The sequence below is a fragment of the Streptomyces sp. NPDC006140 genome (genome assembly GCF_040628815.1).
Lineage (GTDB): Bacteria > Actinomycetota > Actinomycetes > Streptomycetales > Streptomycetaceae > Streptomyces.
In genome coordinates, this window is the sequence record NZ_JBEXTS010000002.1 from 569860 (window position 1) to 627530 (window position 57671).

The window sequence follows — 57671 nt, forward strand, 5'->3', positions numbered from 1 at the left end:
CGGTGCCGCCGGCGTACAGGGTGCCGAGCAGTCCGGGGCAGGCGAGCGCGAAGTTGTGCGCGGTCGGCAGCACCACCAGGTAGACGGTGGAGCTGTCGAAGGCGCAGACCTCGGCGCTGGCACGGACGTTGTAGGCGTAGTCGTCGTGGGTGCGCGGGATGAGTTTGGGCTTGCCCGTGGTGCCGCCGGACAGCAGCAGCACGGCCACGTCCGAGGGGTCGGGCACGGGCAGGGGGACCGGGTCGGCGTCGACGTCGTCGAGCGCGGTGAACTCCGCGGGATCACCGGCCACCAGGACGTGCTCCAGCGAGGGCACGGCCTTGCGGACGGCCCGGGCGAGGGCCCGGTGGTCGAAGTGGTCGTGCGTGTCGGGGATCGCGTACGCCTTGGCGCCGGACGTCTCGGCGACGTGGACGATCTCGCTCTCGCGGTGCGCGGGCAGCGTGAGCACCGGTATCGCACCGGCCCGCAGCAGCGCGAAGAACAGCACCACGAAGGCGTCCGTGTTGGGGAGTTGGACCACCACGCGGTCCCCGGTGCCGATGCCGAGCCGCCGCAGTCCCGCGGCCTGGCGGTCGGCGCGGGCGTCGAGTGCGGCGTACGACCACCGCTCGCCCTCCGCGTCCACCAGCGCGATCCGCTCCGGGTCGCGTTCGGCGCGGTCCCGCAGCAGCCGGTCCAGCGGCCGGCCCTCCCAGAACCCCTCGGCCCGATACCTCCGCGCGACCTCTTCCGGCCAGGGCACCCAACCGTCGAGCATCCTCAACTCCCGCCTGCTGTTTAGGAAAGGCTTCCCTAATGGAAGATCGGGGTCAAGCCTGGACGAGACTCCGACGCGGAGGCTAGGGTCTTGCCTTAGGTTAGGTTAACCTAAGCTCGGGAGGTAGGCGTTGCTGCGGTACCGGAGCGCGCGGACGGAACTGCCGGGAGACCCCGTCCTGCTGGCCGCCAGGCTGGCCGAGTCGGGACTGTTCGACCAGTACATGGTCTACGAGAGGGAAGGCGAGTGGTGGTTCGCCGGAGGCGCGCTCGGTGAGGTCGTCGTCGACCGCTCCGAGGTCCGCCGCCGCTGGCTCACCGAGGACGCCGCGGTCCCGCTCGGACCGCACCCCCTTCGCCAAGTCCAGGAGCAGCTCGACCGGATGGCCGTCGAGGGCTGGCACGCCTTCGGCTGGATGGCCTACGAGTTCGCGCACCTGAACGCCGGCCGCCCCGACCGGGCCGGGGACGCGCGGCTGCTCCATCTCGTCGTCCCGCACAGCGAGGTGAGGCTCCGTCAGGGCGAGGCCGAGGTGCGCAGCACCGACCCGGAGACGCTCCGGGCGTTAGCGGGGCTGCTGGCCGCCCCCGTCACCCGGGAGCCGGTGGAGGCCCGGCCGATCGACGTGGCGGACACCGACGGCACCTACCCCGGCCTCGTCGCCCGCGCGATCGAGGAGATACGGGCCGGTGAACTCCAGAAAGTCATCCTCTCCCGGACCGTCCCGGTGCCGTACCCGGTCGACTTCACCGCCACCTACGTGCACGGCAGGTCCCACAACACCCCCGCCCGCTCCTACCTGATGAACCTCGGCGGACGCCGGGTCGTCGGCTTCAGCCCCGAGACCGTCGCCGAGGTCGGCGCGGACGGCCGGGCCCTCACCCAGCCGCTCGCCGGCACCCGCGCCCGGGGCCTCGGCGAGCAGGAGGACGAACGGCTGCGCGCCGAACTCCTCGCCGACCCCAAGGAGATCTCCGAGCACGTGCTCTCCGTGAAACTGGCGGAGGAGGAGATGGCCACCGTGTGCCGCCCGGGCACCGTCTCCGTGCGCGACCTGCTGAGCGTGCGCCGGCGCGGCAGCGTCCAGCACCTCGGCTCCAGCGTGCACGGACTGCTCGCCGAGAACACCACCGCCTGGGACGTGCTGCGCGCCGTCTTCCCGGCCGTGACCGCCTCCGGCATCCCCAAGGCACCGGCGTACGACTGCATCGCCCGGCTGGAGGAGGAGCCGCGCGGCATCTACAGCGGCGCGGCCCTCATGGCGGGCAGCGACGGCTCGCTCGACGCCGCCCTGGTGCTGCGCAGCCTCTTCGAGGAGGACGGCCGCACCTGGCTGCGGGCCGGCGCCGGTATCCTCGCCGGGTCGACGCCCGCCCGGGAGCTGGAGGAGACCTGCGAGAAACTCCGCAGCGTCGCCCCCTACGTCGTCCCCGCGCAACCGGCGCCGCTCGCCGCGCCGTCCCTGAGGAGTTAGGTGCGAAGGTGCGACTGGGAGAAGTCGTCGTCGATGTCACCCCCCTGAGAGCGAGCAGGCACTTCCGGCTGCTGTTCGCCACGCAGGCGATCTCCATGCTGGGCACGCACCTCACCTCGGTCGCGGCCAGCATCCAGGTCTACGAACTGACCGGCTCGTCGGTCCAAGTCGGCCTGATGAGCCTGTCGTTGGGCCTGTCGCTGCTGGTCGGGCTGGTCGCGGGCGGGGTGCTCGCCGACCGGGTCGACCGGCGCCGGATCGTGCTCGTCACCCGGGCCGCGACCGCCGTGGTGATCACCGGCCTGGCGGTGAACGCGGCCCTGCCCGACCCGCAGTTGTGGTTCGTGTTCGTCGCCGCCGTCCTCGCGGGCGGCGCGAGCGGACTCGGCGGACCCGCCCTGATGGCCGCCGCCCCGGCCCTAGTCGCGCCGGGCCAACTCGCCGCCGCCGGGGCGCTGATGACTCTCACCGCCCAGCTCGGCGCCATGGCCGGGCCCTCCCTCGCGGGCGTCATCGCGGCCGGGCCGGGCGTCGCGCTGTGCTTCGCGGCCGACGCCGTCATCTACGTCGTGGGCCTCGCCCTGCTCGCCCCGCTGCCCCGCCTCGCGCCCGAGGGGGCGGGGGAGCCGCAGCATCCGCTGAAGGCCATGGGGGAGGGGCTGCGCTTCCTGCGGGGCAACCAGGTCGTCGCCGGGCTGCTGCTGATCGACGTGTGCGCCGTGGTCTTCGCCATGCCGTACGCGCTGTTCCCGGAACTCGGCACCGAGCACTTCGGCGGCGGCCCCTCCACCGTCGGCCTCCTCTACACCGCCCCCGCCGTCGGCTCGTTCTGCGGGGCCCTGGCCAGCGGCTGGACCGGCCGGATCCACCACACCGGACGCGCCCTGATCGGCGCGGTCGCGCTGTGGGGCCTGGCGATCACCTGCTTCGGCCTGAGCCCGAGCCTGTGGAGCGCGCTGGTCTTCCTGGCCCTGGCGGGCCTCGGCGACACCGTCTCGGAGATCCTGCGCCGGGCCCTGCTCCAGCACTACACGCCGGACCGCCTCCAGGGCCGGGTCGGCAGCCTCTGGCTCGCCCAGGCCACCGCCGGCCCCTCCGTGGGCAATGTGGAGGCCGGCCTGGTGGCCCGGGCGCTCGGCTCCTCGGCCGGCGCCGCCGTCGTCGGCGGAGTCGTCTGCCTGGCCGGAGTGGCGGCGGTCGCCCTCGCCCTGCCGGGACTGCGCAGGGCCACCCTCCAGGGTCCGCCCGCCGGCGACGGGCAGGCGGCGCCCGCCGAGACGTCACCGGCCACCGACTGACCCCGCGCCCGCGAGGAGGGCCATGCCGAGCACGACCATCGACGGAGTCCGGATCCACTACGACGACACCGGTCACGGCGAGCCCGTGCTCCTGGTCATGGGCCAGGGCGCTCGGGGACGCGCCTGGCACCTCCACCAGGTGCCCGCCCTGGTCGAGGCCGGACACCGCGTGGTCACCTTCGACAACCGGGGCGTCCCGCCGAGCGACGAGTGCCCCGGCGGCTTCACCGTCGACGACCTCGTGGCCGACACCGCGGGCCTCATCGAGCACCTCGGCCTCGCCCCCTGCCGCGTCGTCGGCGTCTCCATGGGGGCGTACGTCGTCCAGGAGCTGATGCTGCGCCGCCCCCGGCTGGTGCGGCAGGGCGCGCTGATGGCCACCCGGGGGCGGACCGACGCCCTGCGCTCCGCCACGGCCGCGGCCGAACGCGCCCTGCACGACAGCGGGGTGGAACTGCCCCCGGCCTACGCGGCCCGGGTGCGGGCCCTGCGGAACCTCTCGCCCGCCACCCTCGACGACGAACAGCGGGTCCAGGACTGGCTGGAGCTCTTCGAGCTGGCGCCGGAGCCCACCGGGCCGGGTGTGCGGGCCCAACTGGACCTGGAGGTCCCCGAGGGGCGGCTCGACGCGTACCGGGCGATCGACGTGCCCTGCCTGGTGATCGGCTTCGCGGACGACCTCGTCCTGCCGCCCCGCCTGAGCCGCGAGGTGGCCGAGGCCGTCCCCGGTGCCCTCTACCAGGAGATCAAGGGCTGCGGCCACTACGGCTATCTGGAGCGCCCGGACGAAGTGAACCGCGTGCTTCTGGAGTTCTTCCGCAACTGTTCCGCGTAGCCGTTCTTCCGGACACGGCGATGTTGATTTAGGTTAGCCTCACCTAAGTGCTACTCCTCAGGGGGTCATGGTGCAGCGCACCTTGCTCAACGGCAAGATCCACCGAGCCACCGTCACCCAGGCCGATCTGCACTACGTAGGGTCCCTGACGATCGATCAGGACCTCATGGACGCGGCCGACATCACCGAGGGCGAGCAGGTCCACGTGGTCGACATCGACAACGGCGCCCGGCTCACCACCTACGCCATCACCGGCGCGCGCGGCACCGGCGTCATCGGCGTCAACGGGGCCGCCGCCCACCTCGTCCACCCCGGCCACCTCGTGATCGTCATGTCGTTCGCCGTCCTCGACGAATCCGAACGCGCCACCCACCGGCCCCGGGTCGTCCACGTCGACAAGGCCAACCGGATCCTCGCCCTCGGCGCGGACCCGGCCGAGCCGGTGCCCGGGGCGCCGGACCAGTACCCGGGAACCTTCACCCAGCAGGAGAGGAACTGAGCCATGGCCAACCCGTTCGACGACGACAGCGGCGTCTTCCGCGTCCTGGTGAACGACGAGGGCCAGTACTCCCTGTGGCCCGACTTCGCCGCCGTCCCGGCCGGCTGGGAGAGCGTGCACGGCCCGGACACCAGGACCGCCTGCCTGGAGCACATCGAGCGGAACTGGACGGACATGCGCCCGCGCAGCCTGGCCGAGGCCATGCGCGGAGCCGGCGACTGATGGCGCCCCGGCCGGCCGTGGAGGACGTCCTCCCCCTGTCGCCGACACAGGAGGGGATGGTCTTCCACGCCCTGTACGACGAGCACGCCCCGGACGTCTACACCGGACAGCTGGTCATCCGGCTCGAAGGGCCGCTGGACCAGGGCCGGCTGCGCACCGCCGCCGACGCCCTCCTGGCCCGGCACGCCAACCTCCGGGCCGCGTTCCGCACCCAGCGGTCGGGCCGGCGGGTGCAGGTCGTCGCCGGCGGCATCCGCACGCCCTGGCGCGCCACCGACCTGACCGGCCTGCCGCCGGCCGAGCGGCAGACCGCGTTCGAGGACCTGCTCGCCCGGGACCGCGAGACCCGCTTCGACCTCGCCCGCCCCCCGCTGCTGCGCGTCCGGCTGGTGGCGTTCGGGGACCGGGACCACCGGCTGCTGATCTCCTCACACCACCTCCTGTGGGACGGCTGGTCCGCGCCCGTGCTGGTCCGCGAGCTCTTCCGCCTCTACACCTCGGGCGGCGACCCGGCCGCCCTGCCCCCGGTCCGGCCCTACCGCGACTACCTCGCCTGGCTGTCCCGCCAGGACCGCCCCGCCGCCGAACAGGCCTGGCGGGCCGCCCTGGACGGCCTCGACGAACCCTCCCTCATCGCCCCCGAGGCACGGGACCTCCCCGCCGGGCAGCCGGAGCGGCACGTCGTGGAACTCTCCGAGCGCGAGACCACGGCCCTCACCGCCACCGCCCGCGCCAACGGGGTGACCGTCAGCACGGTGCTCCAAGGGCTGTGGGCGGTGCTCCTCGCCCGGCACACCGGCCGGCCGGACGTCGTCCTCGGCGCCACCGTCTCCGGCCGCGACGCCGACGTCCCCGGCATCGAGTCGATGGTCGGACTGTTCATCAACACCCTGCCGGTCCGCGTCCGGTTACGCCCCGCCGAGCCGCTCGCCGACCTCCTGAGGCGCCTCCAGTCCGAGCAGGCGGCGCTGCTGGGCCACCAGCACCTCGGACTCACCGGCATCCAGCGGGCCACCGGCCAGGGCCTCCTTTTCGACACCCTGCTGGTGTTCGAGAGCTACCCCATCGACGACGACGGCATCGCCCGCGCCCTCGGGCCCGACGGCCCCCGGATGACCGAGGTGTCGGTCCGCGACGCCACCCACTACCCGCTCACCCTCACCGCCCTGCCCGGCGACCGGCTGACCCTGACCTTCAGCCACCAGCCGGCGGCCCTCGACGCCGCGACGGTGAGCGGCGTCGCGGCCGCGTTGCACCGGCTGATACGGGCGTTCACGGAGGAGCCCGATCGACTGGTGGGGCGGCTGGACACGGCCTCGCACGAGGAGCGCCGCGCCGCCGCCCCGGACCAGCGGCCCACCACCGTCCGCGACCTCTTCGAAGAACAGGCCGCCCGCACGCCGCTGGCCCCCGCCGTCCACCACGGCGACACGACCCTCACCTTCGCCCGACTGGACGCCGCCGCCGACGCCTTGGCCGCCGCCCTGCTCGCGCGCGGTGCCGGGCCCGAGTCCGTCGTGGCCGTCGCCCTGCCCCGCGGCCCGGACCTCGTCACCGCGCTGCTGGCCACCCTCAAGTCCGGGGCCGCCTGCATGCCGGTCGACCCGTCCTACCCGCCCGAACGCATCGCCCTCATGCTGGCGGACGCGCAACCACGGCTCGTGGTGAGCGACCAGGAGACCGCCCGGCGACTCGCCCTCGACCCGGAGTCGGTCTGCGACCCCGGCGAGACGGCCACCGCCGTACCGCGCCCGCCGCTGTCCCCCGACCACCCCGCGTACGTCGTCTTCACCTCCGGCTCCACCGGCCGCCCCAAGGGCGTGCTCGGCACGCAGCGGGCCCTGGCCAACCGGCTCGCCTGGGGCAGGACCCTGACGGACGGCCCGGCCGGCGTGCGCGTCGCCAAGAGCCCGATCAGCTTCATCGACGGCCTGACCGAACTGCTCGGCGCGCTGGTCGCGGGGGAGGCCGTGGCCCTCGCCGACGACGGGACGACCGGCGACCCCACCGCCCTCGCCGCGCTGGCCTCCCGGCACCGCGCCACCCTGCTCACCGCCGTCCCCAGCCTCTACACCACCCTCGTCGAGTCCGCCCCGCCCGGCAGCTTCGGCTCGGTCCGCACCTGGATCTCCAGCGGCGAACCCCTCACCACCGACCTGGCCCACCAGCTCACCGCCCGCTGGCCGAACGCCCGCCTGGTCAACCTCTACGGCTGCTCGGAGGCGGCGGGCGACAGCCTCGCCCATGTGCACGCCGGTGACGAGAGAGGGGCGGGCCGACGGGACGCGGACCCCGCGGAGCCCCGGCAGCGAACCGCCGGAACCGTCCCGCTCGGGCGGCCGATCGCCGGTACCCGGGTCCATGTTCTCGACCCCTTCCTGCGCCCGGCCCCCACCGGAGCGGTCGGGGAGCTGTATCTCGCGGGGGACGGGCTGGCCCGCGGCTACCTGAACCAACCCGGCCGCACCGCCGAACGGTTCGTCGCCGACCCCTTCGGGCCGCCCGGCAGCCGCCTCTACCGCACCGGCGACCTGGCCCGGCTGCGCCCCGACGGCACGGTCGAGTTCCTGGGCAGGGCCGACCAGCAGGTCAAGATCCGCGGCTTCCGGGTCGAACCCGGCGAGATCGAGGCGGCGGCCCGTGCCCTGCCCGGTGTGCGCGCGGCCGCGGTCGTGGCCCGGGAGGACGGAACGGCGCCCCGGCGGCTCGTGGCGTACGTCGAACCGGACACCGGTGCCAGCCGCCGCCCGGACCCGGCCGGCCTGCGCCACGCCCTCGCCGAGCGGCTGCCCACCCACCTCGTACCGGCCGCCGTGGTCGTCCTGGAGGCGCTGCCGCTGACCCCCAGCGGCAAGCTCGACCGCCGCGCACTGCCCGCCCCCGACTTCACGCGGGCGAGCACCTTCGACCCGCCGCGCACCGAACCGGAGAAGGCACTGTGCGGCCTGTTCGCCGAGGTCCTCGGAGTGGAACGGGTCGGCGTCCACGACGACTTCTTCGCACTCGGCGGCGACAGCATCGTCTCGGTCCGGCTGGCCGACCGGGCCCGCAGGGCCGGACTCGGACTCTCGCCCCGGGACGTGTTCACCCACCGCACCCCGGCCGGTCTCGCCCGCTCCCTGCCGGACGGCACCGCCCCGGAGGAGGAGTTCTCGGCGACCGCGGAGCCACTGGTGTCGCTCAGCCGGTCGCAGCTCGACAACGTCAAGGCGAGGTGGAGGAGCCGATGAGCACAGAGCCCGCCGGCGCGGCGGACGACGGGTCCCTGGTCGAGGACGTCCTGCCGCTGTCCCCGCTGCAACAGGGCCTGCTGTTCCACGCCCTGTTCGACGAGGGCGCCCAGGACGTCTACACCATGCAGTCCCTGGTGGAGATCGAGGGCCCGCTCCGCCCCGAACTGCTGCGCACCGCCGCCGAGGAGCTGTTCGCCCGGCACGCCAACCTGCGCAGCGCCTTCCTGCACGAGGACGACATGGACGAGCCCGTGCAGGTCGTCCTCAAGCAGGTCCCCGTCGACTGGCGGGAGGCGAAGGCGGCCGACGAGGCGGAGGCCGAGCGGCTCGTCGCCGCCGACGCCGCCGCCCGCTTCGACCTCACCGACCCCCCGCTGCTGCGCCTGACCCTGATCGACCGGGGCGGCGACCGCCGGCTGCTGGTCCTCACCAACCACCACCTGCTGCTGGACGGCTGGTCCGTGCCCCTGCTGGTGCGGGAACTGCTCCAGCTGTACGCCGCCCAGCTCGCCCCCGGCCGCTCGGCCCCACTGCCCGCCGTACGGCCGTACCGGGACTTCCTCGCGTGGCTGGCGAGCCGCGACCGGGAGGCCTCCGGACGGGCCTGGCGCCAGGCGCTGTCCGGGGCGGCACCGACCCTGCTGGCCCCCTCGGCCGCCGGCCTGGTCCCCGTACCGCCCGAAGTGCACACGCTGCGGCTGTCCGAGGAACTCACCGCGGACGTGCAGCGCACGGCCCGCGACCTGGGCGTCACCGTCAACACCGTCGTGCAGGGCCTGTGGGCGCTGCTGCTGGCGCGGCTGACCGGCAGGGACGACGTGGTGTTCGGCGCGACCGTGGCCGGGCGCCCCGCCGGACTCGCCGGCGTGGAGTCGATGATCGGCCTGTTCATCAACACCGTGCCCGTGCGGGTGTCCGTACCCCCCGGGGAGGCGGCCGCCGCCTTCCTGCGCCGCGTGCAGGACGAGCAGTCCCGGCTGATGGACCACCAGTACCTCGGCCTCACCGAGATCCAGCGCCTCGCCGGATCCGGCGACCTCTTCGACACCCTGCTGGTCTTCGAGAACTACCCGGTCGACCAGGACGCGGTGGCCCGCGCGGAGGCGGAAGCCGGGCTGCGGATCCTCGACGTGAAGGGCTCCGGCGCCACCCACTACCCGCTGACCCTCGCCGTGCTCGCCGAGCGGCGGCTCGGCGTCGTCTTCGAGTTCCGGCCCGACTGCTACGACCGGACGACGGTGGAGCGGCTCGCCGGGCGGTTCGAGCGGCTCGTCCGCGCGGTGGTGGCCGCCCCCGGCACACCGCTGGCGGCGCTGGACGTACTCGCCCCCGAGGAGCGGGCCGAACTGCTGGCGCGCGGCGCGGCGGAGCGGCTGCCCGCCCCGTACGCCACGCTGCCCGAGGTGCTCCAGGCACAGGCCGCCCGGACACCGGACGCGGTGGCCGTCGTCGGCGGCGAACAGCGCCTCACCTTCGCCGAGTTGAACACCGAGGCCAACCGGCTGGCCCGGGTGCTCGTCGCGTCCGGTGCCGGGCCGGAGCGGATCGTCGCGCTCGCCCTGCCGCCCACGCCCGACACGATCACCGCGCTCCTCGCCGTGCAGAAGGCGGGCGCGGCCTATCTGCCCCTCGACCCCGCCTGGCCCCCGGAGCGGATCGCCGGCATGCTCACCGACGCCCGCCCGGCCGCACTGATCGCCACCACCGGCACCGCCCCCGGCCCGGACATCCTCGGCGACATCCCCGTCCTGCTGCTCGACGACCCCGGCACCCCGCAGCGCCTCGCGGACGCGGACGGCACCGACCTCACGGACACCGACCGCGGCGGACCGCTGCTGCCCGAGCACCCCGCGTACGTCATCTACACCTCCGGCTCCACCGGCCGCCCCAAGGCCGTCGTCGTGCCGCAGCGGGCCATCGTCAACCTGTTCGCCGCGCACCACGCCGCCCTGCACACCCCGGCCACGGCGGCGGCCGGCGGCCGTCCCCTGCGCGTGGGCCACGCCTGGCCGACGGCCTTCGACGCGTCCTGGCAGCCCATGCTGTGGATGTTCGCCGGGCACGAACTGCACCTGGTGCCCGAGGAGATCCGCCGCGACCCGGACGCCCTGCGCGGCTTCCTCGCCGAGCACCGCATCGAGTTCATCGAGCTGTCCCCGTCCCTGCTCGCCGAGGTCGTCGCGCGCGGCGGCGACTGGCGGGCCGGGCTGAAGGTCCTCGGTGTCGGCGGCGAGGCCGTACCGCCCGACCTGTGGCGCACCCTGCGCGAGACGGACGGACTGGCCGCGCACAACCTGTACGGGCCCACCGAGTGCACCGTCGACTCCGCGGACTGCGACCTCGCCCTCAGCGACCGGCCCGCGATCGGCCGCCCCGTGGCGGGCGCCACCCTGTACATCCTCGACGGGCACCTCAACCCCGTACCGACCGGTGTCGACGGTGAGCTGTACATCGCCGGCGAGGGGCTGGCCCGGGGCTACCTGGGCCGGCCGGCGACCACCGCGAGCCGCTTCGTCGCCGACCCGTTCGCCACCCGCCCCGGGGCACGCATGTACCGCACCGGCGACATAGCCCGCTGGACCCGGGACGGCCTGGTGGAATGCCTCGGACGGATCGACGACCAGGTCAAGATCCGGGGCTACCGCATCGAACCCGGCGAGATCGAGGCGGTCCTGCTCGACCACGCACTCGTCGAACGCGCCGCGGTCGTCGTCCGCGAGGACACCCCGGGCGTCCGCCGCCTGGTCGCCTACGTCGTGACGGCCCCGGCCGCTCCGCCCGCCGGGGAGACGGCGGAGCTGCTGCGCCGGGCGGCGGCGGCCGTCCTGCCCGACTACATGGTGCCGTCGGCGTTCGTCCCGGTCGACGCGTTCCCCCTCACCCTCAACGGCAAGCTGGACACCGCCGCCCTCCCGGCCCCCTCCCGCACCGCCGGGCCCACCGCCCAGCCGCCGCGCAACCCGGCCGAGGAACGGCTCGCCGCGCTGTTCGCGCAGGTCCTCGGAGTGGACTCGGTCGGCGTGCACGACAGCTTCTTCGCGCTCGGCGGCGACAGCATCGTCTCCATGCGGCTGGTCGGCCGGGCCCGCGCGGCCGGGCTGGCCCTCTCGCCGCGCGATGTGTTCGAGCGGCCCACCGTCGCCGCGCTCGCGGAGGCCGCCGGTGCCGCCCGGCGCCGGGAGGCGGACCCGGACGCGGGCGTCGGCGACATCCCCCTCACTCCGATGCTCACCCGGCTCGTCGCCCCGAACCGCCACTTCCTCACCCTCAGCCAGGCCCGCTTCCTGCGCACCCCGCCCGGCATGGACCTCGACGGGCTGCACCGCACGGTCCAGACGGTCCTGGACCGGCACGACCTGCTGCGCTCCACACTCACCAGGGACGAGGACGGAACCCGGCACCTGCGGATCGCACCGCCGGGCACGGCCCGCGCCGCCGACTGCGTACGCCGCACCGACGCCGCACGGCTGGACCACGCCACCATCGGCACCCTCGTACCCGGCGCCTTCGAGAACCTGGCCGCCGAACTCGACCCCGCCGCCGGGACGGTGGCCCGGTTCCTGTGGTTCGACACCGGGCCGGACCGCGAGGGGCGGCTACTGGTCGTCCTCCACCACCTGGTCACCGACGCCGCCTCCTGGGGCGCCCTCACCGCCGATCTCGCCGCGGCCTGGCACGGCACACCACTCCCGCCGCCGGGCACCACCTTCCGGGAGTGGGCCCGGGCACTGCGCTCCGAGGCCGTGTCGGAACGCCGCACGGCCGAACTCGCCCACTGGACAGCGGTGTCGGACCGGCCGGAGCCGGCCCTCGGCGCCGGACCGCTGGACCCCGCCCGGGACACCCACGCCACCGTGCGCCACCACTGGACGACGCTCGCCCCGGACCTCACCGCACTCCTCACCGCGCACCCCGTGCCGGACGTCCTGCTGACCGCGCTGGCCCTCGCCGTGCCGGAGTGGCGACGCGAACTCGGCCGGGCCACCGCGGACGACTCCCTGCTGATCGCCCTGGAGGGACACGGCCGCGAGGAGCAACTCCTGCCGGGCGCCGACCTGTCCGGCACCCTCGGCCTGTTCACCACCGTCTTCCCGGTCCGCCTCGACCCCGGCGACGCGGCCCCCGCGCAGCAGCTGCGGCGCGTCCGGGACCAGCTCGCCGCCCTGCCCGACAAGGGCATCGGCCACGGCCTGCTGCGCCACCTCAATCCGGACACGTCCGCCGTCCTCGCCCCGCTTCCGGAGCCGCAGATCGCGGTCAACTACCTGGGCCGCATGAGCCTCGGGGAGCAGGCGGAGCACGCCGCGTTCACCAGCGCCCCCGAGACCGGCGCCCTGGGCGCGTGGGCCGACCCCGGGACACCGGCCCCCTACCCCCTGGTCGTCGACGCGGTGATCGACGACGGGAAGGACCCCGGCGGCCCGGTCCTCACGGCGTGCTGGCACTGGCCGGAACGGCTCTTCACCCAGGCGCAGATCGAGCGGCTGGGCGAGCTGTGGACCGCTTCCCTCGAACGGCTGCTGAAAGGCGGACACCAGTGACCGAGACCCAGGCGGACCGGCCCGGCGACCTCGCGGCACGCAAGCGGGAACTGCTGCGCCGCAGGCTGGAGAGCGCGGGCCTCGCCCACACCCCCGCCCGGGCCGAACGGATCCCGCCCCGACCCGCGGACACGGCCCGACTGCCGCTGTCGTACGCCCAGTCCCGCATGTGGCTGCTCCAGCAGCTCGACCCGGCCGGCCCGGCCTACAACGTGTGCCTGGCCATCCGGCTGCGCGGCCCTGTAGACGCGGACGCGCTGCGCACCGCCCTGGCCGGGCTGCTCACCCGGCACGAGGTGCTGCGCACCCGGTACCCCACGGCCGACGACGGAACTCCGCACCAAGTCGTCGACAAGGTCGCCGACTTGGCCTTCGAGGAGGCCGACCTGCACGGGCTCCCCCCGGACGAGCGGGACCGGCGCGCCGACGCCCTCGCCCGTGCCGCCTCCGCGACCCCCTTCGACCTCACCGCCGACCACCCCCTGCGCGCCCTGCTCCTCCGGCGCGCCGACCAGGACCACACCCTCGTACTGACGGTGCATCACATCGCCTGGGACGGGGGCACCTTCAACGCCCTCTCCAGGGACCTGAGCGCCCTCTACCGGGCCGCCGTCACCGGAGCCGACGCCGGGCTGGAGCCCCTGCCCGCGCAGTACGCCGACTTCGCCCTCTGGCAGCGCACCACCTTCACCGACGAACGGCTGGCCGGCCACCTCGACCACTGGCGCACCCACCTGCTCCCGCCGCCCCGCCCCCTGGACCTGCCCACCGACGCGCCCCGCACGCCCCGGCCCACCGCGCACGGCGACCGCCGCTTCCGCACCTTCGCGCCCGAGGTCACCGACCGGCTCACCGCCTTCGCCCGCACCACGGGCGCGACCCCGTTCATGGTGCTGCTCGCGGGCCTGGCCGCACTGCTCCACCGCCTCACCGGAGCCACCGACATCCCCATCGGCTCGGCCGTGATGAACCGCGACCTGCCCGGACTCGACCGGCTCATCGGCAACTTCGGCAACACCCTCGCCCTGCGCGCCGACCTCGACCGCGACCCCGGAACCGCCGAACTGGTCGCGCGGGTACGCACGTTGTGCACCGACGCGTACGCGCACCAGGACATGCCGTTCGACCTGCTCGTGGAGAGGCTGCGGCCCGAGCGGCACCCGGGCCGGGCCGTCTGGTTCGACGTCATGCTGCTCTTCCTCACCCAGGGGCTCCAGGGACCCGAGCTGCCCGGAGTGAGCGCCGAGTGGGAGACCGTCCACAACGACACCACCCAGTTCGACCTGTCCCTGGAAGCCTTCCTCACCGGCGGGCGGCTGCGCATCGAGGCCACCTACCGCAGCGGCCTGTTCACCCCGGAGACCGTCGACCGGCTGCTGGCCCGGCTGGAGACGCTGCTCGCCGCCGGGCTGGCCGACCCCGAACAGCCCGTGTCCCGCCTGCCGTTGATGTCCGGGGCCGAGGAACAGCAGGTCCTGACGGAGTGGAACACCACCGCCCGGCCGGTCCCCGGCACCACCCTGGCCGCCCTGCTCGCCGAACAGGCCGCCCGCACCCCCGACGCACCCGCGCTCACCTTCGACGACCTCACCCTCGGCTACGCCGCACTCCACGCACGCGCGGCCCGCCTGGCCCGCCTGCTGGTCGCCCACGGCGCCGGCCCGGAGCGACGCGTGGCCGTGGCCCTCGACCGGGGACCCGACCTGGTCGTGGCGCTGCTCGCGACACTCCAGGCGGGCGCCGCCTACGTCCCGCTCGACACCGGCTACCCCGCCGAACGCCTCGCCGTGATGATCGAGGACGCCGCCCCGGCGCTCGTCCTGACCTCCACCGCCGCCGCGCACAAGGTCCCCGCCCCGGCGGCACCGACGCTCCTGCTCGACGACCCCGCCCTGCGCGAACGCCTGGCGGCCCTGGACCCCGCCGCCCTCTCCGACGCGGAGCGGCTCGCGCCGCTGCGCCCCGAGCACCCCGCGTACGTCATCTTCACCTCCGGCTCCACGGGCCGCCCCAAGGGCGTCGTCGTCCCGCACGCGGCGATCGTCAACCGGCTGCTGTGGATGGCGGACACCTACCGGGTCGGCCCCGGCGACCGGGTGCTGCAGAAGACACCGGCGAGCTTCGACGTGTCCGTCTGGGAGTTCTTCCTGCCGCTGATCACCGGAGCGGCGCTGGTGCTCGCCCGCCCCGGCGGCCACCGCGACTCCGCCCACCTCGCCGAGCTGATCCGCGAACAGCGCGTCACCACCGCCCACTTCGTCCCGTCGATGCTGCGGGTCTTCCTCGACGACCCGCACGCCGAGCGGGCCCGGGGCGTGCTGCGCCGGATCGTGTGCAGCGGCGAGGCCCTGCCGACGGACCTCGCCGAACGCTGCGCCCGCCTGCTGGACGGCACCGAACTGCACAACCTCTACGGCCCCACCGAGGCGGCCGTGGACGTCACCGCGTGGCCGTGCGCCGACGGCACCGGCTCCGTGTCGGGCTCCGTGCCGATCGGACACCCGGTGTGGAACACCCGCACCCTCGTGCTCGACGCGTCCCTGCGCCCGGTGCCGCCCGGCGTCCCGGGCGAGCTGTACCTCGGCGGGTCCCAGCTCGCCCGGGGCTACCTCGGCCGGCCCGCCCTGACCGCCGGACGCTTCGTCGCCGACCCCTACGGCCCGCCCGGCGCCCGCCTCTACCGCACCGGCGACATCGTGCGCTGGACCGTCCACGGGGCGCTGGAGTTCCTCGGCCGGGCCGACGACCAGGTGAAGATCCGCGGCTTCCGGGTCGAGCCGGGCGAGACGGAGGCCGCGGCGACCGCGCTGCCCGCCGTGTCCCAGGCCGCGGTGACCGTACGCCAGGACACCCACGGCGACCCGCACCTGGTGGCCTACGTCGTCCCGCGCCCCGGCGCCCGCCCCGAACCGCAGCGGATCCGGCGGGACCTGGCCGACACCCTGCCCGGCCACCAGGTGCCCTCCGCCGTCGTCGTGCTGGACGCCCTGCCGCTGACCCCCAACGGCAAACTCGACCGCGCGGCCCTGCCCGACCCCGACCTGTCCGCGCTCACCACCGCCGACGCGCCCCGCACCCCGGCCGAGGCTTCCCTGTGCCGCCTCTTCGCCGACCTGCTCGGGCTGCCCTCCGTGGGCGTCCACGACGAGTTCTTCGCCCTCGGCGGGCACTCCCTCCTCGCCACCCGGCTCGTCGCCCGCGTCCGCGCCGAGCTGGGCGTCGCCCTGCCGCTGCGGGCCGTCTTCGACACACCCACCGCCGCCGCCCTCGCACCCTTCCTGGAGACCCCCGCCCAGCGGCGGCCCCCACTGCTCCCGGCCCGGCGCCCGGACCGGGTGCCGCTGTCCTTCGCGCAGGCCAGGCTGTGGTTCCTGTACCGGCTGGAGGGGCCCACCCCCACCTACAACATCCCCACCGCCGTCCACCTCACCGGACCGCTCGACCCCGCAGCCCTGCGCGCGGCGCTCCAGGACGTCGTGGACCGGCACGAGGCGCTGCGCACGGTCTTCCCCGACGACGACGGCGTCCCCCGGCAGGAGATACGCACGGACACCGCCGTCCCCTTCGAGACCGTGACCGCGTCCGTCGGTGACCTCGACGCGCTCATGAGCGAGGCCGCTGCCCACTCCTTCGCCCTGGACCGCGAGATCCCCGTCCGCGCGACCCTGTACGCCCTCGCCCCCGGCGACCACGTCCTGCTCCTGCTCGTCCACCACATCGCCACCGACGGCTGGTCGGCCGAACCCCTGCTGCGCGACCTGGAGACCGCCTACACCGCCCGGCTGCGCGGCACACCCCCCGTGTGGCCGCCGCTCGCCGTGCAGTACGCCGACCACACCCTGTGGCAGCGGGACCTCCTCGACGAGGAGTACACCGCCGAGGAGGTGCGCTACTGGGCGCGGCGCCTGGACGGGCTGCCCGAGGAACTCCAGCTGCCCGCCGACCGGCCCCGCCCGCCCGTGCCCGGATACCGGGCCGGTGCCGTCGACTTCACCCTCGACGCGGCGACCCACCGGGCCTTGCGGGACCTGTCCGCCGAGGCGGGCGGCACCGTCTTCATGGCGCTCCAGGCCACCCTCGCCGTGCTGCTCGGCCGGCTCGGCGCCGGCGATGACATCCCCCTCGGCACGCCGGTGGCCGGGCGCGGCGACCCCGTCCTGGACGACCTCGTGGGCCTGTTCGTCAACACGCTCGTGCTGCGCACCGACGTCTCGGGCGCCCCGACGTTCCGTGCGCTGCTCGCCCGGGTGCGCGAGAACGACGTGGACGCCTACGCCCACCAGGACCTGCCCTTTGAACGGCTGGTGGACGCGCTCGGGCCCACGCGCTCGATGGGCCGCCACCCGCTGTTCCAGGTGATGCTCGCCCACCAGCAGGCCCCCACCGGCCGCCGGGACTTCGCCGGACTCACCCTCACCGAGCGACGCGTCCCCTTCTACACCGCCAAGACCGACCTCGCCTTCCACGTGTTCGAGCGGCCCGACGCCGACGGCATCGACGGCTCCCTGGTGTACAGCCACGACCTGTACGACCCGGACACCGCGCGGGAGATGACCGAGCGGTTCGTCCGCCTGGCCGGTGAGCTGGCCCGCCACCCGGACCGCCCGGTGGCCGCCGCCGACGTCCTCACCCCGCGCGAACGGGACCTGCTGCTGGGGGAGTGGAACGACACCGCGCGCCCCATGCCGGCCACCACACTGACCGCCCTGGTGGAGGAACAGGCCGCCAGGACCCCGCACCTGGTGGCCGTCGAGTACGGCATTCCCGGCGGCACGGCCCTCACCTACGGCGAGCTCGACGCCCGCGCCAACGGCCTCGCACGGCAGCTCATGTCCCTCGGGGTGGGCCCGGAGCGCCGCGTCGGCATCCACCTGGAGAGGTCCGTGGAGATGGTCGTCGGGCTGCTCGCGGTGCTGAAGGCGGGCGGGGCCTTCGTCCCGCTGGAGCCGTCCTGGCCGGCCCGGCGCATCGCCGAGGTGTGCCGCGGCGCGGCCCTGACCGCCGTACTCGGCCGGCCCGGCGACGACGGCCTCCTGGGGGAGGACGCGCCGCCCGTCGTCGAGGTCGCCCTGGACGGACCCACCGCGGAGAACCCCCGGGTGCACGTCGACCCGGAGGGCCTCGCCTACGTCATCTACACCTCCGGCTCGACCGGCGTCCCCAAGGGCGCGATGATCCGGCACCGGGCCATCGCCCACCGGCTGCTGTGGCAGCGCGGCCTGCTCGGCTTCGGCACCGACGACGCGGCCCTGTTCAAGGCGCCGCTCGGCTTCGACATCTCCATCAACGAGATCTTCCTGCCCCTCGTCAACGGCGGCCGGGTGGTGATCGCCGAGCCCGGCGGCGAACGGGACGTCGACTACCTCCTCGACACCGTCGAACGGCACCGGGTGACCTTCACCTACCTGGTCTCCTCGATGCTCGACCTGCTCCTCGAACTGGACGGCTTCGCCCGCCGCGCCGCCTCGCTGCGCCACGTGTGGTGCGGCGGCGAGGTGCTCACCCCAGAACTCTTCGCCCGCTTCCGCGCCGCGAGCGAGGCGGTGATGTACCACGGCTACGGACCGGCCGAGGCCACCATCGGCGTCAGCCACGTCGTCTACCGCACCGGGGCGATCCGCAGCGCCGTCTCCATCGGCCGGCCCAACTCCAACACCCGGCTGTACGTCCTGGACGACCGGCTCCAGCCCGTCCCGGTCGGCGTCCCGGGCGAGCTGTACGCGGGCGGTGTCTACCTCGGTCGCGGCTATGTCAACGACCCGCGCCGCACCGCCGGCCATTTCGTCGCCGACCCGTTCGGCCCGCCCGGTGAACGCCTCTACCGCACCGGCGACCTGGTCCGGTGGCAGCGCGACGGCACCCTGGAGTTCCTGGGCCGCGCCGACAACCAGGTGAAGATCCGCGGCATGCGCGTCGAGCTGGAGGAGATCGAGGCGATCCTCGAACAGCACCCGGGCGTCCGGCGCGGTGTGGTGGTGATCCGCGAGGACGCGCCGGGCGTCAAGCAGCTCGCCGGGTACTACCTGGCCGCCCACGGCCTCGGCGAGCTGCACGGCTGGTTGCGGGACCGGCTGCCGGAACACATGGTGCCGCGCACCCTCACCGCCCTGGACGCCTTCCCGCTGCTGCCCTCCGGCAAGGTGAACCGGGCCGGGCTGCCCGCGCCCCGCAGCGCCGTCACCGCCCCGGCACGGGAGCCCGCGAACGCACGCGAGCGGCAGCTGTGCGAGCTGTTCGCCGCCGTCCTCGGCCTCGAACAGGTCGGCGTCGACGACAACTTCTTCGAGCTGGGCGGCGACAGCATCGTCTCCATCCGCCTCGTGACCCTGGCCCGCAAGGCGGGGATCGCTCTCAGCCCCCGGCAGGTCTTCCAGTCGCCCACACCCGCCGGACTGGCCGCGGCCGCCGAAGCCGCCCGCAAGCCCACCGCCACGGCCGCCGACGATCCGGTGGGGGAGGTGCCGCTCACCCCCGTCATGCGGTGGACGGCCGGCCCCGACGGCTCCTACGGCGGCCTCGCCCAGGCGGTCCTGCTGGTGACCCCGCCCGGCCTGACCGACGACACCGCCACCGCCGTGTTCCAGGCCCTCCTGGACCGCCACGCCATGCTCCGCGCCCGGCTGGCCGGCGACGGCACCCGGCTCCTGGTGCCCGCCCAAGGGGCCGTGGACGCGGGGGAGTTGCTGACCCGGGCGCACGGGACGGTCGAGGAGGAGCTGGCCGGGGCGGTGGAGCGCCTCGACCCCCGGGCCGGACGCATGCTCCAGGCCGTCCGGTTCGACACCGGCCGGCTCCTCCTGGTGGCGCACCACCTGGTGGTCGACGGGGTGTCCTGGCGGATCATCACCGACGACCTGGCCGAGGTCTGGCAGGCGGTACAGGCCGGTGCGGTCCCAGGGCCGGGCCGCGTCGGCACGTCGTTCCGCACCTGGAGCAGGCTCCTCGCCGAAGAGGCCCGCACACCGGAGCGGATGCGGGAACTCCCGTACTGGGAAGCCGTCCTGGACGGCGCGAGCCCCCTGCTGGAGCACGCTCCCGAGCTGCCGGGGCCCGTCCGGGAGCAGAGCCTCGTCCTCCCCGACGAGATCACCACCCCCCTCCTGACGACCGTGCCCGCCGCCTACCGGGCCGCCGTCCCCGACGTGCTGCTGACCGGCTTCGCGCTGGCCGCCGCCGTCTGGCGGGAGCGGCGCGGGGACCTCGCGGACCGTTCGCTCCTCGTCCAACTGGAGGGCCACGGACGCGAGGAGGACCTCGCCGAGAACGTCGATCTCTCCGCCACGGTCGGCTGGTTCACCACGTTCCACCCCGTCGCCCTCGACCCCGGCCCGGTCGACCTCGACGAGGCCCTGTCCGGCGGCCCGGCCGCGGGCACGGCCCTGAAACGCGTCAAGGAGCAGCTGCGCGCCGCACCGGACCACGGCCTCGGCTACGGCCTGCTGCGGCACCTCAACCCCTACACCGCCGCCGAACTGGACAAGCGCCCGCAGCCGCAGATCGTCTTCAACTACCTCGGCCGTTTCACCGCCTCCGCCTCCGGCGACGAGCCCTGGCAGCTCGCCCCCGAGGCGCCGATGCTCCGCGTGCCGCAGGACGGCGGGCGGACCGCCGCCTCCGCGCTGGAGATCAACACCGTCGCCGTCGAGGAGAGCGGCGGCGTCCGGCTGCACGTCTCCGCGTCCGCCCCGCAGGCATTCCTCGCACCGTCCGAGACCCGAGCCCTGCTCGCGCTGTGGGAGCGGGCCCTGAGGGGCCTGGCGCGGCACACCGAGGACGCCCGTGCGGGCGGACTCACCCCCTCGGACCTGCCCTTGGTGGCCCTGACCCAGGAGGACATCGAGGACTTCGAGAACGCCTTCGAGAACCACAGCGACGCCTTCGAGTACGACAGCGACGACTTCGAGTACGACAGCGACGACTTCGAGAACCACAGCGACGACCTCGACGACAACGATGGCTTCTGAGCGACAGCGGAGGAACCGGTGACGCAGCACCCCCCGACCGCGGACGAGCTGCTCCGTACGGTCACCGACACATTCGGCTCGGACACCCCGCCGGGCGAGGACGACAGCCTCATCGCCTGGGGCCTGGACTCGATCACGCTGATGAGGATCGCCGGCTCCTGGCGCAAGCAGGGCGTCAAGGTCGGCTTCGCCGAACTGGCCCAGGAACCCACCCTGCGCGCGTGGCGCGCCCTGCTCGCGTCCCGGATCCGGACTCCCGAGCCGGGGGCCGGGCCCACCGCCGAGGCCCCGGCCCCGGAACCCGGTGAGCCCTTCCCGCTCGCCGTGATGCAGCACGCCTACTGGATCGGCCGCGGCGACGACACCACGCTCGGCTCCGTCGCCGCGCACCTGTACGTCGAGTTCGACGGCTCCGGCGTGGACCCGGACCGGCTCGACACGGCCGTGCGGGCCCTGGTCCGGCGGCACGGCATGCTCCGGGCTCGCTTCGGCGACGACGGCCGCCAGCAGATCCTGCCCGGCCTCACCCGCCCGGCCACCGCCGTCAACGACCTGCGCGCCCTCGACCCCGAGACGGCCGCGGCCAAACTGGAGGACGTCCGGCACTCCTCCTCGCACGCCCGGCTCGACGTGGGGGCCGGCGAGGTGTTCTCCGTGCAGCTCTCCCTGCTGCCCGGCGGCCGCAGCCGGCTGCACGTGGACGTCGACATGCTCGCCGCGGACGCCCTCAGCTACCGCGTCCTGCTCTCCGACCTCGCCCGGCTCTACCGCGACCCCGAGGCCGCGCTGCCGCCGATCCGCAGCAGCTACCCGGCCTACCTGGCGGAACGCACGGAGGTGCGGCGGCTGAGCCGGGAGCAGGCGCAGGCCTGGTGGCAGCGCCGGATCCCCGAGCTGCCCAGCGCGCCCGACCTGCCGCTGGTGCCCGAGGGGGAGCGCGCCGACCCGACCCGCGTGACGCGGCGGCACCATTGGCTTCCGCCGGCCGAGAAACGGCGTCTGGCCGCCCGCGCCCACCAGCACGGGCTGACCCCCGCGATGGCCGTCGCGACCGCCTTCGCCGAGGTGCTGGCCGCCCACAGCGGTCAGCCCCGCTTCCTGCTGAACGTCCCCATGTTCGACCGGCGCGGCTCCCACCCCGACACCGACCTGCTCGTCGGCGACTTCACCAGCTCGGTGCTGCTCGACGTCGACCTGGCCGAGCCGGCGACGTTCACCGAGCACGCCCGGCGGCTCCAGGACCGCATGCACACCGACGCCGCCCACGCCGACTACTCCGGCGTGGAGGTGCTGCGCGACCTGACCCGGCTGCGCGGCGAACAGGTCCTCGCGCCCGTGGTGTTCACCAGCGCCCTCAACCTCGGCGAGCTGTTCGACCAGGAGGTGCGCGGCTCCTTCGGACAGCCCGCGTGGATCATCTCGCAGGGCCCGCAGGTGCTGCTCGACGCCCAGGTCACCGAGGTCGACGGGGGGCTGCTCGTCAACTGGGACGTCCGGGAGGACGCCTTCCCCGCCGGACTGGTCGACGCGATGTTCGCCGCGTTCCACGGACTGGTCACCCGGCTCGGCACCGAGGACGAGGTCTGGGACCGGCCGGTGCCCGCCCTGCTGCCCGCGGAGCAGTCGGCGGTCCGCACGGCGGTGAACGCCACGGCCGCGCCGCGCAGCCACCGGCTCCTCCACGACGGCTTCTTCACCCACGCCGCCGAACGGCCCGAGGCCCCCGCACTGCTGTGGGGCACCGACGGCGCCCTCTCCTACGGCGAGCTGGCCGACCGGGCCCTGCGGTGCGCCGGGGCCCTGGCGCACCGGGGCGTGCGGCCGGGCGACACCGTCGCGGTGAGCCTCCCCAAGGGGCCCGACCAGATCACCGCCGTCCTCGGCGTGCTGGCCGCGGGCGCCGCCTACGTACCGGTCGACGTCGAGCAACCGCCCGCCCGCCGCGACCGCATCCGCGCCACCGCCGGCTTCCGCCTCACCCTCACCGACGGCCGCACGAGCGAGGACGGCCTGCCGGTCCGGGAGGCTATCCGGCACGCCCCCCTGCCCGCGCCCGCGCCGGTGGACGAGGAACAGGTCGCCTACGTCCTGTTCACCTCCGGCTCCACCGGGGAGCCCAAGGGCGTCGAGGTGCCGCACCGCGCCGCCATGAACACCATCGACGACCTCGACTCACGCTTCGAGGTGGGCCCGTCGGACCGCTGCCTCGCCCTGTCCGCGCTGGACTTCGACCTCTCCGTCTACGACGTGTTCGGACTGCTGAGCGCGGGCGGCGCCGTGGTCCTGGTCGAGGAGGCGGACCGGCGCGAGGCCCGGCCCTGGGCGGAGCTGGTGCGCACGCACCGGGTGACGCTCGTCAACTGCGTCCCGCCACTGCTGGACATGCTGCTGCTCGCCACCGGGCCCGGCGAACTGGCCGGTCTGCGCGCGGTGCTGCTCGGCGGGGACTGGGTGGGCACCGACCTGCCCGGACGGCTCGCCGAACGCGCACCGGGCTGCCGGTTCGCCGGACTCGGCGGCACCACCGAGACCGCGATCCACTCCACCGTGTGCGAGGTGCCGGACGCCCGTGTGCCCGCGCACTGGCGGGCCGTGCCGTACGGGACGCCGCTGCGCAACGTCCGCTGCCGGGTCGTCGACCCGCGCGGCCGGGACTGCCCGGACTGGGTGCCGGGGGAACTGTGGATCGGCGGGGACGGCGTGGCGCTCGGCTACCGGGGCGACCCGGAGCGCACGGCCGGGAAGTTCACCGAGGCCGACGGCGTGCGCTGGTACCGCACCGGCGACCTCGCCCGCTACTGGCCGGACGGCACACTGGAGTTCCTCGGCCGGCGCGACCACCAGGTGAAGCTGCGCGGCTTCCGCATCGAACTCGGCGAGGTGGAGGCGGGGCTCGCCGGGCATCCGGCGGTGCGGCGTGCCGTCGCCGGGCTGACCGGCGGACCCGGGGTGCAGCTGGCGGCCGCGGTGGCCGCCGAGCCCGGGACGGCGGAGGAGGAACTGCGGCAGTGGGCGCGCTCGGTGCTGCCGCCCCACATGGTCCCGGCCCGGGTCGCCGTCGTCGAGGAGCTGCCGCTCACCGCCAACGGCAAACTCGACCGCCGCGCCGTCCGGGTGCTGTGGGAGACGCCGGAGCCGGGGGAGGGGGAGCGGCAGGCGCCCGGCAGCGCCCTGGAGACGGTCGTCTGCCGTGTGTGGGCCGACGTCCTCGGCGTCGAACGGGTCGGCCTCGACGACGGGTTCTTCGCGCTCGGCGGGGACTCGGTGCTCGCCACCGTGATCGTGAGCCGGCTGCGGGAGGCCCTCGACACCTCCGAGGTGTCGGTGCGGGCCCTGTTCGCCACCCTCACGGCGGGCGGCATGGCCGAGCGGCTGGCCGCCGAGGAGCACACCCCGGGACGGCTGGAGCAGGTCGCCGCCCTCCACCTGGAGATCGAGGGCATGTCGGCGGAGGAGGTCGACTCGGCGCTGCGTGACGGCTGAGCGACGCCGGAGCGGCGGGGCGCCTCACGCGCCCCGCCGCTCCGGTCCCCCTCGGGACGCCCGGCCTGCCGGCCCTACTTGTCCAGCTTGGCGAACCCGGTCTCCAGGTTGTCCAGCGCCCACGGGATGCCCAGCACGGACGGGCTGCGGAGCTGGCTGATGGTCGCCACGTCGGTCACGACGTAGCGGTCCTCCTTCACCGCGGACATGTTCTTCACCAGCGCGCTGGACTCGAAGGCCTTCCTCAGCTGCGGCGTGGTGAACGCGATCACGACCAGGTCCGCGTCGAGCTTGTCGAGCTGCTCGAAGGACAGCTCGCCGGTGGGGCTGCCGCTGACCGTCTTGATGTTCTTCACCGACGGGGTCAGGCCCAGCCCGACCTCGCTCATCAGCTTGGCCGCGAAGTCCTCCTCCGAGGCGATGGTGAAGATCTTGGCCGGGGTGTTGCCGATGGACAGGCTGTAGGTCTTGCCCTTCAGGCCGGGGTGCTCGGACCTCACCTCGGCGATGCTGTCCTCGGTGTCCTTGATGGCCTTCTCCGCCTGCTTCTCCCGGCCGACGGCCTTCGCCACCACCTGGACGTGCTCCTGCCAGGTCTGCTTGCCCCACGCCGTCTCGTAGCCGATGGTCGGCGCCACCGCGGAGAGCTTCTTGTAGTTCTTCTCCAAGGTGAAGTCGGAGGTGGCCAGGATCAGGTCGGGCTGGAGGGCGGCGACCTCCTCGAAGTCGACCCCGTTCATGGTGTCGAGGAGCTTGGTCTTCTTGGTGTCGACCCGGTCCTTCAGCCAGGGGTGGACGCCGTCGGCCGCGAAGGCGTCCTTGGAGACGGCGACCGGCGTGACCCCGAGGGCGTACAGCGCGTCGACGTCGTCCGTGCCGCCGTCGCCGATCACCACGATCCGCTGCGGTTCCTCGGTGATCTTCGTGCTGCCGAACTTGTGCTTGATGGTGACGGGGAAGGCGGACGAGGAGCCCGCCTTCGCGTCGCCGGAGGAGGGGTCGGAGGAGGTGCCGGAGTCGTCCTTGACGGAGCCGCAGGCTGCCAACCCGGCGGCCAGGGTGACGGTGAGAAGGGTGGTGAGGAGCTTTCTCGGCATGCGCGTCCCTTGTCGCCGGGGTACTGGCAGGAGTCGTACGGCCGTCAGTAAAGCAAGGTAAGGCTTACCTCAGCAACGGTTTCCGGACAATCTCCGCCCGCTCGTGCTGATGTGACGGAGCGTCAGTTATGGACGCGCCGTCAGATACCCTCCCATCGTGCGGAAGTAGTCGGTCGCGGCGTACTCCGCGCCGTCCTCCGTGCGCAGCCGGCGGATGACGAGCCCCGGGCAGCGGCCGGTGTGCGCCTCGGGGCCGGCCACGATGACCACGCCGTCGCCCTCGCGGATGAAGATCCGCCCGGGCGTGCCGCCGTAACGGCCCTCGGACACGGCGGCCGAGGTGATCCGCAGCCGCTTCCCGCGGTGGAAGGTGTACGCGTTCGGATACGGGTCCGACTGGGCGCGCACGAGCCGTTCCAGGCGCTCGGCCGGCCAGGTCCAGTCGATGCGGCTGTCCTCCGCGGAGCGCTTGTGGAAGAAACTCGCCCTGGAGCGGTCCTGCGGCTGCCACCGTCCGGCGTCCCGGCCCGTGGCGATGAGGTCGAGAGACTCGCGCACGATCGGGGCGATGAGGTCGACGGTCCGGTGGAACAGGTCGGTCGCGGTGTCGGCGGGCCCGACCGGTACTGCTCGCTGCACCAGGATGTCGCCGGCGTCGAGCTCGCCGTTCATGCGGTGCGCGGTGACGCCGACGCGCTCCTCGCCGTTGATCAGCGCCCAGATGATCGGGGAGAAGCCGGCGTAGGACGGCAGCAGCGAGTCATGGATGTTGAGGGTGCCGTGCGGCGGGAGGTCGAACACCTCCGGGGGCAGCCAGGTGCGCCAGTTGTTGGCCACGATGAGGTCCGGCCCCGACTGCCGCAGGGCGTCGAGGAGTTCGGGATCGTCGGGGCGGTTGCGCAGGAGGACGGGGACGTCGTGCTTCTCGGCGAGTTCGGCGACGGAGTCGTCCCAGATCTTCTCGTAGGCGTGGTCGCTCTTGGGGTGGGTGACGACGAGGGCGACCTCGTGGTCGGAGTCCAGCAGGGCCTGGAGCGTGCGGTGACCCCAGGTCTGGTAGCCGAACATGGCGACGCGCATGCGGTTCTCCCTCTCCGGCGGCTCCATTGCAAGGTAAGGCTAACCTTATCTAACATGTGGCTGCCTGAGGGAGGCGATGCCACGGTGAACTCACCGCTCACGGGATCGGACACCACGGACACCACCTACGACGTCCTCGGAATCGGCTTCGGGCCGTCAAATCTCGCCCTCGCCATAGCGATCGAGGAACACAACGCGGGTGCTGCGCCGGAGGACCGGCTCAACGCCCTCTTCCTGGAACGCCAGCCGCGCTTCGGCTGGCACCGGGGCATGCTCATCGACGACGCCACGATGCAGGTGTCCTTCCTCAAGGACCTCGTCACCCTGCGCGATCCGGCCAGCGACTACAGCTTCCTGTGCTTCCTGCGCGAGCGCGGCCGGCTCGTCGACTTCCTGAACCAGAAGACGCTCTTCCCCCTGCGGGTGGAGTTCCACGAGTACTTCGAGTGGGCCGCCGCACGGGTACGGCACCTCGTGGCCTACGACCGGGAGGTGACCGCCGTCGACCCGGTGCGCGACGAGTCGGGCACCGTCACGGGCTTCCACGTGGTCTGCGGCGCCTCCGGCGAGACGTACCGGGCCCGCGACCTGAGCGTCGCCGTCGGCCTGGAACCGCATGTGCCGCCCGGCGTCGAACTGTCCGAACGCGTCTGGCACAACAGCCAGTTACTGCCCCGCGTCACCGAACTGCTCGACCGGCGCACGCCGGTGCGCCGGGCCGTCGTCCTCGGCGCGGGCCAGAGCGCCGCCGAGACGGTCGACTACCTGCACCGCTCCTTCCCCGAGGCCGAGGTCTGCTCGGTCTTCGCCAAGTACGGCTACACCCCGGCCGACGACAGCCCGTTCGCCAACCGCATCTTCGACCCGGAGGCGGTGGACGTGTACTTCACCGCGCCCTCCGAGATCAAGCAGTCCCTCTTCGACTACCACCGCTCCACCAACTACTCCGTCGTCGACATGGACCTCCTGGAGTCGCTGTACGCCACCTCCTACCAGGAGAAGGTGACCGGCCGGGAGCGCCTGCGCTTCCTCAACGTCTCCCGGATACGGGACGTCCGGTCGCGCGCCGACGGCCTGCTCGACGTCGTCGTGGAGTTCCTCCCCACCGGCGAGCAGCGGGTCCTGGAGGCCGACCTGCTCGTCCACGCCACCGGCTACCGGCCCCGGGACCTCACCACCCTGCTCGGCGAGGCGGCCAAGGTCTGCCTGCGCGACGACGAGGACGCGATCCGCGTCCGCCGCGACCACCGCGCGGAGACCGCCCCGGACGTGACGGCCGGCATCTACCTCCAGGGCGGCACGGAGCACACGCACGGCCTCACCTCGACACTGCTGTCGACGACGGCGATCCGCGCGGGCGAGATCCACCGCTCCCTCCTCGACCGGAGAGCGGCGGGCGTCCGACCCCGTCTGCTGAACTGAGGGCATGACGTCCCCGCCCAGCCGGATCCCGCGCGCACTCGACCGCTTCCACACCGCCCGCCCCTGGGACCACAACGCCCACTTCCACCCCTGGATCCTGCGGCAGCTCCCCGCGCGACTGGGGAGCGCCCTGGACGTGGGGTGCGGCAGCGGCGACCTCGCCCGGCTGCCGGCCGGCCGGGCCGGGCGCGTGCACGGGATCGACGCGGACCCGGCGATCACCGCCCGGGCGCGCGAACTGACCCCCGCGTCGGCCCCGGTGACGTACACGGTGGCCGAGGCGCCGGACGGGCTGCCCGATGCCGCGTACGACGCCCTCACCTGCGTCGCCGTCATCCACCACCTGCCGTTCACCGAGGCCCTCACGGCCTTCCGCGACCGTCTGGCCCCCGGCGGGACTCTGGTGGTCGTCGGTGTCCACCGTGCGGAGGATCCCGTCGACCACCTGCTCTCCTTCGTGTCCGTCCCGCTCAACATCGTCATGGCGCTGCTGAAGAACCGGGGCCGCAGGGTGGCCCGCCCGGTCGCGATGACCGCCCGCACCCGGGCCGCGGACATGACGTTCTCCGAGATCGCCCGCGAGGCGCGCACCGTCCTGCCCGGTGCGCGCCTGCGCCGACGTCTGTTCTGGCGCTACACCCTGGTGTGGCGCCGCCGTTGACCGGCCGCCGCGTCAGCCCGCGGCGCGGAAGGTGCGCAGCCGCAGCGAGTTGCCGACGACGAAGACCGAGGAGAAGGCCATGGCCGCTCCGGCGATCATCGGGGTGAGCAGGCCGGCCGCGGCCAGCGGCAGGGCCGCCACGTTGTAGGCGAAGGCCCAGAACAGGTTCGAGCGGATGGTGCCGAGGGTGCGCCGGGCGAGCCGGACCGCGTCCGCAGCGGCCCGCAGATCGCCCCGGACGAGCGTCAGGTCGCCTGCCTCGATCGCGGCGTCCGTGCCGGTGCCCATGGCCAGACCGAGATCCGCCTGGGCGAGGGCCGCCGCGTCGTTGACCCCGTCGCCGACCATCGCCACCGACCGGCCTTCGGCCTGCAGCCGCTTGACGACCTCGACCTTGTCCTGCGGGAGCACCTCGGCGACGACCTCCTCGATGCCCACCTCGCGGGCGACGGACTCGGCGACGGCCTTGTTGTCACCGGTCAGCAGGATCGGCGCGAGTCCCAGCGCACGCAGCCGCCCGACCGCCTCCGCGCTCGTCTCCTTCACCGCGTCGGCGACCTCCAGCACCGCCCGCGCCGCGCCGTCCCAGGCGACGGCGACGGCGGTGCGCCCGGCGTCCTCGGCCGCCGCCCGGGCCCGCGCCAGGTCCTCGGGCAGCTCCATCGCCCAGTCGGCCAGCAGCCGCTCCCGCCCGACGAGCACGGCGTGGCCCTCGACGATGCCCTGGACCCCGAGCCCGGGCACGTTGGCGAAGTCCTCGGGGGTGGGCAGCGTGCCCAGCTTCGCCAGGGCCCCGTCGGCGACGGCACGGGCGATCGGGTGCTCGGAGGAGTGCTCCAGCGCCCCGGCCAGCCGCAGCGCGTCGGCCTCGTCGGTGCCGTCGGCGGTGTGCACGGCCAGCAGCGTCATCCGGCCGGTGGTGACGGTGCCGGTCTTGTCCAGGACGACGGTGTCGATCCGGCGGGTGGACTCCAGGACCTCCGGGCCCTTGATGAGGATGCCGAGCTGGGCGCCCCGCCCGGTGCCGACCATGAGCGCGGTCGGTGTGGCCAGGCCCAGGGCGCACGGGCAGGCGATGACGAGCACGGCGACCGCGGCGGTGAAGGCGGCCGTGAGCCCGGCGCCGTTGCCGAGCCAGAAGCCCAGCGTGCCCAGCGCGAGGGCGATCACCACCGGCACGAACACGGCCGAGACGCGGTCCGCGAGGCGCTGCGCGGCGGCCTTGCCGTGCTGCGCGTCCTCCACCAGCTTCGCCATCCGCGCCAGCTGCGTGTCGGCGCCGACCCGCGTGGCGCGCACGACGAGCCGCCCGCCGGCATTGATCGTGGCGCCGGTGACCGGGCCCCCCGCGCCGACCTCCACCGGCACCGACTCACCGGTGAGCATCGAGGCGTCCACCGCCGAGGAACCCTCGACGACCGTCCCGTCCGTGGCGATCTTCTCCCCGGGCCGGACCAGGAACCGGTCCCCGACCCGCAACTCGCCCACCGGCAGGGTCTGTTCGCGGCCGTCGTCCCGCAGCACGGTGACGTCCTTGGCGCCCAGCTCCAGCAGCGCCCGCAGCGCCGCTCCGGCCCTGCGCTTGGCGCGGGCCTCGAAGTACCGCCCGGCCAGGATGAAGGCGGTGACGCCCGCCGCGGCCTCCAGGTAGATGTTCCCGGCACCGTCCGTGCGCTCGATGGTCAGCTCGAAGGGGTGCGTCATGCCCGGCGTGCCCGCGGTGCCGAAGAACAGCGCCCACAGCGACCACAGGAACGCGGCCGAGGTGCCGACCGAGATCAGCGTGTCCATGGTGGCCGCGCCGTGCCGGGCGTTGACGAGGGCCGCCTTGTGGAAGGGCCACGCCGCGTACGTCACGACGGGCGCGGCCAGGGTGAGCGACAGCCACTGCCAGTACTCGAACTGCAGGGCCGGGATCATGGCCATGGCCACGACGGGCACCGCCAGGACCACGGCCGTGACCAACCGCTCGCGCAGCGGCCGCAGTTCGTCGGCCTCGGCGGCCGGCTCGCCGGGCTCCTCGGGCGGTGCGGGCTCCTGCGCGGTGTACCCGGCCGCCTCGACCGCGGCGATCAGCTCCCGGACGGAGACCTCGCCCGCATAGCTGACCTTCGCCTTCTCGGTGGCGTAGTTGACGGTGGCGGTGACCCCGTCCATGCGGTTGAGCTTCTTCTCGATGCGCGCCGCGCAGGACGCGCAGGTCATGCCGCCGATGGTGAGCTCCACCTCGGCGCCGGTGCCGGTCGTCGTGCCCGTACTCATGACGCAGACCCCCTGGAGATTTCGTGCATACGGGGCGGGGGTATCCCCTCGCCGGCCTCATGTATACCCCCGAGGGGTATATGATGCAAGTGCGGGAATCGCTTGACTCTATACCCCCTGGGGGTATTGTGAGCTGCATGGAGGCCCCGCACCCGCGCGGCAGGCCCGCAGCACCGAAGGAGCCGAAGGCCATGAAAACCGGACTGAAGATCACCACCTTCGCCGCCGCCCTGGCCGCCACGTTCGGCACGGCCTACGGGGTCGGCCAGGGCGTCGGCCCCGTCGTCGCCGACGACCCGCCGAAGCACGAGGACGGGCACGCCCGGCCCGCCTCCCCGCCGGCGCGGGGCGACGGGCACGCGGGGCACGACACGCCCCCGGCGGGCGGGCTCCAGATCTCCGAGGACGGCTACACCCTCGACCTGAAGACCCCGACCGTCACCGCCGGGCAGCGCGCCGAGCTGCGCTTCACCGTCCGGGACGGCAGCGGTCGCGCGGTCACCGCCTACCAGCGCGAGCACGACAAGGAACTCCACCTCATCGTGGCCTCACGCGACCTGGCCACCTACCGCCACCTGCACCCCACCCGCGCCGCCGACGGCACCTGGAGCACCCCCGTCGACCTGCCCCGCGCGGGCGGCTACCGCGTCTTCGCCGACTTCACCCCGGCCCGGAAGGACGCGCGGAACCTCACCCTCGGCGCGGACCTCGCCGCCTCCGGCCCGTACCGGCCGAAGGAACTGCCCGCACCGAGCACCACGGCCGAGACCGACGGCTACCAGGTCGAACTGACCGGCGCCCTGCGCCCCGGCGAGGCGAGCGAACTGAAGCTGAAGGTCTCCCGCGACGGCAAGCCCGTCACCGACCTCCAGCCCTACCTCGGCGCGTACGGCCACCTGGTCGCCCTGCGCTCCGGCGACCTCGCCTACCTGCACGTCCACCCGAACGGCGAACCCGGCGACGGCACCACCAGGCCCGGCCCGGACATCTCGTTCACGGCCACGGCACCCAGCGCCGGCTCCTACCGCCTGTTCCTGGACTTCCAGCACGACGGAAAGGTCCACACGGCGCCCTTCACCGTCCGCGCCGGGGGAGCTGCGGCCGGTTCCGGTACCCCCGAGGGGCATGCGGACGACGGCCACGGACACTGAGCGTCAGCCGAGGGCCCGGTCCAGGTTGAAGGCCGCGCTGATCAGCGCGAGGTGCGTGAACGCCTGCGGGAAGTTGCCCTGCTGTTCCCCGGTGTGGCTGATCTCCTCGGCGTACAGGCCGAGATGGTTGGCATACGTCAGCATCTTCTCGAAGGCGAGGCGCGCCTCGTCGATCCGGCCCGCGTGCACCATCGCCTCGACGTACCAGAACGAGCAGATGGAGAACGTGCCCTCGTCACCGCGCAGCCCGTCCGGGCTGGCCTGCGGGTCGTAGCGGTACACCAGCGAGTCGGACACCAGCTCCTCGGTCAGGGCGTCCAGCGTCGACAGCCACTTCGGGTCGGTCGGGGCGATGAACTTCGTCAGCGGCATCATCAGCACGGCCGCGTCCAGCACGTCGCCGTCCTCGTGCTGGACGAAGGCCCGGCGCTCCGCGCACCAGCCCCGGCTCATGATCCGCCGGTAGATCGTGTCGCGGCACTCCCGCCAGCGGGGCAGGTCGGCGGGCAGTCCGCGCCGGTTCGCCATCCGGATGGCCCGCTCGATCGCCACCCAGCACATCAGCCGCGAGTACAGGAAGTCCTTGCGCCCGCCCCGGGTCTCCCAGATGCCCTCGTCGGGCTGGTCCCAGTGGTCGCACACCCAGTCCACCAGGGCGCACACGTCGTCCCACTGGTCGCTGGAGATGGGCTTGGCCCACTTGTCGTAGAGGTAGATGGAGTCGATCAGCGCGCCGTAGATGTCGAGCTGGAGCTGGTCGGCCGCCGCGTTGCCGACCCGGACGGGCGCCGAGCCCTGGTGGCCCTCCAGATGCTCCAGCTCCCGTTCGGGCAGTTCGGTGCGCCCGTCGATGCCGTACATGATCTGCAGCGGGCCGGAGGGCTTGCCGTCGCCCGGGCTGATGTGCCGGGTGACGAAATCCATGAACGCCTCGGCCTCGCCGGTGAAGCCCAGCCGCAGCAGGGCGTAGACGCAGAAGGCCGCGTCGCGCACCCACACGTACCGGTAGTCCCAGTTGCGTTCGCCGCCGAGCTGCTCGGGCAGGCTCGTGGTCGGCGCGGCCACGATCGCCCCGGTCGGCGCGTAGGTGAGCAGCTTCAGCGTCAGGGCCGAGCGGTGCACCATCTCCCGCCAGCGGCCCTTGTAGCGGGACGCCGACAGCCAGCGCCGCCAGTACGCCACCGTCGCCTCGAACTGCTCCTCCGCCTCCGTGCGCGCGCACCGGCGGGGTGAGACCTCGCCGCCGACCTTGTCCAGCGCGAACACCGCCGACTCGCCCTCGGCGAGCTTGAAGTCCCCGCGGACGTCCGGCCCGTCGGTCTCCAGCGGCACGGTCGCGGTCAGCGCGAGCGCCATCCCGTCGGCCTCGAAGACGGCCGTCTCACCGGCCGGCCGGACCGTGTGCGGCCGGGTGCCGTAGTCGAAGCGGGGGGCCACCCGCGTACGGAACGGGATCGAGCCGCGCACGCACACCACCCGCCGGATCAGCCGGTGCCGCTCGGCCTCCACCGCATCACCGCCGACCGGCATGAAGTCCTGCACCTCGCCGACGCCGTCCTCGGTGAAGAAGCGGGTGATCAGGACGTTGGTGTCGGGGAAGTAGAACTGCTTGGTCCGCGCCGGCACGGCCGCCGCCAGTTCGAAGCAGCCGCCACGCTCCGCGTCCAGGATCGAGGCGAAGACGCTCGGCGCGTCGAAGGCCCCGCAGCAGTACCAGTCGATCGTGCCGTCGGTCCCCACCAGGGCCACACTGCGCAGATCGCCGATGAGCCCGTGCTCGGCGATCGGCAGATACCGCCGGCCGTCCGCTGTTCCCCGCATGGCAGCCTCCCTGACCCGGCGGGCCCTCAGCCCCAGCTTAGGCGGGAGGTGTCCCGCAGACACCGGGGCCGGGGATCACACCGTGACGACCCGCAGCCCGGCCTCCTCGAACCGCCGGAGCGTCGCCGCGTCGGCCGCCGCGTCCGTGACCAGCGTGTCCACCGCCTCAACCGCGCAGATGCGGGCGAACGCCCGCTGCCCCAGCTTGCTGGAGTCGGCGGCCACGACCACCCGCTCCGCCCGCTCGCACAGCAGCCGGTTGACCGCGGCCTCCGCCTCGTCGTGCGCCGCCGCGCCGTGCGTGACGTCGAAGGCGACCACGCCGAGGACCGCCACGTCCATGGTGATCTGGCCGAGCACCGCGTCCGCCAGCGGCCCCACCAGCTCGTACGACTGGGCCCGCGCGACGCCGCCGGTCAGCACGATCTTGAACTGGGGCCGCACGGCCAGCTCGTTGGCGATGTTCAGCGCGTTCGTGACGACGGTCAGCGCGGGCGACCCGGACGCCAGGTCCCCGCGCACGGCCAGGGCCCGCGCCACCTCCGTGGTGGTCGTGCCGCCCGTCAGCCCGACCGCCTCACCGGGCGCGACCAGGTCCGCCACGGCCTTCGCGATGCGATGCTTCTCCGAGGCGTTGCGGGCCGTCTTGTAGCGCAGCGGCAGCTCGTACGACACGCCGTGCACGACCGCGCCACCCCGGGTGCGCACCAGCATCTGCTGCTCGGCGAGCCGGTCGAAGTCCCGGCGGATCGTCGCCGCCGACACTCCCAGCTCCCCGGCCGCCTCCTCGACGTCCAGCCGGCCGCGCTCGACGAGCAGTTCCAGCAGCGCCTTCCAGCGGGCGTCGCGCGGCATCCGCACCTCCACGTCTCGATCCCGGGCGACCCTAGCGCACCAGGCCGCGCACAGTGCTTGATGCTGCTCGAAAACTGGCGATACCTTGCAGGAACAATCAGAGCGGAGGGTGCGGCATGACGCATGTCGAGGACGAGCTGACCAGTCAGCCCGAGTGCTGGACCCGGGCCGCCGCGGAGGCGGCGGGCCATGCGCGGGTGCTGCCGGAACGGGGCGAGCGCGTGGCGATCGTCGGCTGCGGCACCTCGTACTTCATGGCGCAGGCCGCCGCCGCCCTGCGCGAGGGCGCGGGCCAGGGCGAGACCGACGCGTTCGCCGCCTCGGAGTTCCCGCACGGCCGGGCGTACGACCGGGTCGTCGTCCTCACCCGCTCCGGCACCACGACCGAAGTCCTCGACCTGCTCGGCCGGTTGCGGGGCCGCACCCGCACGACCGCGATCACCGCCGACCCGGACACCCCCGTGCGGGCGGCCGCCGACGACCTCGCCGTCCTCGCCTACGCGGACGAACGCTCCGTCGTCCAGACCCGGTTCGCCACCACCGCCCTCACCCTCCTGCGCGCCCACCTCGGCCTCCACCCCCACGCCGCCGTCACCGACGCGCGGACCGCCCTGGCCGAGCCCCTGCCCGAAGGCCTGGTGGACTGCGGGCAGTTCACGTTCCTCGGGCGCGGCTGGACCGTCGGCCTGGCGAACGAGGCCGGGCTGAAGATGCGCGAGGCCGCCCTGGCCTGGGCGGAGGCGTACCCGGCGATGGAGTACCGGCACGGCCCGATCAGCGTCAGCACCACGGGCACGGCGACCTGGATGCTCGGGGACGCGCCGGACGGGCTCGCCGAACAGGTCCGCGACACCGGGGCGTTGTGGATCGCCGGAGACCTGGACCCGCTCGCCGAACTGGTCCGCGCCCAGCGCCTCGCGGTCGCCGTCGCCGCGTCCCGCGGGCTGGACCCCGACCGCCCGCGCCACCTCACGCGCTCGGTGATCCTCGCGCCCTGACCCTGGAGACCCCGTGCCCCTCACCACCACCGGCGAACTCGTCACCCGCGCGTCGGCGGCCCGTTCGGCCGTCGCCTCGTTCAACGTCATCACACTGGAACACGTCGAGGCCGTCATCGCGGGCGCCGAGTCCGCGCACGCTCCCGTCGTGCTCCAGGTCAGCGAGAACGCGGTGAGATTCCGCGGCGGCCGGCTGCTCCCCCTCGCCCGCGCGGCCGTCGCCGCCGCCGAAGACGCCGCCGTGCCGGTCGCGCTGCACCTCGACCACGTGCAGAGCGACACCCTGCTGCACCAGGCCGCGGAGGCCGGCTTCAGCTCCGTGATGTACGACGCGGCCCGGCTGCCCTACGAGCAGAACCTCGCGGCGACCCGGGCGGCCGTCGACTGGGCACACGCCCAAGGGCTCTGGATCGAGGCCGAGTTGGGCCAGATCGGCGGCAAGAACGGCAGACCCGCGCTGGACGCGCACGCCCCGGGCGCCCGCACCGACCCCGACGAGGCCCGGGCCTTCGTCGCCGACTCGGGCGTGGACGCCCTGGCCGTCGCCGTCGGCAGCGCCCACGCCATGACCACCCGCACCGCCGCCCTCGACCACACCCTGCTCACCCGCCTGTCCGCCGCCCTGGACGTCCCGCTCGTCCTGCACGGCTCCTCGGGCGTCCCCGACCACGAACTGACCGCGGCGATCGCCGGCGGCATCGCCAAGGTCAACATCGGCACGGCCCTGAACATCGCACTGACCGGCGCGATCCGCCGGTTCCTCGCCGACCGCCCCGATGCCGTCGACCCGCGCGACTACCTGACGCTCGCGCGGGAGGCCATGACCCGAGCGGTCGCCAGGACCCTGCGGACCCTGGCCCCGGCTACCGCTTGACCGTCTTCAGCACCACGAACTTCGGGTCGCTCGCGACCAGCCGGCTGTTGCCGAAGACCTTGCGCAGCTTCACGTGGTAGCCCAGGTGCCGGTTGCCGATCACCCACAGCTCACCGCCCGGCCGCAGCGCGCGCCGCGCCCCGGTGAACATCCGCCAGGCCGTGGCGTCCGTCGTCGCCTGGTGAGCGTGGAACGGCGGATTGTTGAGGACCAGGTCGACACTGCCCGCCGGCACGCCCGCCAGCCCGTCGCCGACCCGGAACTCCGCGTGCCCCGGCACACCGTTCGCCTTGTACGTCGCCTCCGCCGAGGCCACGGCCTGGAACGACTCGTCCACGAACAGCACCTCGGCCGACGGGTCGGCCAGCGCCACCGCCGTACCGACCACGCCGTTGCCGCACCCCAGATCCACCACCCGGCCGCCCCGGCCGTCCGGCAGGTGCCGGAGGAAGAAACGCGTGCCGATGTCGAGCCGGTCGGCGCAGAACACCCCCGCGTGGTTGACGACGGTGCGTCCCGAGGCCGCGCCGATGCCGTCCGGGAGCGTGTAGACGTACGGCCACGGGCTGGCGGGCCGTTCCAGCGCGGGGTCCGGCGCGCAGAAGATCAGCCGGGCCTTCTTCTCGGCGAGCGAGGTGCGCGTCGGGCCGAGGATCCGCTCGAACAGCCGGAGCGTCGAGGTGTGGATCTCCTTCACCATGCCCGTGCCGACGACGACCGTCCCCGCGTGCACGGCCGGGGCCAGCCGCAGCAACTGGTCCTCCAGCAGCGCCAGGCTCTTCGGCACGCGCACCAGCAGCACGTCGATCCGCTCCGGCGGCGGGTCCTGGGTGGTGAGCAGCCGCACCGCGCCGGGCTCGGCGCCGGCCCGCGCGAGGTTGGCGCGCGTCGCCTCCTGCGTCAGGTACGAGTCGGTGATCTGCACCGGCCGGTGCGCCGCGAGCGCCGTGACGAGCGCGCCCCAGCGGTCCCCGGCGACCACGACCGTGCCCGACAGCGGGACGTCCTCCCCGGCCAGATGCCTCAGCAGGTACTCGTCGGAGGCGTCCCAGGCGCGCAGCCGGTCGCGCGGGTCCTCGGGGAAACGGGTCAGCGCGAGCGCGCCCCACGGCGTCGTCATACGGTCGTTCATCGTGCGTCCAGGCTAGCCGAGCCGCAGCTCAGCCCCGGTCGGGCAGGATGGGAGGCATGGACGGCGAGCTGTTCCCCAGGGCCCGTGCCCAGGTCGCGCCCGGCGCGGTGCACGTGCCGGGCTGGCTGGACGCCGCCGAGCAGCGGTCCCTGCTCGACGCCTGCCGCGCCTGGGCCCGGCCGCCCGCCGGACTGCGCACGGTCCGCACCCCCGGCGGCGGCACCATGACCGCCCGCCAGGTGTGCCTCGGCTGGCACTGGTACCCCTACGGCTACGCCCGTACGGTCACCGACGGGGACGGCGCCCCGGTCAAGCCCTTCCCGGAGTGGCTGGGCGACCTGGGCCGCCGGGCCGTGCGGGACACCCTCGGGGGCCCGGCACCCGCCTACGACATCGCACTGATCAACTTCTACGACGCCGACGCCCGCATGGGCATGCACCGCGACAGCGACGAGGAGTCGGACGCGCCCGTGGTGTCGCTGAGCCTCGGCGACACCTGCGTCTTCCGCTTCGGCAACACCGAGACCCGCACCCGGCCCTGGACCGACGTCGAGCTGCGCAGCGGCGACCTGTTCGTCTTCGGCGGCCCGTCCCGGCTCGCCTACCACGGCGTTCCCCGGGTGCGCGCGGGCACGGCGCCGCCCGGGCTGGGCCTCACCGGACGGCTCAACATCACGCTCCGGGTCAGCGGCCGGTAGGCCGCCGCTCCGGCGGATCATGGGAGACTCGCCCTCATGAGCGGGAAGGCGGACCCCCGGCCGGCGGGGGATGGGAGCACCTCGAGGACGCGGCTGGACCGGGGACGCGGAGCCCTCGGACCCGCGCTGGAGCTCGTGCACACCGGACGCGCCCCGACCCGGGCCGTGCTCACCGCCGAGCTCGGCGTGACGCGGGCGACGGCCGGCGCGGTCGCCGCCGAACTGGAGGCGCTCGGGCTGATCCGGGTCGACGCCCGGCCCGGCGCGGCGGCCGGCTCGCAGGGCCGGCCCTCGCACAAGCTGTCCGTCGCCGAAGGCGGGCCCGTCGCCCTCGCCGCGCAGGTCCACGCCGACGGGTTCCGGGCGGCGCTGGTCGGTCTCGGCGGCCGGATAGTCGCCACCACGCCCGGCTGCGAGATCATCGACGCCGACCCGGCCAAGGTGCTCGCCTCCGTCGTCACGGCGGGCGCCGAGCTGCTGCGGGAGACCGGGCGGCGGTGCGTCGGCGCGGGACTCGCCGTCCCGTCCGCGGTCGCCGAACCCGAGGGCCTGGCGCTCAACCCGCTGCACCTGGCCTGGCCCGCGGGCGCGCCCGTGCGGGACATCTTCGCCGAGCAGGTGCGCGCGGCCGGCCTCGACGGACCCGCGTTCGCCGCCAACGACGTGAACCTCGCCGCGCTCGCCGAGCACCGGCACGGCGCCGGACGCGGCGCCCGCGACCTGCTGTGCGTGGCCACCGGCCACCGGGGCGTCGGCGGCGCGCTCGTCCTCGACGGCCGTCTGCACCGGGGCAGTTCGGGACTCGCCCTGGAGGTCGGCCACCTCACCGTGCACCCCGAGGGCCGCCCCTGCCACTGCGGCAGCCGCGGCTGCCTCGACGTGGAGACCGACCCGCTGGCCTTCCTGACGGAGGCGGGACGCGAGCCCGGCCCCGAGGTGTCCCTGCTCCAGCAGTCCATCGACCTGATCCGCCGCCACTACGACGACCCGGGCGTCCGCGCCGCCACCGAGGCCCTGATCGACCGGCTCGGCCTCGGACTCGCCGGCCTGGTCAACATCCTCAACCCGGACCGGATCATCCTCGGCGGCCTGCACCGCACGCTGCTGGACGCCGACCCGAGCCGCCTCCGCGCGGTCGTCGCCGACCGCAGCCTGTGGGGACAGAGCGGCGGCGTGCCCATCCTGCCGTGCACCCTCGACCACAACAGCCTGGTCGGCGCCGCCGAACTGGCCTGGCAGCCGGTCCTGGACGATCCGCTGGGAGCGCTCACCTAGGGCCCTTCTGATGGATCTCCGCGACGCCCGGCACGCCCGATCCATCAGAAGGGCCCCAGGGGCCTCATCCCCCGGTCAGACTCCACAGCGCCGCCACCACCGGCCGCCGCAGATCGGCCCGCCGCACGCACAGCCCGATCGGGAACGGCTCCGGCGGCGGATCGGCCGGGACGACCGTCAGCCGGTCCCGTACCGCGCTGTGCTCCAGCACCAGGCGAGGGACCACCCCCGTGCCGCAGCCCAGCGCGACCAGGGTCAACAGCCCTTCGTGGCCGTCCGGTTCACAGGCCACGTCGGGTACCGCGCCCCGGCCGCGGAACCAGCGGTCGGCCGCGTCGCGGACCAGACCGCGCTGGGGGAGCACGAACGGGCCGTCGAGCCCGGGATCGGGGCGGTCCCGGGCCGTCACCAGGACCAGCTCGGTGACCGCGACCGTGCGGCTCACCAGGGGTTCCGGCAGCCGCGGCGGGATGCCCGCCACCGCCGCGTCGACCTCGCCCTCGTCCAGCCGGGCCAGCGCCGCCGCCGCGTCACCCGTGCGCAGATCGAGCCGCACCTGCGGATGCGCGGCACGGAACGGCGCCAGCAGGTCCGGCAGCAGCGCCTGACACGCCGTCACCGTGGCGAACACGGCCAGCCGACCGGTGAGCAGCGCCGGATCGGGATGCTCCTCGCGGTAGGCGCGCCACAACTCCAGGGCCCGCACGGCGTATTCACGGAAGCGGTGCCCCTCCGCCGTGAGCGACACCCCGCGCGGCCCCCGGTCGAACAGCCGGTGCCCGAGGTCCGCCTCCAGCCGCTGCACGGTCCGGGTCAGCGTGGCCGGGCTGACGTGGCAATCCAGGCTCGTCCGGCCGAAGTTGAGCGTCTGCGCCAGATGCAGGAACAGTCGCAGCTCCCGGTGATCGTCCCACACGACCTGGCCCTTTCGTTTTCCGCAACAGTGCGCTGCACAAGTTGCGCTTGCCGCAACGCTCCGGCCGAGCCTACAACTCGACCATGACCTCGACGACCACGTACACCTCCCGCGTCTTCCCGCTCGACACCATGGACGTGCCGGGCGGCACCGAGACCGTCCTGCCCGGCGGGCGGCACCTCTTCCCGCTCCTCCCGCGGGCCTTCGCCGGCGTCCGGCGCGTCGGCGTCCTCGGCTGGGGACCCCAGGGGCGGGCGCAGGCCCTCAACCTCCGCGACTCCCTCGCCGGTACGGACATCCGGGTGGCGGTCGGGCTGCGCCCCGGCTCCGGCTCCCGGACCGACGCCCGCGCCCACGGCTTCACCGAGGACGACGGCACGCTCGGCGACTGGCTCACGGTCGCCGCCGACAGCGACCTGGTGATCCTGCTGATCGCCGACGCCGCGCTCGCCGCGCACCACCAGGAGATCTTCGCGGCCCTGAAGCCGGGCGCCGTCATCGGTCTCTCGCACGGCTTCTTGCTCGGCCATCTCCGGGAGACCGGCGGGGAGTTCCCGCCCGGACACGGGGTGATCGCCGTGTGCCCCAAGGGCATGGGCGACTCCGTGCGGCGGCTCTACCAGCAGGGCGCGCACGTCAACGGCGCCGGGATCAACGCGAGTTTCGCCGTGCACGCCGACCCGGACGGACGGGCCGTCGACCTGGCCCTCGGCTGGTCCGTGGCGCTCGGCTCGCCGTACACCTTCCGCACCACCCTCGACAGCGAGTACCGCTCGGACATCGTCGGCGAACGCGCCGTCCTGCTCGGGGCCGTCCAAGGCATCGTCGAGAGCCTGTACACCCGGTACCGCCTGGCCGGCGACGACGAGGTCACGGCGTACGAAAGGTCCTGCGAGAACGTCACCGGCCCGATCGCCCGCACCATCTCGCGGGCCGGGCTGCGGGCCGTCCGCGAGCACCTCGACACCGCCGGGCGGGACGTCTTCGACCGGGCGTACACGGCGACGTACGCCCCCGCGCGCGAGATCGTCGCGGAGATCTACGACGAGGTCGCCGACGGCACCGAACTGCGCAGCGTGATCCTCGCCGAACAGCGGCTCGGCGCACGCGAGATGAGTGTGATCGGCGGCTCGCCGATGTGGTCGGTGAGCGACCGGGTGCGGGCCCGGCGCGGCACCCGCGACCTGCCGGTCGACCCGTTCACCGCGGGCGTGTTCGTCGCCACCATGACGGCCCAGGTCGACGAGTTCGCCGAGCGCGGCCACCCCTGGTCGGAGATCGTCAACGAGTCCGTCATCGAGGCCGTCGACTCGCTGCTGCCGTACATGCACGCCCGGGACGTGGCCCACATGGTCGACAACTGCTCCCGCACGGCCCGACTCGGCGCCCGCCGCTGGGGCCCGCGCTTCCAGGCCGCGTACGAGCAGATCGCCTACCCGGCGGCCGCGGGCCCGGCGGACCCGGAGCTGGTGGCGGCCTTCGCCACCCACCCGGTGCACGAGGCGCTGGCCGCGGCGGCGAAGCTGCGGCCGTCCGTGGACATCTCGGTGACCTGAAGCCTGACCCCAGGGGTATCAGGCTTGCGCGCGCCGCTTCCGGGCAGGCGAGCCGCTGAGCGGGCAGGCTGGTCGGCAGACAGCACGCCCGCACCGCACCACCGAGGAAGTTGACGCAATGACCGACAAGCTCACCGTGAGCGTCCTGGGCACCGGCATCATGGGCGCCGCGATGGCCCGCAACCTCGCCCGCGCCGGACACACCGTCCGCGTCTGGAACCGCACCCGGTCCAAGGCGGAGCCGCTGGCCGCCGAAGGCGCGCACATCGCCGAGACCCCCGCGCAGGCGGTCCAGGACGCCGACGTCGTCCTGACCATGCTCTACGACGGCCCGGCCGCCCTGGACACCATGCGCGAGGCCGCGCCCGCCCTGCGCCCCGGCACCGCGTGGGCGCAGTCCACCACCGCCGGCATCGAGGGCGTCGCCGACCTGGCCGCCTTCGCCCGCGACCACGGTCTGGTCTTCTACGACGCGCCCGTCCTGGGCACCCGCCAGCCCGCCGAGGCCGGGAAGCTGACCGTCCTCGCCGCGGGCCCCGTCGAGGGGCGGGACAGGGTGACGCCGGTCTTCGACGCCGTCGGCGCCCGCACCGTCTGGACCGGCGAGGACGGGGCGGCGGGCAGCGCCACCCGCCTGAAGCTCGTCGCCAACAGCTGGGTCCTCGCCGCCACGGCCGCCGCCGGCGAGGTCCTCGCCCTCGCGAAGGCCCTCGACGTCGATCCGCACGGCTTCTTCGACCTCATCGCGGGCGGCCCGCTCGACATGGGCTATCTGCGCGCCAAGTCCGACCTGGTCCTCGACGGCCGGCTCACGCCGCCCCAGTTCGCCGTGAGCACCGCCGCCAAGGACGCCCGCCTGATCGTCCAGGCCGCCGCGGAGAACGGCGTCCGCCTGGACGTGGCCGAGGCCGCCGCCGCCCGACTGGAGCGCGCCGCCGCCCAGGGCCACGGCGACGAGGACATGGCCGCCGCCTACTTCGCCAGCTTCGACGACAAGCCCCACTCCTAGGAGGTCCCTCCATGTCCAAGCCGCCGCTGCCGCCCGAGGCCGACGCCCTGCTGAGCCGGCCCAACCCGTGCGTCATGGCCACGGTGCGCTCCGACGGCGCGCCGGTGTCCACCGCCACCTGGTACTTGTGGCAGGACGGCCGGGTGCTGATCAACTTCGACGCGGGCCGCGTCCGCCTGAAGCACCTGCGCCGCGACCCGCGCGTCACCCTCACCGTCCTGGCCGGCGACGACTGGTACACCCACGTCACCCTGATCGGCCGCGTCACCGAGATGTACGACGACGAGGGCCTGGCCGACATCGACCGCCTCGCCCGGCACTACATCGGCAAGCCCTACCCGGAGCGCGCCCGCCCCCGGGTGAGCGCCTGGGTCGAGGTCGACCGCTGGCACGGCTGGGGCGCGATGAAGGACAGCGACCAGGCCTCGACCTGAGGTCAGCGCCGCCACTCCACCGCGAACGCCCGGCCCGGGTTGTCCACGAGGACGCGCCCGACCAGCTCCTCGCCCACGGCCTGGACGAGTTGGGGCCGCACGCGGCGCAGCAGATACGGCATTCCGGGGCCGCCGTCCACCGAGCGGGCGGCGGCCGTCGTGGTGTCCGCGCCCAGCAGCAGCCGGTCGCCGAACCCGGCCTCGGCCAGGGCCCGTACGGCGTCCGGCATCCGCCAGTCCGTGGCGTGGTTGGCGCGCGACGGCCCGTCGAAGGCCAGATAGCAGCCGGACTCCGCGGCCTGCCGGTGCACCACGAAGTCGGGGGACCGGTTCAGGTGCCCGAGCACCACCCGGTGCGGCGGCACCCCCAACTCCCCGCACAGCAGGTCCAGTACGTCCAGCGCACCGGTGCCCAGTTCCAGGTGCACGGCGATCGGCGCGCCCGTCGCGTGGTGCGCCTCGGCCGCCGCCGTCATGGTCCAGCGGGCGTGCGCGTCCAGGGCGTGGAAGCCGCCCGCGACCTTGACGAGCCCCGCCCGCACTCCCGACGGCCCGATGCCGTCGGTGAGTTCGGCGACGAAGACGTCGGCGAGCCGTCCCCGCAGCCCCGCGAGGGTGGCCTCGTCGTAGTGCACGTCCTGGTGCAGCCCGGTCGCCGCCACCACGTGCACGCCGCACTCCCGGGACAGCGGCGGCAGATCGGCGGCCCGCCGCCCGAGCCCGTACGGCGTCCACTGCACCACGGCCCCGCCGCCCTGCTCCCGGAACGCGGCCAGCTCCGCCCGCGCCGCCGCCACGCTGCTCAGCTCCTGGCCCGGCAGCCGGGGACTGCCGAAGAACAGATGGTCGTGGGCGTCGCACACCCCCAGGTCCCCGGGCGACACGTCCCCCAGCACCGTACGGACCGCGCTCACCACTGCCGCCCCCGGGGCAGCCGCTCCCGACCCGGCGCCGACAGGTGCAGCACCTCGAACACGTCGCCACCGGCCTCGGGCGCGTCATGCTCCCAGAGGGAGAAGTGGACCAGCTCCCAGCGGCCGGTGTCGACGGCGGCAGCGGCGAGCAGGGCCCCGTTCCCGGCGGCCAGCCGCCGGACCTCGCCCACCGCGTCCGCCACCACGCCGGCCAACGGCACGCCCTGCGGCACCGGTTGACTCCGCCGCACCGCGCACCGCGCCCGCGAGCCCTGCCCCTCCTCGTACGCGAGCCCCGTCCACTGCCGCGCGGACGGCCGCCCGAAGTCGTCGCTGAGCCCCTGGAACCCGCCGCCCCACAGGAAGGCGTTCATGCCCTCGACGGTGTTCCACAAATAGAACGGCGCGTACTGGTTGACCGGCGAGCCGCGCAGGCCGCGCTCACGCATCAGATAGGCCTTGACGCCGAGCCCGTCCCAGTCGTCGAGCAGCCTCCCGCGCCGGGCGACGCGGTCCCGGATGACGTCCATGTCGTAGTCGGCGGGCAGGGTGATCTCGTACTGCATGGCGTGCATGAAGGTCTCCTCAAGAGGTGCGCGGTGCCAGCAGCGACAGCAGCCCTCGCACGCCCGCGTCGAACGCGGCGGGAGAGCCGGAGGCACGGGCGAGGACGTAACCGCCCTGGACGGTCGCGACGACCGCGGTCGCGATCTCCCGGCCGTCCAGACCGGGCGCGAACTGGCCCTGCTCCTTGCCCTCTTCGACGATCGCGGCGATCCGCTCCCGGAGCCAGTCGAGCGTCGCGTCGACCGGCGCGCGCAGCTCGGCGCTCGCGATCACGTCCGGATCCATCGTCAGCCGGCCGACCGGGCAGCCCCGCAGCACGTCCCGCTCGCGCCGCAGATACGCCGCGATGCGCTCGTACGGCGTCCCGGGGCCGTCCAGCACGGCCGCGGCCGTGGCCCGCATCTCCTCGGCGGTCCGCCGGATCGCGGCCAGCGCGAGGTCGGGCTTGCCCTTGAAGTGGTGGTACATGCTGCCCTGCCCGGCGCCCGCGCGCTCCAGGATCGCCTTGGGGCTGGTGCCGACGTAGCCGCGCTCCCACAGCAGCTCGCGGGTGGATTCGATCAGCCGTTCCGAGGTGCTCATGCACGCACTGTACATACCAGTAGTTACAGAAGTCGAGATCGCGAGGAGCAGCCGCGACCCGGCCGCCTACTCCGCGCGGGGTACGCGCACTGCCGCCGGCCGTACGACGACCGGGCGGCCTCGCGGGACGACCCTCGACAGCACAGGCATTCCGGCACGGCGACCGAGGAGTTGGACGACATGCAGACCCTGGCGCACTACGGCGACGGCGGGCCCGGCCCGTGGATTCTGTTCTTCCCGGTGATCTGGGCGCTGGTCATCGGCGGCGGCATCGCGCTGCTGCGCCGCACCACTTGGCGCGCACACCGCGGCGGCCCCTGGCGGCAGCCCCCGATGGGGAACGACTCACCCATCGCCGTACTCGGCCACCGCTTCGCCTCCGGCGAGATCGACGAGGACGAGTACTGGCGCCGCCTCTCCGTACTGAACGAGGAGTTCGGTCGCACGGCGAAGGGCGGCGGCGCGTGAACCTTCGGCCGCCCGGATCCACCGGCTCGGATGCACGGCCTGGATCCGCCGGCCCGGATGCACGGCCTGGATCCGCCGGCCCGGATGCACGGCCCGGATCCGCCGGCCCGGATCTACCGGCCTGGATCCGTCGGACCGGAGCACCGACCCGGTCCACGGACCCGGCGGCCCTCCGGCCCGTCAAGGCGGCGGCCGCGCGCCGAGCCGCCCCGCGGAACCGCACGGTGGCGGGCCGCGATCCGCGGCGCCAGGCGGCCCCGCCGGGCGGCGCACGCCCCGGGAGCACACCCCGCTGCGTACGCCCCGCCGGCGACCGCCGTGCGAACGGGTGGTCACCGCCCGGTCAACCGGCAACGGCGGACCGGGCGGGAGCGTGGTCGGGCCGGAGCCCGTCGACGGAGTGCCCCACCTCGGCGAACCGGCGCGCGGGCTTCTCCTGGACCGCGCGCCGCGACCGGCGCGACGGCGCCGCCACCGCGGGGGAGGACGTCGGCAGCGTGAACCACACGACCTTGCCGGACTCGCCGTCCGGCCGGACGCCCCAGCTCTCGCTCATGGCGGCCACCATCGCGAGCCCGCGACCGCGGGTCGCCAGCGGCGCGATGTCCTGGGGGTCCTCCACCACGGGCATCCGCGGGTCGTGGTCCCGCACCGAGACCGTGAGCCGGTCGAGCAGCAGCTCTATCTCCACGGTGCAGGTCTTGTCGGGCTGGGCGTGCCGGTGGACGTTGGACAGCAGTTCCGTCACACCGAGCGAGGCCCGGTCGATCAGGGCGTCCAGATGCCAGTAGCGCAATTGCGCAGAGACGATTCTGCGGACCTGGCCGATCCGCGACGGCAGGGCTTGGAGCTCCACCGTGCAGTGCCTGCTTGGGTAGCTGATCACGGCTGCGACTCCCCGACGTGAGGTCCGGAAGAACACGGAGTTCGGATCCAGCAGGGCGCCTTCGTGACACTGCCGCCCGCTGTCGTGGCCGGCGGGCTGGTTCGCAGCGTTATCGCCGGTAAACCCAGAGTGACGTGAGACAAGAGTGACCCAGGGGGTGGGGTACCGCAACTCGCGGCCATCTCAGTCGCCGCGCCCCGCCGCCCGGCGCACGGCCTCGATGAAGCGCCGCGCGGCCGGCGGGCCCGGCTCGCCCGGGGCGGGGTCGTGGTCGCCCAGGGTGAGCAGGTACCGCTTGCCGTTGAGATCCGCCGTGGCCCGGCCGTCGGGGCCGAACCAGGGCTTGGAGGCGCGCACGGCCTGCACCGGCGCGCTGTCGATCTCACTGCCGTAGCTGGTCAGCAGCTCGAGCCGGCCGTCACTGATCCGGACCTGGCCGGCCCGGGTGAGCGAACGCAGCCGCTTCCCGATCCGCACGCCCGTGGCCCTGAACTCCGGCTCCGCCATGCCACCCGCCCCCTTGTGCGCCTCGGTTTTCGCGCCCGCCCCGCCCCGTCCCGCGCGGTGCCGGTACGGGCCCCTGTCCTGATCCAGTCTGCCCCGTCCCGCGGCCCGGTCCCGCAGGGCGGCGTGCCCGCTCGCGGACGGCGCGCTGTGCCCTGCCGGACCCCTGGCCCGCCTCGGCCGGAAGCGTCGCTCCGGCGGTGCTCCCACCCCGCCGTCGCCCCGCCCGGGGCCTCGGTCCCGCGGTGCAGTCTGCCCCCGCCCGGCGTCGAGCACCAGTCCATGCGACCTCCTCGCCGGGGGGCGCCCGCAGCACACACGCGAAAGCGCCCCCGGGACCGCGCGCCCCCTTGCCCCGGCCTCTGCCCCAGGGGGCGCTTTGGGGGGCTCAAAGGTGCGTTTATGCAGGTGAGAAGCGTGCGCCGGGTGCTTATGATCGGGGGTGCCGGCCGCGCGCCCCGTTGTCGGCGCGCAGCGTTAGGAGCCCCCTCGTGAGCACTCCCCGGCAGACCCGGACCGGCGTGACCCTCGACGTCGACCACAGCGATCCCGCCTACCGCGCGTGGCTGAAAGAGGCCGTCCGCAGGGTCCAGGCCGACGCCAACCGCTCGGCCGACACGCATCTGCTCCAGTTCCCCCTGCCGGAGCGCTGGGGCATCGACCTGTACCTGAAGGACGAGTCGACGCACCCCACCGGCAGCCTCAAACACCGCCTCGCCCGCTCCCTCTTCCTGTACGGCCTGTGCAATGGCTGGATCCGGCCGGACAGACCCGTGATCGAAGCCTCCAGCGGCTCGACGGCCGTCTCCGAGGCGTACTTCGCGAAGCTGATCGGGGTGCCCTTCATCGCCGTCATGCCGCGCACCACGAGCGCCGAGAAGATCCGCCTCATCGAGTTCCACTCCGGCCGCTGCCACTTCGTGGACGACCCGCGCACGATGTACGAGGAGTCCGCCCGGCTCGCGGCCGAGACCGGCGGCCACTACATGGACCAGTTCACCTACGCCGAACGGGCCACGGACTGGCGCGGGAACAACAACATCGCCGAGTCCATCTTCCGCCAGCTGCGCCTGGAGCGGTTTCCCGAGCCCGCGTGGATCGTCGCCACGGCGGGCACCGGCGGCACCTCCGCGACCCTCGCGCGCTACATCCACTACATGCAGTACGACACCCGCGTCTGCGTGGCCGACCCCGAGAACTCGTGCTTCTTCGACGGCTGGACCACCGGCGATCCGGACGTCACGTGCGACTGCGGCTCCCGGATCGAGGGCATCGGCCGGCCCCGCATGGAACCGAGCTTCGTACCCGGTGCGATCGACCGGATGATGAAGGTGCCCGACGCGGCCAGCGTCGCCGCCGTACGGGCCCTGGAGCGCGCCATCGGCCGCAAGGCGGGCGGCTCGACCGGCACGGGCCTGTGGAGCGCGCTGAAGATCGTGGCGGAGATGGTGGCCGAGGGGCGGCAGGGGAGCGTCGTGACCCTGCTGTGCGACCCGGGGGACCGCTATCTCGACAAGTACTACTCGGACGCCTGGCTCGCCGCCCAGGGGCTGGACATCGAGCCCTACACCGCCGCGATCGACTCGCTGCTGGCGACCGGCGTCTGGCCCGACTGAGACCGGGCCCCGGGCTCAGGGGTCCTTTCACTATGCCCGTCCGGGTCGCGCGGCCTGGCACCGCACCTCGCCGCGTTGCCGAAACGCCCACGTGGCTCCGCCACGAGGGCGCTCCGGCGCCTTGCGATGCACGGCACCAGACCACGCGACCTGATCGGACGCTCATAGTGAAAGGACCCCTCAGGCCGTCAGCCTGCGGTCCAGCGCGGCCACGGCGTCCCGGAAGGCGCGCGCCTGGCCCGCGCGGACCGGTTTCATGGCGAGCCGGTACACCGCCGACCCGTCGGTGGCGAAGGTCCACCGCACCCGGGTGCCGGTGCCGGCCGGGGAGAGTCGCCACTCCTCGATGATCGCCCGCACCCCGGGCACGTTGGTGACGTCGACCCGATAGGCGTACACCTCGGGTTCCTTCGCCGCGATGACCGACTCGCGGAACCGGACGCCCCCGGTGAGCGTGATGTCGCGGCCCGCGCCGCCGTCGACCGGGCGGGCGGACCGCATCTGGGCGAACCACTCGGCCCAGCCGGGCACGTCGTCGTGGAGCGCACGGTAGACCGCCTCCACCGGCGCGGAGATCTCCCGTACGAACACATGCCGTACCGGCGCGACCTCGAGGAAGTCGAGCCCCACCGGGCGCAGACGGTGAGCCATGGACGCAGCCCTCCCTGACGGAAGCGGGCGATGACCGAAGCGTCACCCTAGCTGGCGCCCCGTCAGCTGTCTGCCCCCTCCTCGGGCTCGGGCTCCCCGGCCACGACCAGCCGCCGCAGATGCTCGGCGACCACCCCGCGCGCCTCCTCGGGCAGCCCGGCGTCCGTCACGAGCGTGTCGATCCGCTCCAGCGAGGCGAACGAACTCAGGCCCACCTTGCCCCATTTGGTGTGGTCGGCGACCACCACCACGCGCCGCGCCGACTGCACGAGCCGCCGGTTCGTCTCGGCCTCCGCGAGGTTCGGCGTCGACAGGCCGGCCTCGACCGATATGCCGTGCACCCCGAGGAACAGCAGGTCGAAGTGGAGCGCCGCGATCGCCTGGTCGGCCACCGGCCCCACCAGCGAGTCGGAGGGCGTGCGCACACCGCCGGTCAGCACGACCGTGGCCGCGCCCTGCCGCGGGCCCGAGGTGCGCTGCGCCGCGTGGAAGACGTCGGCCACCCGCACCGAGTTGGTGACCACCGTGAGGTCCGGGACGTCCAGCAGCTGGTGCGCCAGCGCGTACGTCGTCGTACCGCCCGACAGGGCGATCGCCGCGCCCGGCGCGACCAGCTTGGCCGCGGCCCGCGCGATGTCCTCCTTGGCGGTGAGCTCCAGGCCCGACTTGGCCTCGAAGCCCGGTTCGTGCGTGCTCGCCTCGACCACCGGGACCGCGCCACCGTGCACCTTCTCCAGCACGCCCTGCCGGGCGAGCGCGTCGAGGTCGCGGCGGACCGTCATGTCCGACACGCCGAGCTTGCGGGTCAGCTCGTTGACCCGCACTCCGCCCCGGCGGCGGACCTCGTCGAGGATCAGGGATCGCCGCTGCTCCGCGAGGAGGTTCTGATTCTCGCTCACGTACGCTCCGGTCCTTTCGCCTCAATGCCGTCCGACACGCCCAGCGCACCCGCCCCAACCAGGACATTTCTCCCGGCTCCGGTGCGCGGACGTCCCATCCTCGCATGTCGCGGGGCGACCGGCGGCATCGACCGCTCGTCGCGCACATGCCACGCCAGGGCTCAGCTGCCGCCCCGCCGCATCACGGATCGGGAAGATTCCGTGACAGGAGGTGTACGACGCCGCCGAACCGGAGATCCTTGTGCCCGCACGGACAGAGCCGACGGCGTGTCACGGGGGATGTGCGAATCAGTGGAACGTGCGCAGGAACATGCGTCGACCGGCGGACCGGACGGCCTGGCCACGCGGCCCGGCGAGACCGGCACCGCCCTGGAACTCCTGGTCCACGGCGTGGGCGGCACCACGCCGCAGGAGATGCTCAACGACCCGCGGACCGAGCGGATCACCGGCGACGACATCGCGGCCGTCTTCCGGCGCGCCGACGACGTCGACGCCGAGAACAGCCCCGACGCCCACCGCCGGGACGGCCCCGTGCCCGAGGCCTACGTCTGGTGCAACCTCACCTCCGGCAACGGCACCCGCGCCCTGTGGCTGCTGCTCCTGCCGTTCATGGTCGTCAACCTCGCCCACTGGATGCGCCCCAGCGCCCACGGCCGCCGCCGCACCGTGCGCCTGTACGGCCTCCTGGTGCGGCTCGCCGCCCTCACCCTGACGGTGCTGCTCGTCGCCGCGGCCTGCGAGGTCGCCCTCGACCTGGCCGCCTGGCAGTGCGCGGGCACGACCGCCTGCGCCGACCGCCACTCCTGGCTGGGCTTCCTCTCACCCACCGTCTCCAACGGCGGCTGGTGGAGCAGCCCCGGCCGCAGGCTCGCCCTCGCCTCCCTCGTCCCCACCGCCCTGACCGGCCTCCTCTGGTACCTGTCCCGGCGCACCTGGAGCGACTACGAGTCCCAGCAGCCGATCGCCCGCGACCCCGAGCCCGACGAGGACCCCGGACCGACCGCCCTCGGCCGGCCCGGCTTCTGGTACGGACGCCGGCTGGTGGCCCGGCTGCGCGCCGCCCACACCGCCGCCGGCCTGCTGACGGTCGCCGCCGCGGTCGGCAGCGCCGCCGCCCGCCACGACCGCGAGCCCGGCGGCCCCGCCCTGCTGCACACCCTTGGCCTGCTCCTGGAAGCGGCCCTCGCCGCCTGCGCCGTCGCCGTGGTCTGGGTGGTGTGCCGCCGGGGCCGCAGCGAGAAGCGCCTGGACAAGGAACTCGACGAGCGCTTCGTCCGGCGCCTGCCGCTCGCCGCCCTCGCCCTGCTCGCCCTCGCCCTGCTCTACGCCGGGTGGGAGCGGCCCGGCTGGGAGTCGGCAGGGCGGCTGCCGGGCGACACCGCCTTCGGCGGCCTCGCCCTGGCCCAGGGCCTGCTCGTGGTCGTCCTGGCCGTCGTCGCCCACACGCTGCACCGCACCGATCCCGACCGGCGGGCCGTGCTGCGGGGCATGGGCGGACCGGCCGTGGCGATGCTGGGCTGCGCCCTGGGCGGGGTGATGTCCGGCGGCGTCTCCCAGCGCGTCTCCGACTGGCTGGACGGCACGGGCGCGTCGATCGCGGGCCCGCCGGTCCTGCTGACCTGGCAGGCGTCCGTGATCCCGCCGCTGCTCGTCGTGCTGCTGGGGCTCTTCGGCTGGCTGGCCCACCGCGCCTGGCAGCTCGCCCGCGCCGAACGCGACACCGTCGCACGCGACTACCCGGACGCGGCCATGGACCCCGCCCGCACCCGCCGGATCGCCTACGCCCGCGCCATGGCCGCCCTCACCGACCGAGGACCCCGCATCGTCGCCGTCACCTCCGGCGTCACCCTGCTGCTCGGCGCCGGAGCCCTCGTCGGCGCCCTGACCACCGACGAGACACCCGGCGAGGCCGCACGGGGCACCTACCCCGTCCTCCACGGCGCAGCGGAGACCGCCCAGGCCCTCGGCTCCTGGCTGATCGGCCTCGGCTTCATACTCTTCGTCACCTGGGGCCGACGCGCCTACAAAGACCCCGCCGCGCGCCGCACCATCGGCATCCTGTGGGACGTCGGCACCTTCTGGCCGCGCGCCGCCCACCCCTTCGCCCCGCCCTGCTACGCCGAGCGCGCCGTGCCCGACCTGACCTGGCGGATGGCGACCTGGACCCGGGTCACCGGCGGACGCCTCGTCATCTCCGGGCACTCGCAGGGCAGCGTGCTCGCCGCCGCCGCGGCCTGGCAACTCACCCCCTCCGCCCGCAGACGCGTCGCGCTGCTGACCTACGGCTCCCCGCTGGAGCGCCTCTACGGCCGCTGGTTCCCGGCGCACTTCGGCCCCGCCGCGCTCAGCTCCCTGCACCGGGACGTCGACTGCTGGCGCAACCTGTACCGGCTCACCGACCCCATCGGCGGCCCCATGCGCCTGCCCGGCGACCGTGGCCCCCAGGTCGACCACCCGCCCCTGAAGGACCCCCTCGCCTACGGCCGCACCGACCTGCTGCCGCTGCCCGCGCCGATCCTCGGCCACTCCGACTACCAGGCGGACCCGGCGTTCGCCGAGGAACGCCGCCTGCTGCTGGCCCGGCTGCGGCCGGGGGTGCCCGCACCCCGCGACACACCCGAGCCGCCGACCCCACGGGACACACCCGAGCCGCCCGCGGCGTAGGCGAACCTCAGAGCAGCTCGGGCAGGTCCTCGGCGTAGAGCAGCGTCAGGTCGTCCGTGGTGGGCTCGGCGAGCTGGGCGACCCGGCTGGCGTGCCGCTCCACCATGGCCTCGAACGTCTGCCGCGCGGTACGGCCGTTGCCGAACGCCGGGCCCTTGGGGATCGCCGTGAAGTACTTGAGCAGCGCCTCCGCCGCACCCGGCGCCAGCCGGTACTCGTGCTCCTCGGCCTGCTGCTCCACGATCCGCAGCAGGTCCTCGGGGCCGTAGTCGCTGAAGGTGATGGTCCGTGAGAAACGGGAAGCGACACCCGGGTTGACCGACAGGAAGCGCTCCATCTCGGCCGTGTAGCCCGCGACGATCACCACGACCGCGTCCCGGTGGTCCTCCATCAGCTTCACCAGCGTGTCGATCGCCTCCTTGCCGAAGTCGCGGCCCGCGTCCTCCGGGGACAGCGCGTACGCCTCGTCGATGAACAGCACGCCGCCGCGCGCCTTCTCGAACGCCTCCTGCGTGCGGATCGCCGTCGAGCCGATGTGCTCGCCGACCAGGTCCACCCGGGACACCTCGACCAGGTGGCCCTTCTCCAGCACGCCGAGGGAGGCGAGGATCTCGCCGTACAGGCGTGCGACCGTCGTCTTGCCCGTGCCCGGGGAGCCGGTGAAGACCAGGTGCCGCTTGACCGACGCCGCCTTCAGACCGGCCTGCTGCCGGCGCCGGCCGACCTCGATCATGTCCGTGAGGGCGCGCACCTCGCGCTTGACGCTCTCCAGGCCCACCAGCGCGTCCAGCTCACCGAGGACGTCCTTGGAGGTGCGGACGGGCTGCGCCGGCTCGGCGACCGGGGCCGGGGGCGGCGGTTCGGTGCGCTGCTCCGGCACCGCGCCGAGCAGACCGGCGGAGTGGCTCACCGTCTGCACGGCCGTCTCCCGCGCCGCGGGCGCCCGCAGCCCCGCGCTCTCGTCGCTCGTGCAGTCCTCGACGAGCGGGCCCGCCCCGGACGCCGCGTCCGCGCCGCTGTCCGCGAACTCGTAACCCCCGCGCGCGCACCGCTCCGTGCGGCACTTCCTGAGCGTCGTACGGCTGCCGTCGATCACGTGGAAGCCGTAGCCGCCGCTGCCCGTCACCCGGCAGTTCAGGAAGCTGCCGCGGCCCCCGGCCGACACGTAGACGCCCGCTTCCGCCGGGGAGTCGACCGTGCAGCGCTCCACGGTGGGGTCGGCGCCCTTGGTGACGATCACGCCGGTCTGGGTGCCGTCGAGCGTGCAGTTGCTGAGGGTGCCGCCGCTGCCGTGGTCGCGGAACCAGGCGCCCGTCGCCGCGTCCCGGATCCGGCAGTCGTCGAGCTGCGCCGTCGCGCCGTCGCTCACCGACACGGCCGTGTTGCGCACCTGCGACAGGTCGCTGTCGACGACGTCCGCGCGCGAGCCGCGGTCGAGGACGAACAGCGCGTCCGGCACGTCGTGCACCCGGCAGGAGTCCAGGACCGCGGTGGCGCCGTCGCTGACCCACACCGCGGGGTAGTCGCCCGTGCTGTCGAAGATCTCGCACTGGTTGGCGTCCACGCGGGTGCCCGGGTCCCACACCGACAGGCCGTTGCGGCCGAACTGGCGCACCGTGGTGCGGGTCAGTGTGAGGACGGAACGGGAGCGCAGGTCGACCGCGTTCTCCGGGATGTCGTGGATGCGGCAGTCGGCGAGCGTCAGCACGGCGTCCGTGTCGAGCGTGACCCCGTCGGCCGTCGTGCGGTGCACATCGCAGTCGGTGAGGTGCGCGGTGGCCCGGCCGGTGATCTGCACCCCGCTGCCCCGCACCTCGTACACCTCGCAGCCCACCGCCTCCAGCGCGGTGTTCTCCCCGGTCGCCGACAGGCCCGAGCCCGAGGTGTGGTGCACCCGGCAGCGCTCCAGACGGGGGTGCGCGCCGCCGCGCACCGCCACGCCCGCCTGGCCGGCCGCGACGACCTCGCACTCCTCGAACACCCCGCCCGCGCCGTCGAGTACGGCGATGCCGACGCCGGCCGGGTTGTCGACCGCGCAGCGCCGGACCGTGGGCCGGGCACTGCCGCGCACCTCGATCCCGGCCGCCGACCGCGTCACCACCCGTACGTCCCGCAGCTCCGGCGTGCCCTCCTCGACCAGCACGGCCGGGGCGGCCGCGTCCTGGCCCTCCACGTGCAGGTCCTGGACCACCGCCGAGGCGCGCACGGTCAGCGGCACCCCGTCCACGGGCGCGATCCGCACCGAGCCGGGGGAGCCCTCGGGACCGCGCAGGGTCACCGCGCGCTGCACCACGAGGTTCTCCCGGTAGGTGCCGGGGGCGACGGTGAGGACGTCGCCGTCGGCCGCGGCCTCCAGGGCGGCGGCGAGCGATGCGTACTCACCCGTGCGGCGCCGCCACCGCGACGTGCCGGTGTGCGTCACCTGGACCGTGCCCTGTGCCATGGTGTAGCTGTGCCCCCACCTCGGTCGTACTGATGGCTCGTTCGCCCTCGGGACGCTGTGGCCGGTGTCGGGGCCGCTGCCGTGCCCGGCCCCCGGGGGCTGCGCGCGCACTGCGGCATCGACACCCGGCGTGTCCCTCCTGCTCGCTCGCACGCGGGTTGTGCCGAACGGTTCGGCCGGACCACCGTAGCGTGCGCGCGGGTGGTGGGTTGACCAGAGCCGGAAGGCTGTCAGCTGCCGGTGCCCGTCCTGCCCCAGTCCGGGCCCGCCTTGTCCCATGCCTGGTCCCAACGGGCGTACCGGCGGCGGACCATGCGCCAGACGATCAGCCGTCTGCCGCCCTCTATGAGCCCGCCGGCCGCCAGGGCCGCGCCGAAACCGGCGAGGACCGCGTGCGTCGACGCCGTCGCGGAGTCCAGGGGGCGGGCCACCAGCCGGCCGTGCCGGTCGGTCCATATCCGGAACTCGTCGCCCCGCTGCGGGTCCTTGAGGCTCGACAGCACCGGGCCCTGCTGCGGCGTGCCGTCCGGCGCGGTCCAGTCGGCGAGGACGCGGTTGCGCAGATCCCGGCCGGTGGAGGTCTCCGGGTCGGCGTCCAGCGGGGAGGGGTCGAGCTTGCGGACCACGGTGGCCGTCACCAGGTGCCGCGCCTCGTGCTGCTCCCGGACGGAGCGCTGCAGGGCGTCCTGGGCGGTGCCCCCGACGAGGAATCCGGCCACCGGGGCGATGAGCAGGATCAGCAGCAGGGCCGCCAGCGCCGCCCAGGCCTCGGCCAGGTCGGTCGCACGGCACAACGGGTTGCGCCGCCAGCGCCAGAGTCCGCTGATCGCTCGCACCGCCTGCACCCCCTTCCCGCTCCGTGATAACCCCCGGCGGAGCCGTCCACGCGCGCACCCGGCGAAGAGAGAGCGAAATCACCTCTCCCCAGGGCCTCTCATGAACTTCTCACACGAGGCCAACGCCCGGGCCGCCGACGCGGTTCCCACCCCAGCGGGAGACCCGCCGCCTGCGCTTACTCGAGGATCCTGACCGGGTCCCCGACCCGGATCGTGCCGCGCGACAGGGGCACCAGGTTCTGGCCGAAGACCAGCTTGCCGCCGAGCCGCCGGTGCCGCCCGAGGCTGTACAGGGGCTCGCGGCCGCGCTCGCTGGTGCCTTGGTCGGTGGTGGTCACCACGCACCGGCCGCAGGGCTTGGCGACGCGGAAGGTCACCTCCCCGACGGCGAGGCGCGACCAGTCGTCCTCGGCCCAGGCCTCGGTGCCCGTCACGACCACGTTAGGCCGGAAGCGGTTCATGGGGAGCGGGCCCTCGTCCGCGTGGTCGCCCTGCGCGATCAGGGCGTTGAGGGCGTCGAGGGAGGCCGTCGTGGTGAGCAGCAGCGGAAAGCCGTCGGCGAAGGAGACGGTGTCACCGGGGCGCGCGTACTCCGGGTCGACGGGCCGGCGCGTGGCCGGATCGTCCATGAACACGAGGCGCGCGCCGATGCCGAGGTAGGCACTGCACCAGGCGTGCGCGGACTCGTCGTCGGCCGGGACCGCCTCGACCTTGTCGCGGAAGACCTGCACCGGCACGGTACCGACCGCCCCGGGGACGGGCACCGTGAGCGGCTCCATGCCGGGCGCGGACAGCCGGACACCGCCGCCGGGCAGCAGCTCGGCGGCGGCCTGCGCGAGGCGCGGCTGCTGGCGTTGCGTGACGACCTTTCCCCCGTCGTCGATCAGCACCCAGCGCCGGTCGCCGGCCAGTCCCCACGGCTCCACGACGGCCTCCCGGGGCGCCTGGCCCCGGACCGCCTTGACCGGATGGACATGAATCGCGTGCAGGTGTGCGTTCCCCATGGGGCCATCGTGCCAGCCGGCACCGACAGCCCCCGGGGCGGCGGCTCAGTAACCGCGGTACTGCTGGTTGTTGTACGGGTCCTGGTA

Annotated in this window: 41 protein-coding genes (2 of these 41 only partly in view); 22 read left to right on the top strand and 19 right to left on the bottom strand. The window is 74.1% G+C overall.

Annotated features, from left to right (window positions below; translation table 11 throughout):
- Positions 1-760, bottom strand: partial view of an AMP-binding protein gene (locus ABZ386_RS07820; protein ID WP_358964169.1) — the 5' end (the start) only. 872 nt of this gene lie to the left of the window's left edge; only the first 760 of its 1632 coding nucleotides appear in the window; the start codon lies at positions 758-760; the stop codon falls past the left edge of the window.
- Positions 761-890: 130 nt separating this feature from the next.
- On the opposite strand from ABZ386_RS07820, the gene ABZ386_RS07825 reads away from it, so the two are divergent.
- The 9 genes from ABZ386_RS07825 (at position 891) to ABZ386_RS07865 (ending at position 24309) form a co-directional block, all read left to right on the top strand.
- The gene (locus tag ABZ386_RS07825) at positions 891-2234 is read left to right on the top strand and encodes a salicylate synthase (protein WP_351336444.1); all 1344 of its coding nucleotides are present in this window, start codon (positions 891-893) and stop codon (positions 2232-2234) included.
- An 8-nt stretch (positions 2235-2242) separates the two neighbouring features.
- Complete coding sequence (gene entS, locus ABZ386_RS07830) at positions 2243-3532, top strand: enterobactin transporter EntS (protein WP_351336441.1); 1290 nt, start codon at positions 2243-2245, stop codon at positions 3530-3532.
- 22 nt (positions 3533-3554) lie between these two features.
- Positions 3555-4367, top strand: a complete 813-nt coding sequence (locus ABZ386_RS07835; protein WP_358964171.1) for an alpha/beta hydrolase — start codon at positions 3555-3557, stop codon at positions 4365-4367.
- A 70-nt stretch (positions 4368-4437) separates the two neighbouring features.
- Positions 4438-4866, top strand: a complete 429-nt coding sequence (panD, locus tag ABZ386_RS07840) for an aspartate 1-decarboxylase (protein ID WP_114257267.1) — start codon at positions 4438-4440, stop codon at positions 4864-4866.
- A 3-nt stretch (positions 4867-4869) separates the two neighbouring features.
- A complete protein-coding gene (locus ABZ386_RS07845; protein WP_355724849.1) occupies positions 4870-5088 on the top strand; it encodes an MbtH family protein in 219 nt (72 codons plus the stop codon).
- Entirely contained in the window at positions 5088-8318 is a 3231-nt protein-coding gene (locus ABZ386_RS07850; RefSeq protein ID WP_358964173.1) for an amino acid adenylation domain-containing protein, read from the top strand. Before ABZ386_RS07845 ends, ABZ386_RS07850 begins: the two co-directional genes overlap by 1 nt.
- Positions 8315-12862, top strand: a complete 4548-nt coding sequence (locus tag ABZ386_RS07855; protein ID WP_358964175.1) for an amino acid adenylation domain-containing protein — start codon at positions 8315-8317, stop codon at positions 12860-12862. Before ABZ386_RS07850 ends, ABZ386_RS07855 begins: the two co-directional genes overlap by 4 nt.
- A complete protein-coding gene (locus ABZ386_RS07860) occupies positions 12859-20826 on the top strand; it encodes an amino acid adenylation domain-containing protein (RefSeq protein WP_358964177.1) in 7968 nt (2655 codons plus the stop codon). Before ABZ386_RS07855 ends, ABZ386_RS07860 begins: the two co-directional genes overlap by 4 nt.
- A gap of 18 nt (positions 20827-20844) precedes the next feature.
- Positions 20845-24309: an amino acid adenylation domain-containing protein gene (locus ABZ386_RS07865; RefSeq protein WP_358964180.1), complete on the top strand. Its 3465-nt coding sequence runs from the start codon at positions 20845-20847 to the stop codon at positions 24307-24309.
- Positions 24310-24383: 74 nt separating this feature from the next.
- Here ABZ386_RS07865 and ABZ386_RS07870 read toward each other — a convergent pair whose 3' ends face one another.
- Positions 24384-25406 (bottom strand): iron-siderophore ABC transporter substrate-binding protein, encoded by a 1023-nt coding sequence (locus ABZ386_RS07870; protein WP_351336424.1) that lies wholly within the window; start codon positions 25404-25406, stop codon positions 24384-24386.
- A gap of 126 nt (positions 25407-25532) precedes the next feature.
- Positions 25533-26486, bottom strand: coding sequence for a methionyl-tRNA formyltransferase (locus ABZ386_RS07875; protein WP_358964182.1), 954 nt, complete (start codon positions 26484-26486; stop codon positions 25533-25535).
- Positions 26487-26570: 84 nt separating this feature from the next.
- On the opposite strand from ABZ386_RS07875, the gene ABZ386_RS07880 reads away from it, so the two are divergent.
- Together ABZ386_RS07880 and ABZ386_RS07885 are read left to right on the top strand one after the other, a co-directional pair.
- Positions 26571-27908, top strand: coding sequence for a SidA/IucD/PvdA family monooxygenase (locus tag ABZ386_RS07880; protein WP_356504823.1), 1338 nt, complete (start codon positions 26571-26573; stop codon positions 27906-27908).
- Positions 27909-27912: 4 nt separating this feature from the next.
- Positions 27913-28569 carry a class I SAM-dependent methyltransferase gene (locus ABZ386_RS07885; protein WP_358964185.1) on the top strand — a complete coding sequence of 219 codons (657 nt, stop codon included), beginning with the start codon at positions 27913-27915 and terminating at the stop codon, positions 28567-28569.
- Positions 28570-28581: 12 nt separating this feature from the next.
- Here ABZ386_RS07885 and ABZ386_RS07890 read toward each other — a convergent pair whose 3' ends face one another.
- Positions 28582-30831 (bottom strand): heavy metal translocating P-type ATPase, encoded by a 2250-nt coding sequence (locus tag ABZ386_RS07890; protein WP_358964187.1) that lies wholly within the window; start codon positions 30829-30831, stop codon positions 28582-28584.
- 191 nt (positions 30832-31022) lie between these two features.
- Between ABZ386_RS07890 and ABZ386_RS07895 the strand changes: the two genes are divergently transcribed.
- Positions 31023-31982, top strand: a complete 960-nt coding sequence (locus tag ABZ386_RS07895) for a hypothetical protein (RefSeq protein WP_351336411.1) — start codon at positions 31023-31025, stop codon at positions 31980-31982.
- Positions 31983-31985: 3 nt separating this feature from the next.
- Here the strand turns inward: ABZ386_RS07895 and ABZ386_RS07900 are convergent, their stop codons facing one another.
- The gene (locus ABZ386_RS07900; protein WP_351336408.1) at positions 31986-33803 is read right to left on the bottom strand and encodes a glycoside hydrolase family 15 protein; all 1818 of its coding nucleotides are present in this window, start codon (positions 33801-33803) and stop codon (positions 31986-31988) included.
- 75 nt (positions 33804-33878) lie between these two features.
- On the bottom strand, positions 33879-34658 hold the full coding sequence (locus ABZ386_RS07905; RefSeq protein WP_358964190.1) for a DeoR/GlpR family DNA-binding transcription regulator: 780 nt from the start codon (positions 34656-34658) through the stop codon (positions 33879-33881).
- A gap of 116 nt (positions 34659-34774) precedes the next feature.
- On the opposite strand from ABZ386_RS07905, the gene ABZ386_RS07910 reads away from it, so the two are divergent.
- Together ABZ386_RS07910 and ABZ386_RS07915 are read left to right on the top strand one after the other, a co-directional pair.
- The gene (locus ABZ386_RS07910) at positions 34775-35656 is read left to right on the top strand and encodes an SIS domain-containing protein (RefSeq protein WP_358964193.1); all 882 of its coding nucleotides are present in this window, start codon (positions 34775-34777) and stop codon (positions 35654-35656) included.
- A 13-nt stretch (positions 35657-35669) separates the two neighbouring features.
- Complete coding sequence (locus ABZ386_RS07915) at positions 35670-36530, top strand: class II fructose-bisphosphate aldolase (RefSeq protein ID WP_356614841.1); 861 nt, start codon at positions 35670-35672, stop codon at positions 36528-36530.
- Here the strand turns inward: ABZ386_RS07915 and ABZ386_RS07920 are convergent.
- Positions 36520-37650, bottom strand: coding sequence for a methyltransferase (locus ABZ386_RS07920; protein WP_358964450.1), 1131 nt, complete (start codon positions 37648-37650; stop codon positions 36520-36522). The genes ABZ386_RS07915 and ABZ386_RS07920 overlap by 11 nt on opposite strands.
- A gap of 68 nt (positions 37651-37718) precedes the next feature.
- On the opposite strand from ABZ386_RS07920, the gene ABZ386_RS07925 reads away from it, so the two are divergent.
- Together ABZ386_RS07925 and ABZ386_RS07930 are read left to right on the top strand one after the other, a co-directional pair.
- Positions 37719-38360, top strand: a complete 642-nt coding sequence (locus ABZ386_RS07925; RefSeq protein WP_351336398.1) for an alpha-ketoglutarate-dependent dioxygenase AlkB — start codon at positions 37719-37721, stop codon at positions 38358-38360.
- A gap of 36 nt (positions 38361-38396) precedes the next feature.
- Entirely contained in the window at positions 38397-39635 is a 1239-nt protein-coding gene (locus tag ABZ386_RS07930; protein WP_358964197.1) for an ROK family protein, read from the top strand.
- A 64-nt stretch (positions 39636-39699) separates the two neighbouring features.
- Here the strand turns inward: ABZ386_RS07930 and ilvY are convergent, their stop codons facing one another.
- Entirely contained in the window at positions 39700-40551 is an 852-nt protein-coding gene (ilvY, locus tag ABZ386_RS07935; protein WP_358964200.1) for an HTH-type transcriptional activator IlvY, read from the bottom strand.
- 83 nt (positions 40552-40634) lie between these two features.
- On the opposite strand from ilvY, the gene ABZ386_RS07940 reads away from it, so the two are divergent.
- The 3 genes from ABZ386_RS07940 to ABZ386_RS07950 all read left to right on the top strand — a co-directional run bounded on the left by ABZ386_RS07940 (position 40635) and on the right by ABZ386_RS07950 (position 43550).
- Positions 40635-42107 (top strand): ketol-acid reductoisomerase, encoded by a 1473-nt coding sequence (locus ABZ386_RS07940; protein WP_358964202.1) that lies wholly within the window; start codon positions 40635-40637, stop codon positions 42105-42107.
- A 118-nt stretch (positions 42108-42225) separates the two neighbouring features.
- A complete protein-coding gene (locus tag ABZ386_RS07945) occupies positions 42226-43116 on the top strand; it encodes an NAD(P)-dependent oxidoreductase (protein ID WP_351336387.1) in 891 nt (296 codons plus the stop codon).
- An 11-nt stretch (positions 43117-43127) separates the two neighbouring features.
- Positions 43128-43550, top strand: a complete 423-nt coding sequence (locus ABZ386_RS07950) for a PPOX class F420-dependent oxidoreductase (protein ID WP_351336384.1) — start codon at positions 43128-43130, stop codon at positions 43548-43550.
- Positions 43551-43552: 2 nt separating this feature from the next.
- Here ABZ386_RS07950 and ABZ386_RS07955 read toward each other — a convergent pair whose 3' ends face one another.
- Genes ABZ386_RS07955 through ABZ386_RS07965 form a run of 3 tightly spaced genes read right to left on the bottom strand, consistent with a single transcriptional unit; the run spans position 43553 to position 45613 of the window.
- Positions 43553-44464 (bottom strand): phosphotriesterase, encoded by a 912-nt coding sequence (locus ABZ386_RS07955; protein ID WP_358964204.1) that lies wholly within the window; start codon positions 44462-44464, stop codon positions 43553-43555.
- Positions 44461-45039 (bottom strand): DUF4865 family protein, encoded by a 579-nt coding sequence (locus tag ABZ386_RS07960; RefSeq protein WP_358964206.1) that lies wholly within the window; start codon positions 45037-45039, stop codon positions 44461-44463. The genes ABZ386_RS07955 and ABZ386_RS07960 overlap by 4 nt, the downstream gene beginning before the upstream one ends.
- Positions 45040-45049: 10 nt before the next feature.
- Positions 45050-45613: a TetR/AcrR family transcriptional regulator gene (locus ABZ386_RS07965; RefSeq protein ID WP_356504800.1), complete on the bottom strand. Its 564-nt coding sequence runs from the start codon at positions 45611-45613 to the stop codon at positions 45050-45052.
- Positions 45614-45793: 180 nt separating this feature from the next.
- On the opposite strand from ABZ386_RS07965, the gene ABZ386_RS07970 reads away from it, so the two are divergent.
- A complete protein-coding gene (locus tag ABZ386_RS07970; RefSeq protein WP_356504798.1) occupies positions 45794-46081 on the top strand; it encodes an SHOCT domain-containing protein in 288 nt (95 codons plus the stop codon).
- Between the two features lie 343 nt (positions 46082-46424).
- Here ABZ386_RS07970 and ABZ386_RS07975 read toward each other — a convergent pair whose 3' ends face one another.
- Complete coding sequence (locus tag ABZ386_RS07975) at positions 46425-46967, bottom strand: ATP-binding protein (RefSeq protein ID WP_358964209.1); 543 nt, start codon at positions 46965-46967, stop codon at positions 46425-46427.
- Between the two features lie 183 nt (positions 46968-47150).
- Positions 47151-47474, bottom strand: coding sequence for a hypothetical protein (locus ABZ386_RS07980; RefSeq protein ID WP_114250369.1), 324 nt, complete (start codon positions 47472-47474; stop codon positions 47151-47153).
- 488 nt (positions 47475-47962) lie between these two features.
- On the opposite strand from ABZ386_RS07980, the gene ABZ386_RS07985 reads away from it, so the two are divergent.
- Positions 47963-49087 (top strand): PLP-dependent cysteine synthase family protein, encoded by a 1125-nt coding sequence (locus tag ABZ386_RS07985; protein ID WP_358964212.1) that lies wholly within the window; start codon positions 47963-47965, stop codon positions 49085-49087.
- 180 nt (positions 49088-49267) lie between these two features.
- On the opposite strand, the gene ABZ386_RS07990 is transcribed toward ABZ386_RS07985, so the two are convergent.
- Together ABZ386_RS07990 and ABZ386_RS07995 are read right to left on the bottom strand one after the other, a co-directional pair.
- Positions 49268-49738, bottom strand: a complete 471-nt coding sequence (locus ABZ386_RS07990; protein ID WP_358964214.1) for an SRPBCC family protein — start codon at positions 49736-49738, stop codon at positions 49268-49270.
- A 62-nt stretch (positions 49739-49800) separates the two neighbouring features.
- Positions 49801-50637, bottom strand: a complete 837-nt coding sequence (locus ABZ386_RS07995) for a DeoR/GlpR family DNA-binding transcription regulator (protein ID WP_114250366.1) — start codon at positions 50635-50637, stop codon at positions 49801-49803.
- Between the two features lie 291 nt (positions 50638-50928).
- Between ABZ386_RS07995 and ABZ386_RS08000 the strand changes: the two genes are divergently transcribed.
- Positions 50929-53301 (top strand): hypothetical protein, encoded by a 2373-nt coding sequence (locus tag ABZ386_RS08000; protein WP_356504792.1) that lies wholly within the window; start codon positions 50929-50931, stop codon positions 53299-53301.
- Between the two features lie 7 nt (positions 53302-53308).
- Here ABZ386_RS08000 and ABZ386_RS08005 read toward each other — a convergent pair whose 3' ends face one another.
- From ABZ386_RS08005 to ABZ386_RS08020, 4 genes are all read right to left on the bottom strand, one after another.
- The gene (locus ABZ386_RS08005) at positions 53309-55744 is read right to left on the bottom strand and encodes a right-handed parallel beta-helix repeat-containing protein (protein ID WP_351336367.1); all 2436 of its coding nucleotides are present in this window, start codon (positions 55742-55744) and stop codon (positions 53309-53311) included.
- A gap of 230 nt (positions 55745-55974) precedes the next feature.
- Positions 55975-56580, bottom strand: coding sequence for a hypothetical protein (locus ABZ386_RS08010; RefSeq protein ID WP_351336364.1), 606 nt, complete (start codon positions 56578-56580; stop codon positions 55975-55977).
- 176 nt (positions 56581-56756) lie between these two features.
- Positions 56757-57584, bottom strand: coding sequence for an MOSC N-terminal beta barrel domain-containing protein (locus ABZ386_RS08015; RefSeq protein WP_358964217.1), 828 nt, complete (start codon positions 57582-57584; stop codon positions 56757-56759).
- A gap of 45 nt (positions 57585-57629) precedes the next feature.
- Positions 57630-57671, bottom strand: partial view of a DUF6643 family protein gene (locus tag ABZ386_RS08020; protein ID WP_351336360.1) — the end only. The gene runs 387 nt beyond the window's last position; 42 of the gene's 429 nt are visible here — the last part of the coding sequence; its start codon lies off the right edge, out of view; the stop codon is at positions 57630-57632.

Bases quoted from the DNA above. Each gene is read 5' to 3' on its own strand.
- ABZ386_RS07835 (WP_358964171.1), top strand. From the start codon at position 3,555: ATGCCGAGCACGACCATCGACGGAGTCCGGATCCACTACGACGACACC.
- ABZ386_RS07845 (WP_355724849.1), top strand. From the start codon at position 4,870: ATGGCCAACCCGTTCGACGACGACAGCGGCGTCTTCCGCGTCCTGGTG.
- ABZ386_RS07850 (WP_358964173.1), top strand. From the start codon at position 5,088: ATGGCGCCCCGGCCGGCCGTGGAGGACGTCCTCCCCCTGTCGCCGACA.
- ABZ386_RS07855 (WP_358964175.1), top strand. From the start codon at position 8,315: ATGAGCACAGAGCCCGCCGGCGCGGCGGACGACGGGTCCCTGGTCGAG.
- ABZ386_RS07870 (WP_351336424.1), bottom strand. From the start codon at position 25,406: ATGCCGAGAAAGCTCCTCACCACCCTTCTCACCGTCACCCTGGCCGCC.
- ABZ386_RS07875 (WP_358964182.1), bottom strand. From the start codon at position 26,486: ATGCGCGTCGCCATGTTCGGCTACCAGACCTGGGGTCACCGCACGCTC.
- ABZ386_RS07885 (WP_358964185.1), top strand. From the start codon at position 27,913: ATGACGTCCCCGCCCAGCCGGATCCCGCGCGCACTCGACCGCTTCCAC.
- ABZ386_RS07890 (WP_358964187.1), bottom strand. From the start codon at position 30,831: ATGAGTACGGGCACGACGACCGGCACCGGCGCCGAGGTGGAGCTCACC.
- ABZ386_RS07895 (WP_351336411.1), top strand. From the start codon at position 31,023: ATGAAAACCGGACTGAAGATCACCACCTTCGCCGCCGCCCTGGCCGCC.
- ABZ386_RS07900 (WP_351336408.1), bottom strand. From the start codon at position 33,803: ATGCGGGGAACAGCGGACGGCCGGCGGTATCTGCCGATCGCCGAGCAC.
- ABZ386_RS07905 (WP_358964190.1), bottom strand. From the start codon at position 34,658: ATGCCGCGCGACGCCCGCTGGAAGGCGCTGCTGGAACTGCTCGTCGAG.
- ABZ386_RS07910 (WP_358964193.1), top strand. From the start codon at position 34,775: ATGACGCATGTCGAGGACGAGCTGACCAGTCAGCCCGAGTGCTGGACC.
- ABZ386_RS07920 (WP_358964450.1), bottom strand. From the start codon at position 37,650: ATGACGACGCCGTGGGGCGCGCTCGCGCTGACCCGTTTCCCCGAGGAC.
- ABZ386_RS07925 (WP_351336398.1), top strand. From the start codon at position 37,719: ATGGACGGCGAGCTGTTCCCCAGGGCCCGTGCCCAGGTCGCGCCCGGC.
- ABZ386_RS07930 (WP_358964197.1), top strand. From the start codon at position 38,397: ATGAGCGGGAAGGCGGACCCCCGGCCGGCGGGGGATGGGAGCACCTCG.
- ABZ386_RS07940 (WP_358964202.1), top strand. From the start codon at position 40,635: ATGACCTCGACGACCACGTACACCTCCCGCGTCTTCCCGCTCGACACC.
- ABZ386_RS07945 (WP_351336387.1), top strand. From the start codon at position 42,226: ATGACCGACAAGCTCACCGTGAGCGTCCTGGGCACCGGCATCATGGGC.
- ABZ386_RS07950 (WP_351336384.1), top strand. From the start codon at position 43,128: ATGTCCAAGCCGCCGCTGCCGCCCGAGGCCGACGCCCTGCTGAGCCGG.
- ABZ386_RS07960 (WP_358964206.1), bottom strand. From the start codon at position 45,039: ATGCACGCCATGCAGTACGAGATCACCCTGCCCGCCGACTACGACATG.
- ABZ386_RS07965 (WP_356504800.1), bottom strand. From the start codon at position 45,613: ATGAGCACCTCGGAACGGCTGATCGAATCCACCCGCGAGCTGCTGTGG.
- ABZ386_RS07970 (WP_356504798.1), top strand. From the start codon at position 45,794: ATGCAGACCCTGGCGCACTACGGCGACGGCGGGCCCGGCCCGTGGATT.
- ABZ386_RS07980 (WP_114250369.1), bottom strand. From the start codon at position 47,474: ATGGCGGAGCCGGAGTTCAGGGCCACGGGCGTGCGGATCGGGAAGCGG.
- ABZ386_RS07990 (WP_358964214.1), bottom strand. From the start codon at position 49,738: ATGGCTCACCGTCTGCGCCCGGTGGGGCTCGACTTCCTCGAGGTCGCG.
- ABZ386_RS08005 (WP_351336367.1), bottom strand. From the start codon at position 55,744: ATGGCACAGGGCACGGTCCAGGTGACGCACACCGGCACGTCGCGGTGG.
- ABZ386_RS08015 (WP_358964217.1), bottom strand. From the start codon at position 57,584: ATGGGGAACGCACACCTGCACGCGATTCATGTCCATCCGGTCAAGGCG.